The organism is Candidatus Spyradosoma sp. SGI.093 (assembly GCF_050314555.1).
In the GTDB taxonomy this organism is placed as follows: Bacteria; Verrucomicrobiota; Verrucomicrobiia; order Opitutales; family UBA953; genus Spyradosoma.
This window is the reverse complement of record NZ_JBNPNH010000005.1, coordinates 57,672-114,842: the sequence shown is the minus strand read 5'-3', so window position 1 is coordinate 114,842 and position 57,171 is coordinate 57,672. Positions and strand designations below refer to the sequence as shown.

Annotated in this window: 48 protein-coding genes, 2 tRNA genes and 2 pseudogenes (2 of these 52 running past the window's edge); 12 read left to right on the top strand and 40 right to left on the bottom strand. The window is 62.4% G+C overall.

Going from position 1 to position 57,171, the window contains the following annotated elements:
- From ACQREB_RS06500 to ACQREB_RS06480, 5 genes are all read right to left on the bottom strand, one after another.
- Positions 1-1,850, bottom strand: partial view of an LTA synthase family protein gene (locus ACQREB_RS06500; RefSeq protein WP_427766745.1) — the 5' portion only. 103 nt of this gene lie to the left of the window's left edge; the window shows 1,850 of its 1,953 coding nt (coding positions 1-1,850); the start codon lies at positions 1,848-1,850; the stop codon falls past the left edge of the window.
- Positions 1,851-2,014: 164 nt separating this feature from the next.
- Complete coding sequence (ispG, locus tag ACQREB_RS06495; protein ID WP_427766742.1) at positions 2,015-4,060, bottom strand: (E)-4-hydroxy-3-methylbut-2-enyl-diphosphate synthase; 2,046 nt, start codon at positions 4,058-4,060, stop codon at positions 2,015-2,017.
- A 45-nt stretch (positions 4,061-4,105) separates the two neighbouring features.
- Complete coding sequence (locus tag ACQREB_RS06490) at positions 4,106-4,840, bottom strand: uracil-DNA glycosylase family protein (RefSeq protein WP_427766740.1); 735 nt, start codon at positions 4,838-4,840, stop codon at positions 4,106-4,108.
- A gap of 17 nt (positions 4,841-4,857) precedes the next feature.
- A complete protein-coding gene (sppA, locus tag ACQREB_RS06485) occupies positions 4,858-6,750 on the bottom strand; it encodes a signal peptide peptidase SppA (protein ID WP_427766737.1) in 1,893 nt (630 codons plus the stop codon).
- Between the two features lie 123 nt (positions 6,751-6,873).
- Positions 6,874-7,917 (bottom strand): PEGA domain-containing protein, encoded by a 1,044-nt coding sequence (locus ACQREB_RS06480; protein ID WP_427766736.1) that lies wholly within the window; start codon positions 7,915-7,917, stop codon positions 6,874-6,876.
- A 204-nt stretch (positions 7,918-8,121) separates the two neighbouring features.
- Between ACQREB_RS06480 and ACQREB_RS06475 the strand changes: the two genes are divergently transcribed.
- From ACQREB_RS06475 to tkt, 3 genes are all read left to right on the top strand, one after another.
- A tRNA-Thr gene (locus ACQREB_RS06475) sits at positions 8,122-8,196 on the top strand.
- 9 nt (positions 8,197-8,205) lie between these two features.
- Positions 8,206-8,280 (top strand) — tRNA-Gln (locus ACQREB_RS06470).
- Between the two features lie 117 nt (positions 8,281-8,397).
- Positions 8,398-10,386: a transketolase gene (gene tkt, locus ACQREB_RS06465; RefSeq protein ID WP_427766733.1), complete on the top strand. Its 1,989-nt coding sequence runs from the start codon at positions 8,398-8,400 to the stop codon at positions 10,384-10,386.
- An 89-nt stretch (positions 10,387-10,475) separates the two neighbouring features.
- Here tkt and ACQREB_RS06460 read toward each other — a convergent pair whose 3' ends face one another.
- Entirely contained in the window at positions 10,476-12,791 is a 2,316-nt protein-coding gene (locus ACQREB_RS06460; RefSeq protein ID WP_427766731.1) for an ankyrin repeat domain-containing protein, read from the bottom strand.
- 25 nt (positions 12,792-12,816) lie between these two features.
- Entirely contained in the window at positions 12,817-13,890 is a 1,074-nt protein-coding gene (locus tag ACQREB_RS06455; RefSeq protein ID WP_427766728.1) for a hypothetical protein, read from the bottom strand.
- 172 nt (positions 13,891-14,062) lie between these two features.
- Here ACQREB_RS06455 and ACQREB_RS06450 point away from each other — a divergent pair, with 172 nt between their 5' ends.
- Positions 14,063-14,542, top strand: a complete 480-nt coding sequence (locus ACQREB_RS06450) for a DoxX family protein (RefSeq protein ID WP_427766725.1) — start codon at positions 14,063-14,065, stop codon at positions 14,540-14,542.
- 27 nt (positions 14,543-14,569) lie between these two features.
- On the opposite strand, the gene ACQREB_RS06445 is transcribed toward ACQREB_RS06450, so the two are convergent.
- From ACQREB_RS06445 to ACQREB_RS06395, 11 genes are all read right to left on the bottom strand, one after another.
- A complete protein-coding gene (locus tag ACQREB_RS06445; RefSeq protein ID WP_427766722.1) occupies positions 14,570-17,152 on the bottom strand; it encodes a DNA polymerase I in 2,583 nt (860 codons plus the stop codon).
- Entirely contained in the window at positions 17,149-18,282 is a 1,134-nt protein-coding gene (locus ACQREB_RS06440; RefSeq protein WP_427766720.1) for an FAD-binding protein, read from the bottom strand. The genes ACQREB_RS06445 and ACQREB_RS06440 overlap by 4 nt, the downstream gene beginning before the upstream one ends.
- Positions 18,279-19,424, bottom strand: coding sequence for a hypothetical protein (locus tag ACQREB_RS06435; protein ID WP_427766718.1), 1,146 nt, complete (start codon positions 19,422-19,424; stop codon positions 18,279-18,281). The genes ACQREB_RS06440 and ACQREB_RS06435 overlap by 4 nt, the downstream gene beginning before the upstream one ends.
- An 82-nt stretch (positions 19,425-19,506) precedes the next feature.
- The gene (locus ACQREB_RS06430; protein ID WP_427766716.1) at positions 19,507-20,796 is read right to left on the bottom strand and encodes an MFS transporter; all 1,290 of its coding nucleotides are present in this window, start codon (positions 20,794-20,796) and stop codon (positions 19,507-19,509) included.
- Positions 20,797-20,853: 57 nt separating this feature from the next.
- The gene (locus ACQREB_RS06425; RefSeq protein WP_427766714.1) at positions 20,854-21,009 is read right to left on the bottom strand and encodes a hypothetical protein; all 156 of its coding nucleotides are present in this window, start codon (positions 21,007-21,009) and stop codon (positions 20,854-20,856) included.
- Positions 20,996-21,781, bottom strand: a complete 786-nt coding sequence (locus tag ACQREB_RS06420; protein ID WP_427766712.1) for a hypothetical protein — start codon at positions 21,779-21,781, stop codon at positions 20,996-20,998. Before ACQREB_RS06420 ends, ACQREB_RS06425 begins: the two co-directional genes overlap by 14 nt.
- A 69-nt stretch (positions 21,782-21,850) precedes the next feature.
- Positions 21,851-22,246 (bottom strand): hypothetical protein, encoded by a 396-nt coding sequence (locus ACQREB_RS06415; RefSeq protein WP_427766710.1) that lies wholly within the window; start codon positions 22,244-22,246, stop codon positions 21,851-21,853.
- 15 nt (positions 22,247-22,261) lie between these two features.
- Entirely contained in the window at positions 22,262-22,765 is a 504-nt protein-coding gene (locus ACQREB_RS06410; RefSeq protein WP_427766708.1) for an NUDIX hydrolase, read from the bottom strand.
- A 163-nt stretch (positions 22,766-22,928) separates the two neighbouring features.
- Positions 22,929-23,315 (bottom strand): GxxExxY protein, encoded by a 387-nt coding sequence (locus ACQREB_RS06405; protein ID WP_427766707.1) that lies wholly within the window; start codon positions 23,313-23,315, stop codon positions 22,929-22,931.
- A 47-nt stretch (positions 23,316-23,362) separates the two neighbouring features.
- Complete coding sequence (locus ACQREB_RS06400; protein ID WP_427766705.1) at positions 23,363-24,658, bottom strand: class I SAM-dependent rRNA methyltransferase; 1,296 nt, start codon at positions 24,656-24,658, stop codon at positions 23,363-23,365.
- A 200-nt stretch (positions 24,659-24,858) separates the two neighbouring features.
- Complete coding sequence (locus ACQREB_RS06395) at positions 24,859-25,101, bottom strand: hypothetical protein (RefSeq protein WP_427766703.1); 243 nt, start codon at positions 25,099-25,101, stop codon at positions 24,859-24,861.
- A gap of 120 nt (positions 25,102-25,221) precedes the next feature.
- Here ACQREB_RS06395 and ACQREB_RS06390 point away from each other — a divergent pair, with 120 nt between their 5' ends.
- The 4 genes and pseudogenes from ACQREB_RS06390 (at position 25,222) to ACQREB_RS06375 (ending at position 29,692) form a co-directional block, all read left to right on the top strand.
- Positions 25,222-25,407 (top strand): ribbon-helix-helix protein, CopG family, encoded by a 186-nt coding sequence (locus ACQREB_RS06390; protein WP_427766700.1) that lies wholly within the window; start codon positions 25,222-25,224, stop codon positions 25,405-25,407.
- Between the two features lie 30 nt (positions 25,408-25,437).
- A complete protein-coding gene (locus ACQREB_RS06385; RefSeq protein WP_427766698.1) occupies positions 25,438-26,046 on the top strand; it encodes a hypothetical protein in 609 nt (202 codons plus the stop codon).
- Positions 26,047-26,077: 31 nt separating this feature from the next.
- A pseudogene (locus tag ACQREB_RS06380) lies at positions 26,078-28,012 on the top strand (hypothetical protein); the annotation flags it as partial.
- Between the two features lie 78 nt (positions 28,013-28,090).
- Complete coding sequence (locus ACQREB_RS06375; RefSeq protein WP_427766786.1) at positions 28,091-29,692, top strand: hypothetical protein; 1,602 nt, start codon at positions 28,091-28,093, stop codon at positions 29,690-29,692.
- Between the two features lie 288 nt (positions 29,693-29,980).
- On the opposite strand, the gene ACQREB_RS06370 is transcribed toward ACQREB_RS06375, so the two are convergent.
- The 13 genes and pseudogenes from ACQREB_RS06370 to ACQREB_RS06310 all read right to left on the bottom strand — a co-directional run bounded on the left by ACQREB_RS06370 (position 29,981) and on the right by ACQREB_RS06310 (position 42,419).
- On the bottom strand, positions 29,981-30,487 hold the full coding sequence (locus ACQREB_RS06370) for an STAS domain-containing protein (protein WP_427766695.1): 507 nt from the start codon (positions 30,485-30,487) through the stop codon (positions 29,981-29,983).
- A 35-nt stretch (positions 30,488-30,522) separates the two neighbouring features.
- Entirely contained in the window at positions 30,523-32,652 is a 2,130-nt protein-coding gene (locus tag ACQREB_RS06365) for a DUF4340 domain-containing protein (RefSeq protein WP_427766693.1), read from the bottom strand.
- A 24-nt stretch (positions 32,653-32,676) separates the two neighbouring features.
- Positions 32,677-34,284, bottom strand: coding sequence for a Gldg family protein (locus ACQREB_RS06360; protein ID WP_427766690.1), 1,608 nt, complete (start codon positions 34,282-34,284; stop codon positions 32,677-32,679).
- A 3-nt stretch (positions 34,285-34,287) separates the two neighbouring features.
- A complete protein-coding gene (locus ACQREB_RS06355; protein ID WP_427766688.1) occupies positions 34,288-35,055 on the bottom strand; it encodes an ABC transporter permease in 768 nt (255 codons plus the stop codon).
- Entirely contained in the window at positions 35,052-35,456 is a 405-nt protein-coding gene (locus ACQREB_RS06350; RefSeq protein ID WP_427766784.1) for a DUF4162 domain-containing protein, read from the bottom strand. Before ACQREB_RS06350 ends, ACQREB_RS06355 begins: the two co-directional genes overlap by 4 nt.
- 129 nt (positions 35,457-35,585) lie before the next feature.
- Positions 35,586-35,951, bottom strand: a pseudogene (locus tag ACQREB_RS06345) (ATP-binding cassette domain-containing protein); the annotation flags it as partial.
- Positions 35,952-36,049: 98 nt separating this feature from the next.
- Positions 36,050-36,805 (bottom strand): hypothetical protein, encoded by a 756-nt coding sequence (locus ACQREB_RS06340; protein WP_427766685.1) that lies wholly within the window; start codon positions 36,803-36,805, stop codon positions 36,050-36,052.
- 174 nt (positions 36,806-36,979) lie between these two features.
- On the bottom strand, positions 36,980-37,981 hold the full coding sequence (gene gap, locus ACQREB_RS06335; RefSeq protein ID WP_427766683.1) for a type I glyceraldehyde-3-phosphate dehydrogenase: 1,002 nt from the start codon (positions 37,979-37,981) through the stop codon (positions 36,980-36,982).
- A 57-nt stretch (positions 37,982-38,038) separates the two neighbouring features.
- Complete coding sequence (locus ACQREB_RS06330; RefSeq protein WP_427766681.1) at positions 38,039-38,848, bottom strand: hypothetical protein; 810 nt, start codon at positions 38,846-38,848, stop codon at positions 38,039-38,041.
- A gap of 81 nt (positions 38,849-38,929) precedes the next feature.
- Positions 38,930-39,841, bottom strand: coding sequence for a CDP-alcohol phosphatidyltransferase family protein (locus ACQREB_RS06325; RefSeq protein ID WP_427766679.1), 912 nt, complete (start codon positions 39,839-39,841; stop codon positions 38,930-38,932).
- Positions 39,842-39,857: 16 nt separating this feature from the next.
- Positions 39,858-40,208 carry a cytotoxic translational repressor of toxin-antitoxin stability system gene (locus tag ACQREB_RS06320; protein ID WP_427766677.1) on the bottom strand — a complete coding sequence of 117 codons (351 nt, stop codon included), beginning with the start codon at positions 40,206-40,208 and terminating at the stop codon, positions 39,858-39,860.
- A 22-nt stretch (positions 40,209-40,230) separates the two neighbouring features.
- Positions 40,231-40,476, bottom strand: coding sequence for a hypothetical protein (locus tag ACQREB_RS06315; protein WP_427766675.1), 246 nt, complete (start codon positions 40,474-40,476; stop codon positions 40,231-40,233).
- Positions 40,477-40,484: 8 nt separating this feature from the next.
- Positions 40,485-42,419: a phospho-sugar mutase gene (locus ACQREB_RS06310; protein WP_427766673.1), complete on the bottom strand. Its 1,935-nt coding sequence runs from the start codon at positions 42,417-42,419 to the stop codon at positions 40,485-40,487.
- 145 nt (positions 42,420-42,564) lie between these two features.
- On the opposite strand from ACQREB_RS06310, the gene ACQREB_RS06305 reads away from it, so the two are divergent.
- Positions 42,565-45,459 carry a hypothetical protein gene (locus tag ACQREB_RS06305; RefSeq protein ID WP_427766670.1) on the top strand — a complete coding sequence of 965 codons (2,895 nt, stop codon included), beginning with the start codon at positions 42,565-42,567 and terminating at the stop codon, positions 45,457-45,459.
- A 9-nt stretch (positions 45,460-45,468) separates the two neighbouring features.
- On the opposite strand, the gene ACQREB_RS06300 is transcribed toward ACQREB_RS06305, so the two are convergent.
- The 7 genes from ACQREB_RS06300 to mnmE all read right to left on the bottom strand — a co-directional run bounded on the left by ACQREB_RS06300 (position 45,469) and on the right by mnmE (position 52,153).
- On the bottom strand, positions 45,469-46,233 hold the full coding sequence (locus tag ACQREB_RS06300) for a TlyA family RNA methyltransferase (protein ID WP_427766668.1): 765 nt from the start codon (positions 46,231-46,233) through the stop codon (positions 45,469-45,471).
- Between the two features lie 11 nt (positions 46,234-46,244).
- Positions 46,245-46,793 carry a hypothetical protein gene (locus tag ACQREB_RS06295; RefSeq protein WP_427766665.1) on the bottom strand — a complete coding sequence of 183 codons (549 nt, stop codon included), beginning with the start codon at positions 46,791-46,793 and terminating at the stop codon, positions 46,245-46,247.
- The gene (locus tag ACQREB_RS06290) at positions 46,790-47,617 is read right to left on the bottom strand and encodes a M23 family metallopeptidase (protein WP_427766663.1); all 828 of its coding nucleotides are present in this window, start codon (positions 47,615-47,617) and stop codon (positions 46,790-46,792) included. The genes ACQREB_RS06295 and ACQREB_RS06290 overlap by 4 nt, the downstream gene beginning before the upstream one ends.
- Positions 47,618-47,787: 170 nt before the next feature.
- Positions 47,788-48,339 carry a hypothetical protein gene (locus ACQREB_RS06285; protein WP_427766661.1) on the bottom strand — a complete coding sequence of 184 codons (552 nt, stop codon included), beginning with the start codon at positions 48,337-48,339 and terminating at the stop codon, positions 47,788-47,790.
- Positions 48,340-48,342: 3 nt separating this feature from the next.
- Complete coding sequence (locus tag ACQREB_RS06280) at positions 48,343-48,825, bottom strand: hypothetical protein (RefSeq protein ID WP_427766659.1); 483 nt, start codon at positions 48,823-48,825, stop codon at positions 48,343-48,345.
- An 86-nt stretch (positions 48,826-48,911) separates the two neighbouring features.
- Complete coding sequence (gene mnmG, locus ACQREB_RS06275; protein ID WP_427766656.1) at positions 48,912-50,798, bottom strand: tRNA uridine-5-carboxymethylaminomethyl(34) synthesis enzyme MnmG; 1,887 nt, start codon at positions 50,796-50,798, stop codon at positions 48,912-48,914.
- A complete protein-coding gene (gene mnmE, locus ACQREB_RS06270) occupies positions 50,795-52,153 on the bottom strand; it encodes a tRNA uridine-5-carboxymethylaminomethyl(34) synthesis GTPase MnmE (protein WP_427766654.1) in 1,359 nt (452 codons plus the stop codon). The genes mnmG and mnmE overlap by 4 nt, the downstream gene beginning before the upstream one ends.
- 107 nt (positions 52,154-52,260) lie before the next feature.
- On the opposite strand from mnmE, the gene rpsR reads away from it, so the two are divergent.
- The gene (gene rpsR / locus ACQREB_RS06265; protein ID WP_427766652.1) at positions 52,261-52,449 is read left to right on the top strand and encodes a 30S ribosomal protein S18; all 189 of its coding nucleotides are present in this window, start codon (positions 52,261-52,263) and stop codon (positions 52,447-52,449) included.
- Positions 52,450-52,524: 75 nt separating this feature from the next.
- Here rpsR and menB read toward each other — a convergent pair whose 3' ends face one another.
- The gene (gene menB, locus ACQREB_RS06260; RefSeq protein ID WP_427766650.1) at positions 52,525-53,367 is read right to left on the bottom strand and encodes a 1,4-dihydroxy-2-naphthoyl-CoA synthase; all 843 of its coding nucleotides are present in this window, start codon (positions 53,365-53,367) and stop codon (positions 52,525-52,527) included.
- Between the two features lie 12 nt (positions 53,368-53,379).
- Complete coding sequence (gene argS / locus ACQREB_RS06255) at positions 53,380-55,173, bottom strand: arginine--tRNA ligase (protein ID WP_427766648.1); 1,794 nt, start codon at positions 55,171-55,173, stop codon at positions 53,380-53,382.
- A gap of 320 nt (positions 55,174-55,493) precedes the next feature.
- Here argS and dnaN point away from each other — a divergent pair, with 320 nt between their 5' ends.
- Entirely contained in the window at positions 55,494-56,618 is a 1,125-nt protein-coding gene (dnaN, locus tag ACQREB_RS06250) for a DNA polymerase III subunit beta (protein WP_427766646.1), read from the top strand.
- A gap of 95 nt (positions 56,619-56,713) precedes the next feature.
- Positions 56,714-57,171: the 5' portion of a signal peptidase I gene (gene lepB, locus ACQREB_RS06245; RefSeq protein ID WP_427766643.1), read on the top strand. 778 nt of this gene lie beyond the right edge of the window; the window shows 458 of its 1,236 coding nt (coding positions 1-458); the start codon lies at positions 56,714-56,716; its stop codon lies off the right edge, out of view.

The window sequence follows — 57,171 nt, the reverse complement described above, 5'->3', positions numbered from 1 at the left end:
AGCTCCTTCTTCGCGAAGTCGTAGATGAAGCCCTGCGCGGGCTTGGACGGGAGCAGGATCGTGACGCGGTCGCCCCGCATCATCGCGAAGTTCTTGTCGTAGATCATCATCGCGCGGTCGGGCGACTCGCGCGTGAGGTCGAATCCGAGCATCGGGTAGGTCGCGTCGATTCCCGCGAGCGAAAGCACCGTCGGCGCGAGGTCGATCTGCGAGATCAGCCGCGGATCGCGCACGACGGGAACGCCCTCGCCGAGAACGAGCGCGGGAATGTGGAAGTTGCGGATCGGCACGAGTGCCGCTCCCGACGCGCGCGAATCGTGGTCGGCGACGACGAGGAAGACCGTGTCCTTCCAGTAGTCGGATTTTTTCGCCGCCTCGAAGAATTTCCCCAACGCGTAGTCGGCGTATTTCGCGGCGTTGTTGCGCGTCTGCTTTTCGGCGTCGTAAAGCTCGATGCGCCCGTCGGGGAACTCGAACGGGTCGTGGTGGCTGGACGTGAACACGAGCGAGTAGAACGGCGTTCCCGCCGCGCTCCACTCGCGGAATTTCCTGTCCGCCATCGCGAAAAGGTCTTCGTCGGACGCGCCCCAGGAGCCCTTGAACACGGGATTTTCGTAATCCTTTTCATCGATGATTTCCTTGAAGCCGTTCCCGTAGAAGAACGACGCCATGTTGTCGAAATGCTTTTCGCCTCCGTAGATGAACGCCGTGTGGTAGCCGCGGTCCGCGAGCAGGTCGGCGACGGTGAAGAAGCCCTGCTGGCTTTTGCCGAGCTTCACGACGGAGCGCGCCGGCGTGGGCGTGAAGCCAGTGACGACGGCCTCGATTCCGCGCACGGAGCGCGTTCCCGTGGCGAAGCAGCGTTCGAAGAGCCAGCCCTCGCGCGCGAGCGCGTCGAACTGCGGCGAAAGCGGCAGCCCGCCCAGCGCGCCGATGAACTGCGCGCCCTGCGATTCCATGAGGATGACGACGACGTTCTTCGGGCGTTCCCGCCGCACGCTCGCCGTGTTGCTCGTGAGCGTCGGCTGCTCCTCGGAGACGTAATCGGAATCCGGCCGTCCGCGCATCGTTTTGACGCGCTCGATCACTTCCGCGAGCGGCATTTTCCCGTAGATCTCGCCCGCCTTCTCCTCGTCGCCCATCTGCTTGGCGGCGAAAATCACGGAATAGCCGGAGTTGATCGCGAGCGAGTTCACCATCGCGTCGGAGGAAAACGCGACCATCGACGGGTTCAGCGGGCGATGCCCGAACGTCGAGCGCGCGCCGATGAACAGCGCCGCGACCGCGCACACGGCGTAGAGCGGACGCAGTTGCCAGCGCGGGAACACGAGCCCGCGCGAGACGCGCCCGGAAAATTTCCAGAAGAGCACGGCGCCCGCCGCCGTCAGCGCGAGCGCGACGAAGAGCTCGAGCAGATGCCCGTTCACGAGCATCGTGAAGACTTCGCGCGGACTCGTCAGATACTCGAAGAACAGGCGGTTCGGGCGGAAGTCGTAGGTCGCGAGAAACGCCGGCGTCGAAAGCTCCATGAAGAAAAAGAACAGCGTTCCCGCTGTGAGCCACACGCGCTGAACGGCGCTCCACGCGCGCCCGAGCCGGTTGCCCGCGAGAATCAGCGCGCTCAGGACCGCGGGAACGAGCATCAGCCAGCCCATGCTCGCGAAATCGACGCGCGCGCCCTGCAGCAGCAGTTCGCCCCAGCCGCCGACGGCGCTCACGCGCTCGTGCTGCCAGACGGCGAACCCGAGCCGGAACGCGGAAAGCAGCGCCATGTTCAGGCAGACGACGGCGAAAACCGGGAAGAGCGGCCCGAAGAAAATTTTTGCTCGGCGATAAGATCTTTTCATCATTTTTTGCGGGAAAAAAGTTGCTCTGATTTTCCTCCGCCTGTCAACGCGGGAATTGTTAGGATTGTGTTAGGAAAACCGCTGCAGTCCGCGCGCAAAAAACCGCGCGCGGGCGTCTGCCCGTGCGCGGGATCGTCGGGTTCGCCCCGCAGAAACGCGCGGGGAACTCAGGCGTCTTTCCAGCGACCGTGCTCCTTGATGAGCGCGACGAGGCGATCGACCGCCTCGCTCTGCGGGATGCCCGTCGCGACGCATTCGCGGCGGACGTAAAGATTGATTTTCCCGGGAGCGCCGCCGACGTAGCCGAAATCCGCGTCCGCCATTTCGCCGGGGCCGTTCACGATGCAGCCCATGACGCCGATCGTCACGCCGTCGAGGTGCGCGGTGCGCGCCTTGATTTCGCGGACGGTCGCCTGAATGTCGTACAGCGTGCGCCCGCAGCTCGGGCAGGCGACGTATTCCGTGCGCGTCTGCCGCGCGCGCGCGCCCTGAAGGACGGCGTAGGCGAGCTCGAGATTCTTGCGGAGCGTTCCCGCGGTCTCGACGGAGACGACGTCGCCGATGCCGTCGCAGAGCAGCGGACCGGCGAGCAGCGCCGCCTCGAGCGCGGGCGCTTCGTCGGGCGTCGCCGTGGGAATTTTCGAAAACGGGAGCACGGTGTTCTTCGCGCTCGCGCGGATCCAGATCGGCGCGCGGATGTCCGCGTTCGCGAGCGCCTGGGCGAGCTGGCGGTACGCGCCGACGGGATGCACGCCGGGCGCCTTGCGGCTCGTCGTGAAGATGAGCTTTTCCTGCGGGAAATTCTTCAGATGCGGCAGCACCGCGGCGCGCGCGGCGGCGGTGGAATCGACGACGAGCCCGACGCCCTTGTCGCGGCAGAGCGCCGCCCACGCGGGAACGATTTCCGCGTTCGCGGGATTGAAGCGGCGCTGAACGTAGGTCGCGGACCTGCGCGACGGCGAAAAACGCGCGAAAAGCTCGGGAACGCTGTCCTTCACGGGATCGAAGACGAAGGCGGGAATCTCGTCCTCGAGCGCGCACTGCAGCTCGCAGGCGGCGGCGAGGTCGGACTCCGTCGCGACGGGAAGCACGAGCCCCTCGACGGGCGCGGACTTCGCGTTCGCGGCGCGGACTTCGCGGATGATCTCCTCGAGCGGCTTTTCGACGTCGGCGAAGGCGAACACGCGCGGCGGCGTTCCCGCGTCGATTCCGCATTTGTCGTTGAATTTCACCGACACGACGGGGCGGCGGTGAAATTCGAGCGGATCGACGTCGCGGTCGCTGACGGGCGCGTTCGCGGGAACGCTGCCGGCGATGAGCGTCTTTTCCGGAATGATGCGCGAAAGGATCTCGCGGCACACGGGCAGCTCGCGCCACGGGTCTTCGGTGAGCGAGACGCGGATCGTGTCGCCGATGCCGTCCACGAGCAGCGAGCCGATGCCGATCGCGGACTTGATGCGCGCGTCCTCGCCCTCGCCCGCCTCGGTGACGCCGAGATGCATCGGGTAGTCCATACCCTCTTCCGCCATGCGCACGGCGGCGAGACGGTACGCCTCGATCATCACTTTCGGGTTGGACGACTTCATCGAAAGCACGAGGTCGCGGAAGTTCTCCGCCTCGCAGATGCGCACGAACTCGAGCGCTGCCTCGACCATGCCCGCGGGCGTGTCGCCGAAGCGCCGCAGCGTGCGCTCCGCGAGCGAGCCGTGATTCGTGCCGATGCGCAGCGCGCGCCCGAGCTCCTTCGCGCGGCGGATCAGCGGCGCGACGGCGTCGTGCACGCGCTCGAGCTCCTCGGCGTACTCGGCGTCCGTGTAGTCGCGCGGCGCGCCCGTCGGGGATTTCTTGTCGGCGTAGTTGCCCGGGTTGATGCGGACTTTCTCGACGTGCTCGATCGCCTCCATCGCCGCGGCGGGCAGAAAATGAATGTCCGCGACGAGCGGCTGGGAAAAGCCGGCGGCGCGGAACTTCGCGTGAATGTCCTTGAGCGCGCGCGCCGCGGGAACGCTCGGCGCCGTGACGCGGATGAGCTCGCTGCCCGCCTCCGCGAGGCGGATGCACTGCGCGACCGTCGCGTCCACGTCGAGCGTGTTCGACGTGGTCATCGACTGGATGCGGATCGGGTTGTTTCCGCCGATGCCGACGTTCCCGCCGACGAGGACTTCGCGCGTCTTGCGCCGGACGGTGTTGAAACGGGAAATTGCGTAATTCATGGTTTTCTGTGAGGTAAAAAGGTTCGGAGAAAATCGCCGCGCGCGTCACTTCCAGACGCCCGCGCGGAGCAGCGCCGCCGTCGCGTTTTCCGCCCAGCCTTTGTTCGCGAGCGGCGACGCGGGCGAGGGGTGAATGACGGAGGAGAACTTCACGGGCATTCCCGCGCAGGCGCGCATCGCCGCCTTCTGCGCGAACGCGCCGACGCCGACGATCCATTCCGGCTCGAGCAGTTCCGCCAGGCGGCGCAGAAACGCGTCGCAGGGCGCGAGCACGGCGTCGCGCTCCGCGGGAACGAGATCTTCGGGCGTGAGATTTTTCCCGCGCGGATTGTCCGCCGTGAAGAGCAGCGGACAGAAATTCGTCACGAAATGCTCCGCGAAAAAATTCTCGGGCGCGCCGAAGCGTTCCCGGAAAAGCCCCCAGAGGCGCCGCCCGCTGACTTCGGAGCGACGGCACGCGAAGCCGTCCACGGGCTTGGCGGGGTGTTCCCGCGGCGGCTTCCCGACGAAGCCGAAGATGCCGAGCCAGTTCTGCACCGCGTCGATTTCGCCGAAGGGCACGCCGGTCTGCGCCATGCCGAACGGACCCGGATTCATGCCGACGAAAATCACGCGCTTGCGCGTCGCGGCGAAGCGGCGCAGGTAGGTTTCGTGCGTTTCCCGCGCGTAGTCGAGCGGGTTGTACACGTAGGCGACGGGCGCGGAAAAACGCAGCGCGTCCGCGGCGGCGGAGAGTTCCCGCGTCGCCTCGACGACGGCTTCCGGAAGATTGCGGTCCATGAGGGGAAAACGAAAGTTCAGCGGCGCGCGTCCTCGCGGAGATCCCACGGCAGCCGCGCGTAGAGGCAGTTCGGATCGTTGAGCGCGCGGAGGCGCTTCCACGCGGCGGCGAATTCGCGCGAGAGCGTTCCCGCGGGCGACGCGTCGTTCCCGCGCGCGGCGAACGCGGCGAGCGCGGACGCGAACGGAGCGCCGCCGTCGTCCTCGGCGGAATTCAGCAGATCCGCCAGTTCCTGCAGCGGGTTCACGTTGCCGGGATATTGCCGGACTTCGAGCTCCGCGTCGCCGGCGAGCGCCTTGGCGGCGGCGATCGCGTCCGCGATCCCGCCGATCGCGTCCGCGAGCTTGAGCCCGTGCGCCGTCACGCCGTCCCAGACGCGCCCTTCGGCGATCTCCTTCACGCGCTCCCGCGGCAGCCCGCGGCTCGCGGCGACGAGAGAGACGAAGCGCTCGTAGGTCTTGTCCACCGAATTCTGAAACACGGCGAGCTCCTGCGGCGTGTGCGGCCGGCGCGCGGTGCCGAGCTCGGCGAGCTTCGACGTGACGACGCTTTCCGTCGAGACGCCGATTTTTTTGCCGAGGTTCTCGAAATTCGGAATCACGCCGAAGACGCCGATGGAGCCCGTGACCGTCGTCGGACCGGCGAAGATTTTTTTCGCGGGCGAGGAAATCCAGTAGCCGCCGCTCGCGGCGACGTCGCCCATCGAGACGACGAGCGGCACTTCGCGCGCGAGCAGTTCGAGCTCGCGGCGGATCTGTTCGCTCGCGAAGACGGACCCGCCCGGGCTGTTCACGCGCAGCACGGCGGCGCGCACGGAAGCGTTCCCGCGGATTTCGCGGACGAGCGCCGCGAGGCGTTCCCCGCCGACTTCGTCCGGCGCGCCGTAGCCGTCGACGATCTCGCCTTCGGCGTAGATCACGGCGACGTGGTCGCGCGCGTCATCGTTCGCGGACGCGTTCACTTCGGGAACGACGGAAACGCCGCTGCGGCGCATGTAGTCGTAAAGATCGATCTGGCGGAAGGAATTGAGCTCGTCGTCCGCCGCGCCTTTTTCGCGCAGCGCGGCGATGACCTCGTCCGCGTATTTCGCGTCGTCCGAAAGCCCGAGCGCGCGCGCCGCGGGAACGTCGTAGAGCCCGACGGATTCCGCGCCGGCGGCGAGCTTTTCGGCGGGCACCTTGCGGAACATCTGAATCGCCGCCGTCATCGCGCTCCAGCGGTTTTCGACGAGCCGCGCGCGCTGCTCGCGGTCGGCGGCGCTCATCGAATCGGCGATCAGCGGCTCGACGGCGGACTTGAACGTGCCGACCTTGACGATCTGCACGCCGACGCCGAGTTTTTCGAGCGCGCGTCTGAAATAGACGCCGCCCGAGGCGAGCCCGTTCAGCGGAATTTCCGCGAGCGGATGCGTCCAGATTTCGTCCGCGGCGACGGCGAGGAAATAATCGTTCGTCGTCGGCGAAGGCTGGTAGGCGTAAACGGGCTTCCCGCTTCGGCGGAACATGATGAGCGCGCGCTGCAGCTCGAACAGCGTCGCCGTTCCCGCCGCGCAGTCCGAGCCCGTGAGCAGCACGCCGCAGATGCGCGGATCTTCCGCCGCGCGCTCGAGCGCCGTGAGCGAATCGAGCAGCCCGTAGGCGCCGCCTTCGCGCGGGAGCAGCGCGCCGTCGCGATTGTACGCGCTGAACGTCGGATGGTCCGTAAAGCCGCGGGAAACGTCCACGACGAGAAACGTTTCCGGAAGCAGCGGCTTGCGGTCTTCGTCGCCGCCGAATTTCCACGAGCCCGCGCCCGAAGCGAGGCTCGCCGCGAGCGCGGCCAGAATCAGAAGCGGAAGCGACGCGACCGCAAGCACGCCGAAGCAGGAGCCGAACCAGCTCGCCAAAAAAGTTTTCAGAAAAGATTTCATGTCGAAAAGAGTATTTCCCAAAAGGCTACGCCGTCGCGCGGATTCCGCGAAGCAAAAAATGCGGCGCCGGGAAACAAAAACGCCCTCGCGGTTGACGAGGGCGTTTTCGGCGCGGCGCGCGGATCAGTAAGTCTTCGAGACTTCCTCCGAGAGTTCCGCGATGCGTTTGTTGAATTCCTCTTCGGAAATCAGGTTGAGCTTGCGCTGACGCTTCAGCTCGGAAAGATCCGCCTTCAGTTCCTTCAGCGTGCGTTCGCGCGCGGCGGGAGCGGGTTCCGCAGGAGCGACGGGCTCGGCGGGAACGACCTCGGGAGCGGGTTCGTCCGCCTTCGGCTCGTCGGCGGCGGGCTCCGGTTCTTCATCCGAAGCGGGCTCGTCCGAAGCGGCGGGTTCTTCCGAAGTCGCTTCGTCGGCGGCGGGAGCGGGCTCGTCCGAGACAGGTTCTTCATTCGCCGTGACGGGTTCTTCCGGAACGGGCGCCGGTTCAGGTTCGGGCGAGACCTCGGGTTCGTCCACGACAGGCTCCGGCTCGTTGATCGGATCATCGACGGGCTCGGTCTCCGCAACCGGTTCCGGCTCGGGCTCTTCGTCCTCGGAAGCGACCGCGGGAACGGGCGCGACGACCGGAGCGGGTTCCACGTCGACGACGTCGACGTCGGGTTCCGGCACAGGCTCGGTTTCCGCGGGTTCCGAAGTCGCTTCGTCGGCGGCGGGAGCGGGCTCGTCCGAGACAGGTTCTTCCGGAACGGGCGCCGGCTCAGGTTCAGGCGAGACGGCGGGTTCGTCTGCGCCGGGGACGGGTTCCGGTTCAACGGATTCCGGCTGCGCGGGCGCTTCCGGCGCGACGACGTCTTCCGGATCGAGCTCGGGCACGTAAACGGAATCGAGGAAGCCGACCACGCCCGTGTCCGGATCTTCGAACGGGACCAGCGAATACTTCACCGACTTGTAGCCGGGCTTGGAGAAAAGCACGTCGTGATTGCCCGAACGCGAGATGACCGCGCGGCAGTCCGTCGTGCCGACGAGCTCGCCGTCCACGGTGACCGTGACGGAGGGCGTGTCTTCGGAAATGAATTTCACCTTCTGGTGCGTTTCCGTGTTGTAGCTCGCGCAGCCGGCGAGCGACGCGCAGAACACGGACAATGACAGGTATTTGATGAGGCTCATAAGTTCGTTCGGATTAATAAGCGTTGAATTGGTAAGGTTTCAAGAATCCTACGACCTCAGGATTTTTTTTCAACGCTAAATTGCGCCTCGGCGGCGTTTTTCAAAAAATCGCGGAAAGCCGAAAATTTGTGTTGACGGGAACGCGTTTTTCTGAGACTCTCGGCGTCCTATTTCGCTTCAACGGCGAAATGGGGATCACCGGAGGCCGGAATAGCACAGCGGTAGTGCAATCGCCTTGTAAGCGATAGGTCGTCAGTTCGATCCTGACTTCCGGCTCCAGTTCTTTTTTGCCCGATAGTGTAACGGTCAGCACTAATGACTCTGACTCATTCAGTCCAGGTTCGAATCCTGGTCGGGCAACCACTTTCCGAAAAGATTCCGTTCCCGCGGAATCTTTTTTTGTCGACACCGCGGCACGCAATTCAATTGCGCCCGACGCGCGGGAACGTTATGCTGACGCCTTAAAAAATTTTGTTCCGTATGACCACTTCCGAAATCAACGCATTGAAGCGCGCGGCCGACGAGGCCCGCGGCTTGGCAATCGACGCAATCGCCGGATGCAAGTCCGGTCACATGGGTCTGCCGCTCGGCGCGGCGGAAATCGGCGCGGCGCTTTTCGGCCGCTGCCTCAACGTCGCTCCCGCGCATCCGAAGTGGATCAACCGCGACCGCTTCGTCCTTTCCGCCGGGCACGGCAGCATGTTCAGCTACGCGTGGCTGCATCTCGCCGGCTTCGGCATTTCGATGGACGACGTCAAGGCGTTCCGCAAGCGCGGCAGTCTCACGCCCGGGCATCCGGAATTCGGCGACACGCCGGGCGTCGAAGCCACGACGGGACCGCTCGGCCAGGGCATCGGCAACATCGTCGGCATGGCGCTCGCCGAAAAGATGGCGGCGGCGCGCTTCAACACCGACGAGCACAAGATCTTCGACCACGTCGTCGTCGGGCTCTGCGGCGACGGCTGTCTGCAGGAAGGCATCTCCTACGAGGCGGCGGCGTTCGCCGGGCGCTTCGGGCTGGACAACCTCATCCTCTTTTTCGACTCCAACGACGTCACGCTCGACGCCCCTGCCGCGAAGACGCAGAGCGAGGACGTCATGCTCCGCTTCGAAGCGGCGGGCTGGGACGCGTGGCTGCTCGAAGACGGGCACGACGTCGCCGAGCTCGTCCGCATGTTCGAAGCCGCGAAGACGCACCGCAACGGCCGCCCGAAGATCATCGTCTGCAAGACGCTGATCGGCAAAGGCGTGCCCGAAGTCGCGGGAACGACCAAGGCGCACGGCGAAGGCGGCGCGAAATTCGCCGCCGAGGCGCGCAGAAATCTCGGTCTGCCCGAAGAGCGCTTCTTCGTTTCCGCGGAAACGCGCGCGTATTTCTCCGAGCTCGCCGCGAAGCGCGAAGCCGCCTATGCCGAATGGGAAAAGACCTGCGCGGCGTGGAAGTCCGCGAATCCCGAGCTCGCCGCGCTCCTCGAAAAGGGCGTCGCCGGCGACTTCGGCTCCGCGGAGGAACTGCTCGCGCAGATTCCGGAATTCGGCGCCAACGAGAACGCCACGCGCGTCTCCGGCGAAGCCTCGCTGAACGCGCTCGCGAAGAACAACCCGCTCATGATCGCGGGCGCGGCGGACCTCTTTTCCTCCGTCAAGACCTACATCAAGGAAGGCGGCGACTTCGACGTCGCGACGCCCGCGGGGCGCAACGTCTTCTACGGCATCCGCGAACACGCGATGGCGGCGATCACGAACGGCATCGGCTATTACGGCATCTTCAAGCCGATGGCCTCGACGTTCCTCACGTTCATCGACTACGCGCGCGGCGCCGTCCGCGTGTCCGCGCTCGCGAAGCTGCCCGTGTACTACGTGCTCACGCACGATTCCGTCGCCGTCGGCGAAGACGGTCCGACGCACCAGCCGGTGGAGCTCGTCTCCGCGCTGCGCTGCATCCCGAATCTCGACGTGATCCGCCCGGGCGACTCCGAAGAGACCGCCGCCGCCTACGCCTACGCGGTCGCGCGCAGGGACGGTCCCGTCGCGCTCTGCCTTTCCCGCCAGAACGTGCCGTCGCTGGAGACGATTCCCGCCTCCGTGCGCCGCGCGGGAACGCTCCGCGGCGCTTACGTCGCCGTGAAGGAGACGGCTCCGCTGGAACGCATCATCATCGCCACGGGCAGCGAGCTCCGTCTCGCCGTCGCCGCGGCGGAAAAGCTCGGCGCGGGAACGCGCGTCGTCTCCATGCCGTCGATGGAGATCTTCGACCGCCAGCCCGCCGCCTACCGCGAGGAAGTGCTGCCCGCGTCGTGCGCGAACCGCGTCGCGATCGAGGCCGGCGTCACCGCGATGTGGTGGAAATACGTCGGGCTCTCCGGCAAGGTGATCGGCACGGACACGTTCGGTTTTTCCGCGCCCGGTCCCGTCGTGCTCGAAGCGATGGGCATCTCGACGGACAACCTCGTCGCGCAGTGCCGCTGATCCCGCGTTCCCGTCCGCGACGAAAAAAGACGAAGCCGCCTCCGCGAGCTTCGTCTTTTTTTTTGCGTCCCGGAAACCGGGGAACGGACTTATTTGGCGCCCTTCTTCCGATCGATGTAGGCGAGCAGTTCGGTTCCCTTGCGGTTCTTCAGGAACGTCCGATAAGTCATCGTCCCGGAAACGCGCACGGTGAAGTTCGTGTCCGCGCCGGCGTCCACGAGGAGCTTCGCGCACGCGATGTTCCCGCGATAAGGGCAGTAGAACAGAATCGGCATCTCGCCGTGCCTGGCGTTCGCGTTCCCGCCGTGGGCGAGCAGAGCCGCGAGCACGTCCGCGTTGTTTTTGCGCACGGCGGCGTACATGACGTCGTCGCTCGGCTTCACGCCCGCGGCGAGAATCCGCTTCGTCTCCGCGACGTTCGCCGACGCGACCGACGCCGCGAGAGCTTCGGGCGTGGCGGGAGCGCCCGCGGCGGGCTTCGCGTTTCCGCGGGAAGGCGCGGGTCGCTTCGCGGCGGGCTGCGGCGCGGCGGCCTGCGGACGCGATTTCCGCGCGGGAGCAGGCGTCGCCGCCGCGGGCGTCTTCGGTTCCGGAGGCAGAATCGCCTTCAGCGTTTCGTCGTCGCGCACGAGCGTGCGCACAGACGCCTTTCGTCCCTTGTACTCGTATTCCGCCTTCGCGCCCGCAGCGACAAGCACGCGCGCGGTTTCGTAGCGTTTGTGGCGTGCCGCATAGCTCAGCGCCGTCTGTCCTTTCTCGGAAACAGCGTTCACGTCCGCGCCCGCGGCAAGGAGCGCCTTTAGGAGCGCGAGCGCCGCGGGATTGTCCGTCGCGCGTGCTTCCCGACGGGTCGCGAAAACGAGCGTCGTCTGCACGTCGAAACGATCCTGAATCGTCGCCTTCGCGAGCGTTGGCGTCGCTTCGAGGAGCGCCGCGGCGACGTCGAACTGCAGAAGCCGCACCGCGCGGGCGAACGCAAGCAGCTCGCGCGAATCGCCTTCGCGCCAGACGAGCCGCTCGTCCGCGTAAGCCCGTTTGAGCGCCTTCGCGTCCGTCGGAACGTCGGCAAGCGCGCGCTCGACGGGCGTCAAGTCCGTCTTCACGGGAACAGCCTTATTCGAGTCCTTCTTCTCGGGAACGGTCTTCGCGGGTTCTTCGCTCTTCGGCGTTTCCGCCGCGGGGGCCGCCTTCTTCGCGTCGTCGGCGGCGGGCGTCGCGTCCGCCTTCTCGACCTGCTCCGTCTTCGCCTTTTCAGACGCGGGCGCGTCGGAAGAAGATCTCATCATCAGATCGACGAGACTCGACGTCATCACGAGCAAACCCACGGCGCCGCCGCAGACGAGCGAAGCCCAGATCGGGAACTTGGGTCGTCGCCATATCGGCGCGGTCGGTCCCGGGTCGTCTTCGCAGTCGATGAAATGCTTTTTGAAGAGCCACATCATGAGAATCGGCTGAACGACGAAGAAAAGAAATCCGCCGCACATGAAGCCGAGCATCAGCGCGACGCACATCAAGCACATCCCCGCTCCGAAATTGGAGCTCTCGCTCTTCCAAGTTCTGCCCTCGCTGTCTCTGTAAACGGTCACGTCGGACGTGGCGCTGTAGGCGAGCCCCGCCGCGGCTCCGGAAGCGGTCGAAGCCGTGAGCCAGATCCACGCCTTGTCGTAAAACCTGACGGGCCAGGAAGCGCGATACTGCTCGTAGCTGCAGAACGGAATCTGATATGCGATGCGCGTCGCCAGAAAGAACTGCCACAAGCAGTACGCGTTGATCGGAACGCCGATGACGCCCATGAAGAATATGTTCCAGTCCCATTTGTAAGAAGTGAACGAAAACGCCTGAACGAGTATCATGACGAGCCCGAGAATCAGCAGCCCCCAATAAATCCAGACGATGACCTTCGCCGCCTTGGAAAGAAAGACGCGCCCGTCGATCCGCTTGAGCGAGGCGTTGCAGATCGCGATCACGCCGTTCAGCATCGAGGCCTGGTTCTCCGTCAGCGAAGGCGATTCGGAGAGGAAGCGGACGATTTTGCTCCGCATCTGCATCGCCTCCTTGTAGCTGTCGAAGCAGACGTATTTCTCGCCGTCGACGTCGGTGAACTCGTGGCAATGCTCCACGCACGCGAGACGCAGCTCACCGACGGGGTCGAGCTCGCCGGGCTCGAGCGTTCCCTCTCGGGAAGCCGCGACTTCCGGCAGCGGAAGTTCATTATAAGCCTTCAGCCATTTCCTGCCGTAAATCGCCATCAGAATCACCGACGAAGCGATCCAGAAAAAGAGGAAGAACTGGACGCCGAGCCCGATGGAATCGGCGACGCCCTTGGCGTCGCCGGCGAAAGCGAACGTCGCGCCCGCGAGCAGAAACGCTCCCGTCGCGACCGATTTTTTCAATGCGGTTTTCATTTTTTCAGAGAAAGAGGTGAATTTTTCAGTCTTCGGACTCGAAGTTGCGGCGATAAATCTTCGGCGTCTTCCACGGGAGGACGAAAACGTAGACAATCTGAATGATCTGCGCGTGAATGCCTTTCTTGAACGCGTTGACGTAAGTCGCGCTCATCCACGCCGCCTCGTAATCCGTCCAATACAGAATGCGGTCGTTCTGCCTGTCGATCTGATAGTAGGTGTTGTTCCTCAGAGCTTCGTTCAGATGAGAACAGAATCCCCGATCGATTTTGCTCCCCCAGACGAGGGCCTTGAGCGACCACCTCATCCAAGGTTCTTCAAGCGACTTCGCGACCAGGCGGCGCGGCGCGAGGAAGACGATCTTCGACGCCGCCACGTTCGTGTAGCAGACGAACGCGTTGGCGAGCGACATGACGACGAGCAGCGCGAACACGACGTGGGCCCACGCGGGCAGACCTTCGTTCACGCCGAGGAAAATCCAAAGCGCGACCATCGCGACCGCGAAGATCGGAGCGCCCACGACGACGGGCCAGCCGAAGAGCGCAGGATATCCGGAAGCGGAAAACCTGCTGACGTGGATGTTTTCGCGCTCCTGGCTCCGGTTCGCGTACTCGCCGAAGACGTTGAGCATGTCCGCCGCGACGCGGTCGCCGCCGACGCCGGGAACGGCCTTCATCGCTTCGAGCGTCGCGAACGCGGCTTCCGTCGCCGCGCCGCTTGAAGCGATTCCCTTGCCGTCGCGCAGCGCGTCGAATTTCACGCCGCCGAGCCATTTTTCGGAGTATTCCGCGAAAAGCGCCTCCGCCCGCGCGCGCGCCTCCGGCGCCTCCGTCGCGGGAACGGGAATCCGCTTATGAATGCGCGCCTGCTCGATCGCCAGGCGCACCTTCGCCTTGCGGACGCAACGGAATCCGCGCACGGCGGAAACCTGAATGAAGACGTACGCCGCGACGGGAATCAGCGCGAGAAGACAGACGACGACGAGCGCCGTCGCATCCTCGCCGCTCGCCGGTGAAGGCAGTTCGGCGGCGAGCGCGGGAACGGCGCAGGCGACGAGCGCCGCAGACATCAGACACAATTCGGTGATTTTAGATTTCATGGGTCATTCGGGTTAAAAAATTTCTTCGGCTCGACTGCCGATTTCAGTTGAGAAAATTATTTCCCGTTGCGCAAGGCGATTCAAGAAAAATTTTGCGCAAGATTTCCCGAAAAACGCGACGCCGCTCCCGCGGGAAGACAAATTTCCGCGCGGCGCGCGCTTAATCCGCGTCATGAAAAATTCCTTACAGAGCGCGACGGCGGCGTTTTCGGAAGACGCCGGAAAATTCTTACTCCGCGCGGCGGTCGCCGTCGCGATTTTCCCCCACGGGGCGCAGAAGGTCCTGGGCGCGTTCGGCGGGAGCGGGCTCGAAGCGACCTGGACGGGCTTCACGGAAAAGCTGGGCATTCCCGCGCCGTTGGCGGGCGCGGCGATTTTCACGGAATTCGTCGTGCCGATTCTGCTGATTCTGGGCGTGTTCCCGCGCGTCTGCGCGGCGCTGCTCGTCGTGCTGATGGCGGGCGCGGCGCGCTACCATCTCGAAAACGGCTTTTTCATGAACTGGTCGGGAAAGCAGCCCGGCGAAGGCGTGGAATACCATCTGCTCTTCATCGGCGCGGCGCTGGCGCTCGCGCTCTTCGGCGGCGGCCGCTTCACGCTTTCGAATCTCTTCGCGCGCGGGAACGGCGCGTCCGAGAGCGACGAGCAGTGAGCGGCGGCCGAAGCCCGCGCGCGTCCGTCACGCGTGGGCTTCGAGCCAGTTCGCGCCGACGGAGGCGTCCGCGACGAGCGGCACCGCGAGCGGGAACGCCGCCTCCATCTCCTCCGAAAGCAGGCGCGCCGTCTTTTCCGCTTCCGCCGCCGGCGTCTCGACGATGAGCTCGTCGTGGATCTGCAGGACGAGTCCCGCCGCGGGCACTTCCCGCTTCAGACGCGCGCGCACGCGCAGCATGGCGATCTTGATGACGTCCGCCGCCGTGCCCTGAATCGGCGCGTTGAGCGCGACGCGTTCGCCGAAGGCGCGCAGATTGCGGTTCGACGAGCTCAGCTCCGGGAGCGCCCGCCGGCGACCGAGCAGCGTCGCGACGAAGCCGTCCTCCTTCGCCTTTTCGACGACGCGCTTCATGTAGTCGCGCACGCCCGAATATTCGGCGAGATAGTTTTCGATGTAGGTCTTCGCCGCCTTGCGCGTGATGCCGAGCGACTTCGCGAGCGAAAATTCGCCGACGCCGTAAACGATTCCGAAATTCACCGCCTTGGCGTGGCGGCGCATCGTCGGCGTGATCTGTTCCGGCTCGACGCGGAAGACGCCGCACGCGGTCGCGGCGTGGATGTCTCCGCCCTCGCGGAACGCGCGCCGCATCGCCTCGTCTCCGGAGACGTGCGCGAGCACGCGCAGCTCGATCTGCGAATAGTCCGCGTCCACGAGCACGTTCCCGGGCGCCGCGACGAACATGCGCCGCAGCTCGCCGCCGATCTCGCCGCGCGCGGGAACGTTCTGCAGATTCGGATTCGAGGAGCTGAGCCGCCCGGTCGCCGTCGCCGTCATGTTGAACGTCGTGCGGATGCGCCCGTCCGCCTCGATCGCGGCGAGCAGCCCTTCGGCGATCGTCCTGAGCTTCGTGAACTGGCGGAACTCGACGATCTTCGCGACGGCGGGATGCAGCGGCGCGAGCTCCTTGAGCGTCTCCGCGTCCGTCGAATAGCCGGTCTTCGTCTTTTTCCCGGCAGGCAGTTCCAATTTTTCGAAAAGGAATTCGCCGAGCTGCTTCGGCGAGTTCAGGTTGAACTCCGTTCCCGCGATCGCGAAGATTTCGCGTCGGACGGCGTCGGCGCGCTTGTCCGCGTCGGCGACGAAGGCCTCGATCTTCCCGCGGTCGACGGCGAATCCGCGCGCCTCCGTCTCCGCGAGCGCGGCGCAGAGCGGGAACTCGATTTCGCGGTAGAGCTTCGCCATGCCCTCGCGCTCCAGCGCCGCGTTCTGCGCGTCGAAGAGCGCGCTCCATTCCGCGGGATTCTCGGGAACGTCGGGCTTCTTCAGCGGGTCGAGCACGTAGGCGGCGAGCGCGACGTCGAAGACGAAGCCTTCGCCCGGCAGCCCCGCCGCCGCGCATTTCCGCAGCAGCGTCTTCACGTCGGCGGAGACTTTGCGGACGTCCGCCGAAAAAAGTTTTTCCAGAAACGCGCGCCATTCCGCCGCCGAAAAACGCGCCGCCTCGAACGCGCCGACGAGCGTTCCCGCCGCGATTTCGACGCGCGGGAAAAGCGCCGCGGCGTCCGCGCCCGTTCCCGCGGGAACGCCCGTGCCGTCACCGCTTTCCGGGACGCGCACGAACACGCGCTCGGCGCGGCGGCAGGCTTCGAGCAGCGCGCCGACGTCCGTCTCCGCAGGTTTCGGCGCCTCCTCCGTTCCCGCGAAGAGCGGCAGGTCCGCCGCGGCGTCCGCGTCGGCGGGCGCGAGGTTCCACTTCGCGATGAACTTGGAAAATTCGAGCCGACGGAAAATCGCGTAGAGCGCGGGAACGTCGAACTCGCGCCGCAGATTCGCTTCGGGGGCGAAGGCGATCGGAGCGTCGCGGCGGATCGTCGCGAGATCGTGCGACGCGAACGCGCTTTCCCGCCCCGCGAGCAGCCGCTTCTTCACGGAATCGCGCACGTCGAGCGCGTCGAGATCCGCGTAGATCTTTTCGATTCCTCCGAAACGCGAGACGAGCTCGCGCGCGGTCTTTTCGCCAATGCCGTCGACGCCGGGAATGTTGTCCGACGCGTCGCCCCAGAGCGCCTTCAGATCGACGATCTTTTCCGGCTCGAATCCGTATTCCTCGCGGAACGTCTCCGGCGTGTAGTCCTTCGTATCCGTTTTTCCCATACGCGAGACGACGAGCTTCACGCGCACGTTCGCGTCCACCAGCTGCAGCGAATCGCGGTCGCCGGTGACGACGACGCACTCGACGCCCTGCTCCGAACAGCGCGCGCCGATCGTGCCGATGAGGTCGTCCGCCTCCCAGCCGGCGAGCTCGTAGGTCGGCACGCGCATCGCGGCGAGCACTTCCTTCATCAGCGGAATCTGCGGCCGCAGCTCTTCCGGCATCGGCTTGCGGTGCGCCTTGTAGTCGGCGAATTTTTCGTGGCGGAACGTCGGCGCATGCACGTCGAAGCAGACGCAGAGCGCGTCGGGCTTTTCCTCGTCGAGCAGCCTGGAGAGAATGCCGAGAAAGCCGAAGACGGCGTTCGTGAAGACGCCGTCGCGCGTCGAGAGGATCCGCACGCCGTAGAACGCGCGGTTGATGACGCTGTTGCCGTCGAGGACCATCAGCTTCATGCGCGGCCTCCTTTTCCTTCGTCGGCGTTCCCGCCGCGGATCTTTTCCGCCGCGAGCCCGCTCCGCATCACGAGAGAACGCATCGTCGGGTTGTACATGAAAGGATTCTTCAGAATTTTGGAAAGCAGTTTGAGCCGGATCTTCCGCGTTCCCGCGCGGTAGCGGGCGAAGATCTTTTCGGGCGAAAACGCCGCGTCGCCGCCGAAGGCGTCCGCGAGCGCCTCCGCGGAATCGAGCGCGTAGCTCATGCCCTCGAGCGAGCTCGGCGAAATGAAGCCCGCCGCCTCGCCGAGCAGAAACGCGCCCTCGGGAACGCCGAGCCGGAAATCGCGCGCGCGCTCCGGGCGGAGCACCTGGCAGGCTTCCGTGCGTATGGGATTTTTCAATACGAATCCGAATCCCTCGGCGCGTTCCCGCAACAGCTCGTAGGCGCGCGCGGAATTTTCGCGCGGGAACGCCGCGCCGAAGACCAGCGCGCCGTCCTTCGAAATCGCCCAGCCGTAGCAGTCCGAGAGCCGTTCGTCGAAAAAGCACGCGTAGAGCGGCGCGGGCTGGCGGTCGGGGAACCACTGCTGCACCGCCGTGTAGCTGCGGATCTTATGGCGCGGGAACAGCGTCCGCCGCACGAGCGACGCCGCGCCGTCCGCGCCGACGACCGCGCGCGCGAGCAGCGTCTTTTCGTTCCCGCCTTCGAAATACGTCACGCGCCAAAGCCCGTCCGCGCCGCGCGAAAAGCCGCGCACGCTCGCCTCGTGGCGCACGCGGACCGACGCGGGAACGAGCGACTTGAGCCAGAGGTCGAACCGGTGCCGGTCCATGTTGACGTAGAAGCGGCGGTACGTGCGCTCGTGCCCGCGGCAAAGGTCGATCGTGCGCACGGCGAAGAGCTGCGGGTCGGCGAGAACGGCGTTCGGCAGCGCGAGCCCCTGCCGCGCGAGCGCGCGCTGCGCGTCCTCCGCGAGCAGCCCGCCGCAGGGCTTGCGGAAGCCCGGCGCGTCCGGCGAAGCCGCCTTGCGGTCGAACGCGACGACGCGGAAACGCGGCGCGAGCAGGCGCGCGAAAGTCGCGCCCGCGGGGCCGAGCCCGACGACGGCGACGTCGTAAGCGGCGTTCTCGTCGCGCATCGTCATTTCGCTTCGGGTTCGTCCGCGGGAACGCCCGCGTCGTCTTCGCTTTCGGCGATTTTGGTTTCGGCGGAGAATTTCCGCGTCGTGCTGCGCGTGATCTTCATGCCGGAATTTTCCCAGAATTTCGCGATGCCGCGCAGCTTTTCCGCCTCGGCGGCGGTGAGCGTTCCCGCGGCGCCGCGCGCGACGGCGGCGTCCTTCGCGGCGGAGACGACGGCGTTCATCGCCGCGAGATCCGCGAGCCAGCGCGCCTTCGCCGCGTCCGTCAGCGAAAGCGCGAACGTCAGCCCGTCGCCCGCGGCGAGCTTCACCGTCCGCGTTTCGGGAACGAGGTCGCGGTGCGAGACGGAAACGCGCAGCGCGCGCCCGAGCGGCAGCTTCAGCGTCGTCGGCGCGCCGTTCGGCGAAAGCGTGTAGTCCAGCCCGCCGATCTTCAGCGAAACGCCCGGCACGGCGACGCGCGCGGGCACGTCCGCGATCGCGAACGTGCCGTCCGGCTTTTCCTCGACGAGCGGGAACGCCGGCGCCTCGACGACGCAGGAGACTTCCACCGCGCCGTAGGCGGCGTCGGCGGGAACGGGCTTCACTTCGCCCGAAGCGATTTTTTCGGAAAGCTCGGCGACCGCCTCTTCCGCGGTCTCGACGACGCGGAGCTCGCGCAGCTCGGCGTTCGTTTCCGGAGCGTCGAAAATCTTGGAGACGTGTCCGGACGCGAGCGCCGTTCCCGTCGCGGAATACAGCGCGTAGAAAACCGTCTGACGCGCGTAGACGGTGCCGCCGCGCTTCGTTTCGAGCGGCGCGCCGAGACGCAGCTCGAGCACGCAGTCCGCGCCCGAGGCGCTCGCCGCGTCGGCGGTCGAAAGCCCGGAAAGGAAGGCGTCCCCGCCCGCGGCGTTCTCAAGAAAATCCGGCGCGATCGGCGCGAGTCCCGGCAGCGCGAGCGCGCCCGCGACGGCGGCGGCGACGTTCCCGCGGGCGTCGCGGAAAAGAGCCTTGCCCGACGCGTCGCGCACGAGCACGAGAACGGAGACGTCGCGCGAGGCGGCGGGAACCGCGGCTGCGCGCGGAGCTTCCGGCGCGGCGTCCGCGCACGGGAACGCGACGCCCAGCGCCGCGGCGGAAAGAAGTATGGCAAGATTTTTCATGCGTCCATTCTCCCCCAAAGTCGCCGAGACGCAAAGACAAAACCGCGCGCCCCCGAAAAGTCGCGGGAACGTTCGGCTGGCGTCAGCGGGCGGCGGCCTTGCCGAAGTCCGCGGGAAGCGTCCGCCGCGCGCGCGCGACGAGCCAGAATCCGGGAATCGTGCACAGAATCGCCCACCAGAAGAACGCCTCGTAACCGATCCGCTCCTGCAGCGCGCCCGCCCAGAATTTCGGCAACATCGCGCCCAGCGCCATGAAGCCCGTGCAGATCGCGTAGTGCGCGACGGCGCGCCGCGTTCCCGCGCACGCGTGCAGCATGTAGAGCATGTAGCCCGTGAAGCCGAAGCCGTAGCCGAACATCTCGACCACGATGCCCGCGCCGACGAGCGGGAGCGCCGAGGGCTGCGCGTGCGCGAACGCGACGTAGATGAGGTCCGGCACGTTCAGCAGCAGAATCATCGGGAACAGCCACGCGCGCAGACCGTTGCGCGAGACGAGCCAGCCCGCGAGCACGCCGCCCGCGAGCATCGCCGCGACGCCGAACGTGCCGTTGAGCAGCCCGAGCGCGCGGTTGTCCAGCGCGAGCCCGCCGTGCTCGAGCGCGTCCTTGAAGAACAGCGGCGAGACCGCGCCGATCTGCACTTCGCCGAAGCGGAAGAACAGCAGGAAAAGCAGCAGGAAGCCGATCCGTTCCTTTTTGAAGAAACTTTTCCACGTGTCCGCGAAGTCGCCGAAAAGCGAGCCGCCGCGCGTTCCCGCGGGAACGTCGTTCGCCGGGCGCGGCAGCGCCGCCGCGTGAAAGAACGCGAGCGCGCCCGAAAGCAGCGCGAGCCCGACGAACACCTGCGTCCACGCCGTTCCCGCGGGAACCTCGTTCGCGATGAGCACGCCCGCCGCCGCGATCACGCCGCCCTTGGCGAAGATCTGCGAAAGCCGGAAGAACGTGCTGCGCCAGCCCGAATAGAACGCCTGCCGCCCCGAATCCAACGCGAGCATGTAGAAGCCGTCCGCCGCGATGTCGTGCGTCGCCGAGACGACGGCGACCGCGAAAAGCGCCGCGACGATGCCGAGCGCGGGAACGCCGAAGAAGAACGCCGCCGCGAGCGCGCCGAGCAGCAGCGCTCCCGCCGCCTGCGTGCCGAAAATCCACGCGCGCTTGCGCCCGACGCTGTCCACGAGCGGGCTCCAAAGCGCCTTCAGCGTCCACGGCAGATACGCCCACGCGGCGACCGTCGTGATGACGGCGTTGTCGAAGCCGAGGTCCTTCATCGCGACGGGCGCGACGAGATCGACGACGGCGTTCGGCAGCCCCTGCGTGAAATAAAGCGTCGCGACCCAGAGAGCGGCGACGCCGGAAAGAGCGGAAGTCTTCACGGAAAAAAACGACGGGAGAACGCCGCGAAAAAAATTTCCGCTGCGCCTCGAAACTCCTCACGGAGTCTGAATCGTCACGCGCGAAGCGTCGCCCGCGCCGAGGTGGATGACCTTCGGCCCCGACGAGCACGCGCCCGCGAGCAGGCAGAGCGCGAGCGCCGCCAGCGCGAACGCCGCGCGGCGGGAACGCGCGGTTTTCTCAGTTTTCCGCATGGGGCGCGCTTCCTTTCCCGAGCGTCTTTTCGCCGAACGCGTCCACCGCCCTGAAAAGCTTGTGGAAGAAGTCCGCGACGGTGACGTTGAGCGAGAGCAACTCGCTGTTCGTGAGGTCGATCGTGTCGCCGACCTTGAACGCGCGGCGCGTGTCCGCGAGTCGCACTTCCGGCTTGTCCTCGGGCTTCAGCGGCTGGATCGTCTGCACGGTCTTGAACTCGAACGCGAGCTCGCCGTCGTCGTCCACGTCTTCCGCGGTGACGACGCCGTTGCGGCGCATCAGCGAGCCAAGCGCGATGCCGAGCGCGACGACCGCGTCCTCAAGCGAATTGGTGATGCCGAATTCCTTTTCGAACGCCTCGAACTTGTCGGGCACGGAGGAATTGACGAACGCCTGCTGCTTGCGCCCGACGAGCTCGTTGGTCGCCTTCGGATCCTTGTCCATCGCCTCCTTGTTGGCGATGAGCGTGCAGAGCAGATGGCAGCTGTCCATGCACGCCGCGGCGATGCCGAGAAGGTCGTTCAGCGTCTGGCGCAGAATGAGCCCGCGGACGTACGTCTTCATGCCCTCGAAAGGCATGTGCATGGGCGCGACGGGCATGACGCGCGTCATCGTGCTGAACGTGTTGTAGTTTTCTTCGCTGACGTGCTGCGACGCCGCGAGATTGAAGGCGAGCAGATCGTACTGGCGCTGCAGCGCGCTCAGAAACTGGCGGCTGATGGACTGCAGGCTGATGACCTGCCGGTTCGAGTTGTTTTCTTCTTCGGACATAATGCGGAAGATGGAACAGCCAAACGCGCGTTCCCGCAACGATTTTCTCGCGGCGGGAACGCGGCGGCGTCATTCGCCTTCCGCCGGGAAGCCCTGCGCGTCTTCGGGGAAAAACCAGACGAAGGCGTCTTCGGGATCGCCGGAAAAATCCGCCGCGGCGGCGACGCGCAGCGTTCCCGCGTCCGAAAGGCGGAAGAAATTCTCCTCCGGCGGGCAGTCGTCGATGCGGAAAATCTCCGACGGCAGCACGATCTTCACGCGCGTTCCCGCGGGCGCGTCGTCGTCGCCGCGCCAGGTGCCGCGGATTTCGCCGAGCGGCGTCTTCGCGACGAATTCGCACGCGCCCGCCGCAACGAGCTCGCCGTAAACCGCCTGCTCCCGCGCCTCGGGCGCCTCCGCGGCGGGAACGCCTTTCTTCGGCGCGCGCCCGAAGAGCCTCGCGAAAACGTTTCCGAAAAATCCCATGACGCGCCGCCTTTCTCAGCCGATTTTTTCCTCGTCCACGCGCTCGGGCGCGCCGTTCCCGCACTGCGCGCGGTAGGCAAGAAACGTTCCCGCGGCGGCGTGTTCGTCGAACACGGGCCAGACGAGCACGCGGTCGCTCGGCGGAATCGCGGCGGCGTCGATCTCCTCGCGCGTGAAGAACGCGAACCCGCCTTCGTCGATTTCGGGCGGGAGCGCCTCGAGCGGCTTGCGCGCGTCGAAAAGGAACATCAGCCAATGCCCGCTGCCTTCGTAGCCGCGCTCGGAGACCATGCCGAAGAGATGCAGGTCGGCGGGCGTCAGCTCGATGCCGGTCTCCTCGCGCGCCTCGCGGACCGCGCATTCGAACGGCGACTCGCCGAGCGCCATTTCGAGCTTGCCGCCGACGGGGCTCCAGCAGCCCTTGTTCGGGGCTTTTTTGCGCTGAATCATCAGAAATTTTCCTTCGGCGTCCCGAATGAAGATCAGCACGGAAATCTTAAAAGGAAGAATCGCGTCCATAAAAAATTTGCATGAAAAAAAAGTTAATCTCACCACGGAAGCTCACTGAAGCCCTCACGGAAACACGCCGAAACCGAACAAAAATTTTCGCCGCCGCGTTCAGAACCGAATCTCATTTCCGAGCCCTTCCGTGAAGAATTCCGTGCTTTTTCCGTAGTAAAAATCATACGCGCAGACGGCGGATTTCGGCTCGCGGGAACGCTCCGAAATTGACGAGCAGCCCGAGCGGGAGCCGCGTCGCGCGCAGGTAGTTGATCATCTGCGCCGTATGAACCTGCGCAAGCGCCTCGACCGCCTTCAGTTCGACCACGATCCGGTCGAAGCAGACGAAGTCCGGACGATAGCGCTGCTTCATCTCGACGCCGCAATAGAAGATTTTGATTTCCGGCTGCGCGGCGAACGGGATTCCGCGCTTCTCGAACTCCATTTCGAGCGCCTCCTGGTAAACGGCTTCGAGAAAACCGTTCCCGAGATTTTTATAAACCTCGAACACCGCTCCGCGAATCGCGTAGCTTTCGTTCTCGTGAATCAGCGCTTTTCCGGAATCCATTTCCGTGCTTTTCCGTGTGTTTCCGTGGTAAAAAATTCTCCTCCTCTTCACCACACGATCGCCCAGAGCGCCTTCAGGTAGCGGCCTTCGGGGTAGTTCGACATCACGGGGTGATCCATGCCCGGGCCCGTGCGGTCGAGAATCTGCAGCCGCCGCCCGAGCCGGTGCGCGACGCGGATCACCAGCGCCTCGAAATCTTCGACGCGCAGCAGCCCCGAGCACGAGTTCGTCACGAACAGCCCGCCTTCCTTCACGAGCGGGAGCACGACCTTGTTCATGTCGTGATACTTCGCGAAACCGTCCTCGTAGTCGTCCTTGCCGTTGATGAGCTTCGGCGGGTCGAGCACGACGACGTCGAACTTCTCGCCGTTCGCCTGCATCTGGCGCGCGTACGTGAACGTGTCCGCGTGCACGAAATTCACGCGCGCCTGGTTGAGGTTCGCGTTGCGCTTCGCCTGCGCGACCGCGTTCTCGTCGAGATCGACGCCCGTCACTTCCGCCGCGCCGCCGAGCGTCTTCGCCGCGATCGAAAAACCGCCCGTGTAGCAGCACAGGTCGAGCACGCGCTTGCCCGCGCAGAACTGCGCGAGCTTCTTGCGGTTGTCGCGCTGGTCGCAGAAAAAGCCCGTCTTGTGGCCGTTCTCGAAATCGACCGCGAAGCGCATCCCGTTCTCGCGGATCTTCACTTCGCGCAGCCCGGGCGTGTGCGAATCGTCGCAGCCGCGCGCGTTCTCCATCGAGCCGAAGCCCTTGACGAGCTGGATCGTCTCCTTCGTCGTGCCGAGCAGACGGTGAAAGATCGGCAGCCAGCCGCGGATGCGCTGAAAGACCGGCAGCGAGAAGATTTCCACGCTGAGCACGTCGCCGTATTTGTCCACGACGAGCCCGTTCAGCCCGTCGGCGTCGCCGTGCACGACGCGGAAGGCGTCCGTCGTCTCCGGCAGGCGCAGCGTTTCCGTGCGCAGCCGCACGGCGCGTTCGATGAGATTTTCGAAATAGTTTTCCGAGAGCGCGTCGGGCGTGCGCGCGAAGATGCGCAGCGGAATGTTCGCGCCCGCGTTGTAGAAACCGTAGCCGAGCGGCGCGCCGTCCCTGTCGTACACGGCGACCTGCGCGCCGGGCTCGATCCCGTCGGAGGTCGCGCCGACGAAGTTCGGGAACACGTTCGGCGACGACGTGAAGTAGCGCAGCTGCACCCACGGTTCCCGCCGCTCTCCGATTTCGGTCGGCGGCGTGAGGCTTCTCGCGGGCGCGTGCTCACGGCGCGGCCGCGCGGCGTTCCCGTAAGGCGCGCGCGCGCCCGGGCGGAAATTTTTTCTCGGCGAAAAAGGCTTTTCGTTCATGCCCGCAAAGCATGCCCCGCCGCGCAGCTCCGCGCAAGCGCGGAACGGAAACGGACGTTCCCGCGCGCCGCGCAAGCGATGTTTTTTCTTCAACGCAAAGAACGCGAAGAAAACCGCGAAGTCAAAGGAAGTTAAAAGAAGTTTTTCCGCGAAGAACGCGTTCCCGCGCGCCGCCCCCGAAAAGCCCTCCTCTTTAAGCTTTAACCTTTAAGTTCTCTTTCCGGCTTCCGCTTGTCGCGCTCGCGCGTGCGGTTCGGCAGATCCGTGCGCGCGCCCCAATAAATGTCCTTCCACTCGGGCCGAATCGCGTAGCCGAGCGCCTCCAGCTTCTCGATCAGCACCGCCCGCGCGAACGACGACGTCGTCGGATACCCCCGCTCCTTCGCGCCTTTTTCCAAAAGCGCGAACAGTTCCGGCGGCAATCTGCACCCGAGTATCTTCATTCGCATCGCAACTAACTTATATAATCAGTTGCCCGCGAACAAGCGGAAAGGCGGCGCGGCACGCGTTCAAGGCTTGACTGCGCAAACAAGTTGGCTAAAAATCAACTGCGTAAACAAGTTATGACTCCACTTAACGAACAACCCCTCGAAGAAAAATCCGTCCGCGTTTCCGTGCCGGACGAACTCTACGAGCTTGTTCTCGAAGCCGCCCAAAAAGCCGGCGAGTCCACGGAAGAATTCCTCCGCCGCATCCTTCGCGAAAAGCTCCTCAAAAAACCTTTCGCCGATCAGAAATACGCATCCTGAACCTTCACCCCGTTCCTGCTCGAAAATCTTATGATTCCCGAAGAAAACTCTCCCCAAGCCGACGAAAAAATCCGTCGGATCAACATTTACGTCGGCTACGGCTGGCACAAGAACAAAACCGTCCGCAACGACGTTTTCTGGAACTCGCTCAGAACGCTCCTCGAAAAAAGCGCGCCCAAATTCGTCGATAAAAAACCCGTCGCGGTCGAGATTCATCGCATGCGCGCTTCGCAAGCGGAACCGCTTTTGGACGGCTTCAAGCGCTGCTTCAAGGAAGCGGACGTGCTGGTCTTCGACGTAGCGGCCGCGAACCCCCTGCTCGAGCTCCCTCCCAAAGGGAAAAAAGCTCAAAAATCTTTTTCTTTCTCCGACGAAAGCTACACGGGTTTCAACCTGAACGTGCTTTTCGAAATCGGCATCGCGATCGGCAGAGACCAAAAACCGTTTCTGTTCTGCCCGAACGCCCTGAAGCCCAAGCTTCCTTCGGATCTGAGCGGGCTCTGCCTGACTCTCTACGACCTGCAATTCGACGGGGAAAGCGTGACACACGTGCTCGAGGACAGATACGGCTTCGCCGCCGCGTTGAAACAGGCCGTCAAGGACGCGCTACAGAAGAAATACGGCGATTCCGCCGCCTGAACCCGCAACCCTTTTCTTCGTTTCGACAGCCATGAAAAACAAACTTTCTTTCCTCTCTCTCGTCGCCGCCGCCGCATTGCCCTGCGGAAACGCGTTCGCCGAAAACAATGTCATCGTCTACGACGCAACAAAAAATCAAGTCGCTGCAGGAGCCGACCTCAAAGAGGTTTTTAATTATATCAACGGGAAAATCGGTTATGAGGTCGACCTCTACGCCAACACCAAGGTCGCGACACAGCTCAAATTTACGTTAACAACACTCCTGAATATACTATCAAACGACGGCTCAACGGAAAGATTAATAATAGGGAGTACTAATCAAAGAATAATTGAGTCAACCTCAGACCTAACGCTGATTTGCGATAAAATCAATTTTACCGGAGGTGCAATCACCTCCGCATTAAGCGGAAATCCTCAAGTAGGAGGAGGAGCTATTCGCAGTGTTTCAGGAACGATAACATTGGGAGGAAACGGGAAGTTTACAAAAAACACTACAACTGCAGGCAACCCCTATTCTTCCGGAGATCAAAAAGCAGGAGCGATCTACGCGAAAGAAGTTAAAGTTTCAGAAAATTCTAAATTCTCATTTTCTAGCAACAAGATAATCGGGGACCAATCTCAAGGAAACTATGGAGGGGCTATCTGCGGAACTCTGACTGTTGGGAAAAACGCAACAATTGATTTTTCAAGTAATCTAATAGAATCTCTAGCTCGCGAAAAAGCTCAAGGAGGTGCCGTCTATGGAGATGTCTCGATTGCTTCAGGTGCTAACGGAAAATTCTCTCAAAATTCTATAGGGAAACTCTCGGAAAGCGCAACAAGTGTAATCCAAAGCGCTTACGGTGGAGCAATTTCTGGGAATCTTACGCTTGAAAACGATGCAACTGTAACTTTTTCTAAAAACAGAGCATATGGGGGAAATGCCTATGGTGGTGCAGTTTCCGGAAATGTTTCCGTCGGGTCTTCTTCTAAAGCATATTTTCAGGGGAACTCATTAGGAGGGCGCCCTCCAGGAACCACAACAAATACATTCTATTACTTTAAAGGAGGTTCAATTTTTGGTAATTTAACAGTCGAAGAAAATGGGAATGTAGAATTTTCACAAAACAGCATTTCGGCCTCCTCTTACGGTGCAGCCACCACACATGTATACGGAGGCGCGATTTGCGGAAATGTGACAATAAAATCGGGAGCAAAAGGAATATTTTCAAGTAATTCAGTAACATCAGAAGCCTCAATCGTTTCTGCGCTTGGAGGGGCAATAAAAGGTCATTTTACTGTAGAATCTGGAGCAAATGTGACATTTTCTGAAAATTCCGCAATTGCAGAAAATGTCTACAAACCTCAAAATGTTCAAGGAGGAGCGATTTGTCACGGAACGGTAACTATAAAAAGCGGTTCTACTGTAAAGTTCTCAAAGAACTATGTCAGCGTATCTTCCAGCACATCAGGAGATTCTTCAACCGCACAATCACGCGGAGGAGCAATTTTTGGGAACGCTAATTTTTCGGGAAATGTAGAATTCTCAGAAAATGAAACACGTGCCACGCAGGCAATTCCAGTCTCTTCAGGAGGGGCAATTTATAGCCCTAATTTTATTCACTTCAATTTAGAAAAAGCGACCGATAACATCTTGTTTTCTAAGAACTCTTCTCGAAATGGAGGAGCAATCTATTCCGAAGGTATCCTTGATTTTTCAGGAAGCGGCGGAACCGTCAAATTCGAATCGAATATTGCGGCGACCCGCGGCGGAGCGATTTATCACACAGGAGCATCCACAACAGACCCCACGCTCTACATCAAAGCCGGCGCTATACTCAACTTCACGGGCAATCGCGCAGAAACGTCTCAAGGTGGAGCGATTTACTCGGAGGCGGCGATGAGCTTCGCCGCCGGTTCAAAAACAACCTTCACGGACAACTTTGCAGCAAAAGACGGCGGAGCAATCAGAACGACCCAAACGCTCACGTTTTTAAAAGACGGAAGCGAAACCCATTCTTTCAGCAACAACGCTACTAACGCAAGCGGCGGCGCAATCGCGACGATGAATACACTGACGGTGGAAGAAAGAAACACTGTCAAGTTCTCCGGAAACACCGCAAGAACTTACGGCGGAGCGATTTATGGAGGAAACTCAAGCACCGCGCTGTCGTTCTACAGCACCGGCTACGCCGAATTTTCGAAAAACAGAGCCGCCAGCGGCGGTGCGATCTATTCCGTCGGCAGAATCAATCTGCTCGGCGATTTCACGTTTTCTCAAAACCAGAGCAACGAACTCGGTGGTGCGGTGTATTCAGGCAGCTCCGTCACGTTCGGAGCGCTTTCGAACGGCACGTTTTCCGGAAACACGATTACGGCGACGACGGAACTGGACACGCGCGGCGGCGCGGTGAACGCCGCAAGCGTCACCTTCAAGGGCAAAACGACGTTCGAGAACAACACGATCACGGCGGTCGGCTCGAAGTCGATCAACAGCGGCGGCGGCGCGGTTTACGCGTCGGGCGCGGTGACGTTCGGGGACACGGCGAACGTGAAGTTCGAGGGGAACACGATTTCGAGCGCGGCGACGCAGAGCTTCGGCGGCGGCGCGATTTTCGCGAACACACTGAAGCTGGCGGGAACGGTGGAGTTCACGAACAATTCGGTGAAGAACACGACGCTGAGCACGCTGTTCAGCAGCGGCGGCGCGATTTTTTCGTTCAGCGGCATGGAAATCGCGAGCGGGACGACGGCGACGTTTTCCGGGAACTCGGCGGCGTACGGCGGCGCGATCAACGCCTACAAGGGCTATCTGACGTTCACGGAGGGCGCGAGCGTGACGTTTCGCGGGAACAGCGCGGCACGCGGCGGAGCGATCTACGCGGACGCGGGAACGTTCACGCTGGCGGGCGACGTGAAGTTTTTGGACAACACGGCGTCGGCACAGGCGGGCGCAATCCAGATCGGCGAAGCCACGCTGGAATGCACGGGCGACACGACGCGGGTCGTCTTCTCCGGAAACCGGGTCGGGAGCGACTCGAAGGGCTGGAAGAACAACGACATCCTGCTCGTGAAGGCGACGAGCGCGATGGCGATCCGCGACGCGGGAACGTATGATTTCGGCGGCGGGATTCTGGCGACGGCGGGAGGCTCGCTGAGCATCGACGAGGCGAACGTGACGTTCCGCGCGACGTCGGCGACGGCGATCGGCGGGACGACGACGGTTTCCGGCGGAGCGACGGTAAGCATGGAGGCGGGCGCGACGTTCACGACGAAGGCGCTGACGGTCAGGAGCTCGGGAAAGCTGGTCTTCGGGACGCAGGGCGCGGAAAGCGCGAGCATCGTCGTGGCGGACGCGGCGAACATCTCTCTGGACGCGACGGCGTGCCTGGAGCTGGCGGCGTCGAGCGCTTACGCGCATTCGGCGCGCTACGATCTCATCGAATGGACGAGCGGCGACGGCTCCGCGCTGGCGGCGGGGCTGACCCGAGACAATTTCTCGGTGATGATGAACGGGCTCGCCTGCGACGACGCGATGTGGATTTTCGGCGTGGACGCGAATTCGATTTACGTCGAGCTGATTCCGGAGCCGAGCCACTTCGGAGTGTTCGCGGGGCTGGCGGCTCTCGCGCTCGCGGGAACACGCCGCCGCCGGAAGAAAGCTTAACGGTCAAGGCACAAAGAAAAACGCTCCCGCGGGGAAATTCCGCGGGGGCGTTTTTCTCTTCTGTGCCTTCCCGGTTAAAAAAATCCGCAGGAAGGATTTCGAGGAAGCGACAGGTAAGCGAAGCGTGGAGGCATGTCGCCTTGTCCTCTAAAACTTTTCTTTAACTTTGTTTGACTTCGCGTTTTTTCAGAAGGCGACCGGGACGGCCGCGCTCCTGTAAAAATTCGCGCTCATTCGCGGAAATTCGCGGTTAAAAAATCCTCGGGAAACTTTTCTTCGCGGGGGGCGTCACATGCCGAGATCGGCGCGCATGAAGTCGACGACCTGCTTGAAGCGCGGGACGTTGTCGGGGTCGGCGGCCATCAGCGTTTCGTGCGCCTGCAGAATCGTGCGGTTGGTCGCGGGAGCGGCGGCGGCGCAGCTCGTCGCGCCCTCGGCGAGGAGCTTTTCCGTTCCCGCGTCCACGGCGTCGCCGGAAAGTAGCGTGAGGAGCGAGCCGAGCCCGAGATTGGCGACGACTTCGGCAATACGCGGGCCGCAGCGCTGCATGACGACTTCCCCGCCCTTCCCGCGGAAATCGCCAGCCGCGCCGGCGATCAGCCCGAGCACGGTGCTGTCCACGCCTTCGCAGAGCTTCATGTCGAGAATGAGCTTGCGGACGTCGGGGCTCCCGCCGATTTTTTCGAGGAATTCGCCGAATTCGCGGCAGGTCGTGTAAACGGCGCGGCCGCGGACGGAAACGATGACGGCGTCGCCGAGCGCGGCGACGAGGTATTGCGTGTTGTCGTTCGACATGGGAAGTGCGGGGTTCGGGGTTGTTCGGAAAAATTTCAGCGCGCGGCGGCGGGAACGGTCGCGGGCGCGTCCCGGCCGATCGGTTCGGGAATCGGGATCTCGGGAACGTCGCGCGACGCGTCGCGCGCGAACGTGAGCTTGTGCAGCGCGTCGATGAGCGGCTGGCGGATGCAGAAGACGCAGGAAGGCTCTGGCATTCCCGCGAGCTGGAAGGTGCCGCCGAGGCGTTTCGTGAACCAGAGGACGCGGCGCGAGGGCTCGGCGTCTTCCGCGGCGGCGATTTCGATTTCCAAGCGGAAACGCCACGTCTCGGACGCGCCGGAATCCTGGTAATCGTAGGAGAAATCCCGCGAAAACGGCTCGGGCAGGAAGGACTCGGCGCGGAGATCGGCGAGGCATACGCCGAGCGCGCGCAGCGCCGCGGATTCCTCGTCAGTCTTCGCTTCGAGCGCCTTCATCCAGTCGGCGACGCCGGCGGGGCGCTTCGCGTCGAGCACGGTCTTTTCCTCGGGCCCGGCGACGTCGACGATGCGGATCGAGAGAATCTTGGCGTTCTCGGGCAGCTTCCAGATTTCGCGGGAGCGGAAGAAGCTCGGTTCGGTGGAAAGGGTTTCGAGGATTTTTTCGTCCACGGCGTAGATGGAGCCGCCGAATTTGGCGTGGCAGGGCGCGCCGGGCTTGTCCGCGGGCGGCACGGCGACGGAAAGCGTCATGGTGCGGCGCGGGCTTTCGGCGTCCTTCACGGGAGCGCCGAACTGGAGCTCGACGACGCGCGCGGGGCGCTTGAAGCCGAAGGATTCGATCTCGACGTCGGAGGCGTTGTCGGCGGCGAACGCGCGGTAGAACTCGCCGGGCTCGGCGTCCGCCTTTTCCGGGTCGGGGAAATTCACGGCGACGAGGTTTTTCAGCGTCTCGACGAAATCGCGCATGACGGCGGGTTCGACCGCGGTCGGCTCGACGACGCGGGAATCCGGCGCGGCGGGCATCTGCCACGCGGCGTAGAGGTTTTCGGCGGGCGTCCCCGCGGCGGCTTCGCCGGCGTCCGCGCCGAGCGCGACGGCGCCGGAATCGACCTTTTTCGTTCCCGCGGCGCGCAGGTTCGTACGGTGGAGCAGGAGCTGCTTCTTGCCTTCGAAGATCGTGACGGAGCGCAGCTGCGCGGGATCGAATTCGAAGAAATGCGGGTCGCGCAGCTCGGTGGTCGCGCGTTCCCAGCGATCCGCGATGTCGGCGGGCACGGTGAAGATCGCATCGTTGCCGTCGAGCTTGGCGTAGCGCAGATTCGCGTTTTCGGGCGTGAGCTTGCCGACGAGGAGCGTCTGCGACTTTTCGTTGCCGTCGGAGAGCGTGATGCTCATCTGCGGCGTCTTCACGCCGGATTCGCCGAGCAGGGAAGGCTTGTCGAAAAAGAATTCGCCGTAGTTGAGGGAGACGAGCTCGCGCAGGCGCGCTTCCGTGCGCGCGCTCTCGGCGGCGGCGGAAATCGGCGTCTCGAAGCGCCAGCCGTATTCGACGCGCGCGGCGACGCCGTCGTTTTCCTTGCGCGTGCGCACGAGGCTCACGCGACGCGATTCCTTGTCGCGCGCCTGTCCTTCGAAGGAAAGGATCTTGAGGCTCTGCACCTCATAGGGCGCGACGGAGAAGATTTCGCGGGCGCGGAAGTCTTCGGATTTTTTGGAGATGACGTCCAGAAAGGATTTCGGCGCGGGAATGATCTCCGAGCCGTCGGGCGAGAGGACGTAGACGCTCTTCCGGTCCGGCGTGGCGTTGCCGATCTTGATCTGGCGCGTTCCCGCGTCGTCGGAGACGGAGAGCGTCGCGCGCGGATTTTCGAGCCCGTAGTCGGCGAGCGTGCTGCCGGTCGCCCTGGCTTCGGCGACGGAGAAGCCGCCGTCCGCGCCGAGGAAGCGCAGCTCGGTCAGCAGCCGGTTGACGGTGAAGGGATTGGCGGCCCAGCGGAAGGGGCTCGTGATGAACCAGTCCTTCTTTTCGAGCGTGAGCGAAAATTCGCCGGAGGAATCCTTGACGGAAATCTTCGAAATGCCGGCGGAGAAGATCGCCCGGCGCACGCTGTCCGCGACGTCGCTCTTGCCGGATTCGTAGAGGATCAGGCCGAAGGTGAGGACGTTCGCCAAGATCAGAAAAAGCGTGAATTTGAAACGCATCTCTTTGCTTCCTTTCCAAAAAATTCAGATTCGACGCCGCCAGAGGGCGACCAGCAGACCGAGCAGCACGACGGCGGCGGGAACGAGCGCGAACGCCCACGCGACGCGGAACAGGTCGGGCATGGAGACGTTGAGCCGGAAGTCCGAGATCGGCCGCGGCGGAATGTTGAGATAGACGTCGCGGTCGATCAGCCAGTTCACGGCGTTGAAGAGGAACGTCTTGTTGCCGCCGTTCTCGAGCTGCGCGTTGGAGGCGAGATCGCCCGCGCCCACGACGACGATGCGCCCGCCGGGAATGTTGAAGCCGAGGCGCGTTCCCGCCACGCGTTCGGCGACGGCGGCGATGGAGACCGGGCCGGGCACGTCGCTCATGCGGTCGCCGTAGCGGTAGGGCGGCGTGCGGTATTCGCTTTCGCCCCAGCTCGTCGGCACGCCGGCGGCGTTCACGCCCGGCGAGGAGAAGACGAGCTCCTGCACGCGGCGCGTCGCGTCGTCCGCGGAACCGACGTCGCGGCGCACTTGGCGGAACTGCGAGGCGACGAGCGGGATCTTCTGCTCGGCGAGGATTTCCGTCGTCTTGTGCGCGGGAACGGAAATCGTGTTCACGGCGACGTTCCCGTCGTAGAGCAGCTTGGCGGGATCCTTTTCGACGACGAAATTGTCCGCGAGCTGAATGCCCCAGTCGAAGAGCAGATCGTCCAGCCCGGGATCGCGCCCGGGCCCCGCGAGCAGCAGCACGCGCCCGTTGCGTTCCCGCAGGTAGCGGCCGATCTTCTTTTCGTCCGCCTTGTCCACGGCGATGCGCGGATTGACGACGAGGAGCATCGCCGCGTCCTCCGGCACTTCCTTGTGTTCGCGGAGATTGAGCGTGACTAGGCGAATCTGCCGCGCGCGCAGCTGCTCGGCGAACGAGGAGAGCCCGAAGGAGCGGTCCGTGCTCTCCGGAGAAAATTCCCCGTGCCCGATCAGCGAATAGACGACGGGAACGGTCTCGTCGGCGACTTTGAGAATCGCCGCCATCAGCGCCTCTTCGCCGCGGAAGCCGTCCACGTCGGAGGGATTGCCGGCGTCGTCGCGGCGGATCTTCAGCAGCTCCGCGGCGGTGATGACGGCGCAGCGCTTGCGCGAAAGCACGACGACGGCGGCGTCCGCCGGGATTTTTCTGACGCCGTTCTTCTCCATCTCCGCGGCGAGGCGCGTGTTCTTCACGAGGTCGCCTTCCTCGAAGCGGATGAAGCCGGGAACGCCGAGCGATTCGACCTTGTAGCGGAAATTGTCCGTGAGCGCGACGATGCGCTTGCGCATCATGTTCTTGCCGTACGCCTCTTCGCGGGATTCGCCGAAATCGGAACGCGGGAACGTGACGACGACGCGGATCCACGGGTTTTCCGCCGTCGTGTCCGCGGGCGCCTTGCCGACGAGCGATTCGAGGAACATGCCCGATTCGAGCGAGAGCGTGTGGCTCTTCGCCTCGTCGATGTCCCAGCGGAAACGGAAGGACGGCTGCGAGGCGAGATAGTTGAGCCCAAAGACGAGCAGCACGGCGAGCACGGCCTGCGCGCACAGATTCGCGCCGCGCAGCACGCGCACGTAACGGAAATCCTCGATTTTGAAAAGACGGAAAAATCGCATAAGCTACGCTTTCGATTCGACGTTGAGCGTCGTCAGCCCCAGGGCGAGCGCCGTCCCGCTGATGAACAGGAAGAACGGGCGCGATTCGATCAGCCCGCCGTAGAAGTTTTCGAGATGCCGGAACGTGCGGAGATATTCGGCGGGCGCCTCCAGCCACGCGAAGGATTCGTACACGTTGAGCGGGAGCATCTGCAGCACGCCGCCGAGCACGACGAAGACGAAAAGCCCGCACGACGTGAGCAGCCCGGCGACGAGCATGCTGCGCGTGAGGCTGCTCGCGAGAATGCCCATCGCGACGTAGAGCAGCCCGGAAAGCGCGACGAAGAGCGCCCCGCCCTTCAGCGAGCTCAGCGCGAGCAGGCGCGGATCCGGGCAGAAGTCCTTCAGCATCTGCCACGCGATCACCGGAAACAGCAGCGCCAGCGCCCAGAGCGCGACGTAGAGCGCGTAGGCGGCGGCGAATTTGCCGAGCACGACGGCGAAGGCGCTCGTCGGCGTCGTCATCAGCGCGCCGAGCGTTCCCGCGCGCCGCTCCTCCGCGAAGGAGCGCATCGTGATCAGCGGCACCAGAATGAAGAGCGGCACCCAGAAGACGAAGAAATAGCTCTCCACGGGCAGCAGCGTCTCGCCGTTCTGCATCGTCGCCTGCTGCAGCGCGAACCAGTAGATGCCGCCCATGATGCAGAGGAAGACCGTTCCCGCGACGTAGGTCGAAGGGGAAATGAAGAGCATGCGCAGCTCGTAGCGGAAAATCGTCAGAAAGTGTCTCATTGCCGTTTGGAGACGTCGTCCACGACGTCGTAATTGCGTTTGGTCGCCGCGATGAAGATGTCTTCGAGGCTCGCGCGCTTTTCGGAAAATTCTTCGACGCGGATTCCCGAGAAGTGGAGCTTTTCGAGGAAGTCCTCGTGCGGCGCGTCCGCGGGAATGCGCGCGAGCAGCTTGCTCGGCTCCGTCGCCGTCGCGGGAACGCGCTCGACGGAAACCGCGCCGAGCGCCTCGGCGATGCGTTCGGGCGCGGCGTCGGAGACGATCTCGAAGGCGCGGGAACGGACGAACTCCGCGCGGAGCTCCTCCGGCGTTCCCGCCGCGACGACGTGCCCCTGATTGATGATGATGACGCGGTCGCAGACGTTCTCGATCTCCGGCAGAATGTGCGAGGAGATCAGCACCGCCTTTTTCCCGCGCAGGCCGCGGATCAGCGAACGGATGCCGAGAATCTGGTGCGGGTCCAGCCCGATAGTGGGCTCGTCGAGAATCACGACGTCCGGTTCCGAAAGCAGCGCATCCGCGATGCCGACGCGCTGGCGGAAACCCTTGGAAAGCGAGCCGATGAGCTTGCGCCGCGCCTTGCGCGCGAGATCGCACGCCGCCATGACGCTTTCGACGCGCTCCTGCAGCCGCTTTTCGGGAACGTCCTTCAGGCGCGCGCGCCAGCGCAGGTATTCAATGACGCGCAGCTCTTCCGGCAGCGGATTGTTTTCGGGCATGTAGCCCAGATGCGCCTTCGCGCGGAACGCGTCCGTCGAGACCGGAATGCCGCAAATGCGCGCGATGCCGGAATTCGCCGGTGTGAGCCCAGCGAGAATGCGCATCGTCGTCGATTTGCCGGCGCCGTTCGGCCCGAGAAAGCCGACGACCTCGCCGCGCTTCACGGAAAACGACACGCCCGAAACCGCCCTGTGCGAACCGTAGTTCTTGCAGAGCTTGCGGACGACGACGGCGTCTTCGGCGCTTGCGGGTTCTGCTTTTTTACGGAAAGGGATCATTCGGTCGCGACGGTCTCGGAAGCGGATTCGGCGGGAGCGGCGGCGAGGCTCGGCTCAAGCCGGATCAGATTGGATTTTTCGGAATGCCACATGTTCTGCGCGGAGAGCGCGCGGTCCATCTCGTCGAGCCAGCCGCGCGCGCCCGCCACGTCGCCGGCGCTCAGCGCGAGCACCGCGAGATTGTACATCGCCTGCCCGCGCACGGTCTCGTCCGTCTTCAGCGAAGACGCAAGCGCCGCGAGGCGTTCCCGCGCCTCGTCCTTTTTGCCGGACTTGTCGAGCGCGACGGCTTCGGAGAATTTCGCGCGGTCGCGCGGGAGCGCGAACTCGGGCTCAGACTTCTCCGCGAACACGGCGGCGGAAGCGGCGTAGTCCGCGGCGGCTTCGGCGAATCTGCCCTCGGCGAAGCTCTCGTTGCCGAGCGCGTAGAAAATCGTTCCCGCCATCGCGTCGCCCGTGTGCGCGACGGCGAAGGCGCGGCGCTCGTCCGCGGTCTTCAGTTCGGCGTAATCGCTCTGCAGCGCCGCGACGTGCATCTTCTTGCCCTGCGTGTAGACGATCACGGAAAACGCCGCCAGAAAAACGGCGACCGCGGCGGCGACGGTCTTCTTCCCGTGCCGGCGCCAAAAAAGCCAAACCTTGTCTTCGAAATCGGCGTCCTGAAAATCGTCGTCCACCAGGACCAGATTGCGGTCGTCGCCGGCGGCGGACTTCATTTTTTCGTTCTCTCTGCGGATAGCGTTTTTTGCCATAAAAAATCAAAGTGCTTCAATGCGCTAATGACACTCGAAAAGCGCCCTCCCGTCAACGGAATGTTTCGCCCGCGCCGGCGGACGCGAAAGAAAAACGGCGTTTCCGCCGCCGCGGGCGCAAAAAAACGTTCCCGCGGGAGGGCGGGAACGTTCGTGAACAGAAGTCTCGGAAACTTATTTCGCGATGACGCGAGCCATTTCGAGGACCTTGTTGGAATAGCCCCATTCGTTGTCGTACCAGGAGACGACCTTGACGAAGGTCTTGTCGAGCTGGATGCCCGCCTTCGCGTCGAAGATGGAGGTCTTCGGGCAGTTGCGGAAGTCCGTCGAGACGACGGCTTCGTCCGTGTAGCCGAGAACGCCCTTGAGTTCGCCTTCGGAGGCTTCCTTCATCGCGGCGCAGATTTCTTCGTAGGTGCATTCCTTGTTGAGTTCGACCGTGAGGTCGACGACGGAAACGTCGGAGGTGGGAACGCGCATGGACATGCCGGTGAGCTTGCCGTTGAGTTCCGGGAGAACCTTGCCGACGGCCTTCGCCGCGCCCGTGGAGGACGGGATGATGTTCTCGAGGATGCCGCGGCCGCCGCGCCAGTCTTTCTTGGAGGGACCGTCGACCGTCTTCTGGGTCGCCGTCGCCGCGTGAACCGTCGTCATCAGACCGCGCTTGATGCCGAACTTGTCATTGAGCACCTTGGAGATCGGCGCGAGGCAGTTCGTCGTGCAGGACGCGTTGGAGATGATCTTCTGACCCGCGTAGGTCTTGTCGTTGACGCCGTAGACGAACATCGGGGTCGCGTCCTTGGAGGGAGCGGACATGATGACCTTCTTGGCGCCCGCCTTGAGGTGAGCGGAGGCGAGTTCTTCCGTGAGGAAGAAGCCCGTGGATTCGACGACGACGTCGGCGTCCACTTCGTCCCACTTCAGGTTCGCGGGATCCTTTTCGGCCGTGATGCGGATCTTCTTGCCGTTCACGATGAGCGCGTTTCCTTCGGAGGAAACGGTGCCGTTGAAGGGACCGTGAACCGAATCGTACTTGAGCATGTACGCCAGGTAGTCCGGGTCGAGGAGGTCGTTAATGCCGACGATTTCGATGTCGTCCGCGAAGTTTTCAATCGCAGCACGGAAAACCATGCGGCCGATGCGACCGAAACCATTGATGCCAACTTTGATAGCCATTGTCTTTATGTTTTATGTTAGGTTAAAAAAATTCGTTCAGGCGAACGTTCCCGCGGCTCAGTAGCGGAAACGGAGGGCGACGCCCCACCAGAATTCGTTGCAGTCTTCGCCCGCGATGTGATCGTTGTTGTAGGCGTAGCGCATGCCGGCGGAAACGTCCGTCGTCTTGTTCAGGCTGTAGATGCCGTCCACCGAGAACTGGCAATAGCCGTAGTCGTTGTCCGGAGAACCGTGACCGAGCCACTGGTCGCCGTTCGCGTCCTTCATCGTGATGTAGCCGTAAACGGCGCGGAGATTGACGGAGAATTCGGGAACGAGGACTTCTTCGAAGGTCTTTTCCGCGTAGAATTCCCAGGAAATCTGTTCGAAGTTCCAGTCATAGGAAACCGTGCCGCCGATCTTCACCTGCGACCATTCGGCGTCCTGCCAGAAGCGGACGTCGCGGGCGATGCCGAGGAAGAGCTCGTTTTCGCGGTTGACGGAATTCTTGCCCTTGGCAGGTCCGGAATTCGGGTACGTTCTGAAGATGTAGCCGGCGTCGAAGTAATATTCGTCGGCGTAAACGGCGGTGCCGCCGATCTTCCAGTCGACTTCGTTCATTTCGTCGTCGAACGGAGCTTCGTAGAAAAATTCGCCGTAGACGCGGAAGCCCCAGTCGCCGGTGCCGCCGAGCGAGTAGCCGGCGTTGACCGTGGCCTGCATGTTTTCGTCCGTGATGGACTTGCCGCGGAAGACGTAGTGGGATTCAAAACCGAACTGAGCGCCGATTTCGAGCTCGTTGCTTTCGGGAGCGGCGACGGCCGCGTCCTGCGCGTAAAGACCGCCGGCGGCGGCAAGCATCATGAGAGGAAGGATTGCTTTTTTCATGTTCAAGAAAATCTCCAAATCTGTTGAGTCTGTAATGGAATGCTTGCGGGAACGCTTTTGCAAGCCGAAAATCCCGCCGCGTCAGAACGTGTCTTCGACGGCGCCGTCGTCGTCGGACGTTCCCGCGGCGGACTTTCTGCCGGAGATTTTCCGCCTGAGCGCGCGGACGAGACCGAACACGACGTAGGCGAGCAGCGCCGCCGGAATCGCGTACACGTGGAACGCCAGCGCGAAGATCGCGAAAAGGATGATCAGCACGAACGCCTGCGCCTTCGCCTTCGTGTTCCAGTCGATGTGCTTGAACGTCGGGTAGGGAATGTTCGTGACCATCAGGATGGAGACGAGCACCATCGTCGGCAGCAGGATGACCGGAAGCCATTCCTTGAGATCCTTCGCCTCGTCGGAATTGTGCGTGAGCAGGAGGACGAACGAAGCCGTGATCGCGGCCGCGATCGGCGAGGAGATGCCCATGAAGTCCGACGCCGGGCTTTTCTTCTCGTTCCCGGGAATGAGCGGATTCGTCAGCACGTTGAACTTCGCGAGGCGGATGCCGGCGCAAAGCAGGTAGATGAATCCTACGAACGGTCCCGCGTTCGTCAGAATTCCGGCGAGCGAATCCGCGCTGCGGCTCGGGTCGAGAATCAGGAAATACACGAGAAACGCGGGCGCGACGCCGAAGGAGACCGTGTCGGCGATGGAGTCGAATTCCGCGCCGAACATGGATTCCTTCTTGAACATGCGCGCCATGCGGCCGTCGAAGAGGTCGAAGATGCACGCGCCGAAAATCAGATAGACGGCGAGCATGTACTTCTCGTTGGCGGCGGCGACGGTCTCGCTGTACTTCGCCTCGATGCACTGGCAAAGCGACATGAAGCCGCAGAACATGTTGCCCGCCGTGAAGAAGTTGGGCAGCAGGTAGATGCGCGCCGCGTCCTGGACGCACTTGTATTTGGGCTCTTTGGCCGCGGGGACGTTTCGGTCTTCTTCGCTCATGGTCGGCTCCGTCTTCTTATTTGTTGAAGGAATCGAGATATTCCCAGAAGTTCTTGTCCTGCTCGACGAGGTGCTCGTCCTTCACGGGCAGATTGGCGCGGAAGGCGAAATCCGTGATGCTGTGCTTGTGAAGAATGTAGCAGCAGTAGATCTCGCCCTCGGTCGCGGTGAAATAAATGCGCAGGTCGCCCTGGCGGAGGCGGTAATACGTCTGCTTCCCGCGCGCGAACGCGCCGTAGGCGGACTTGTCCTTCTTCAATTCGTCGAGCGAAACGTTCGTCAGCGCATCGATGATGGGCATCTGGTCGAGCGGCGAAAGCTTGTTGAGTTCCGCCGTGCTTTGGTCACTGAAGTTCAATTGGTTCATCGTGAAAAAATCGTGTTGAAGTTCAAAAATCCTCCGGATTGCTCCAGACGTCTCCCTCGGTTCTGAGGCGTCGCGCGTTCTCCTTTTCCACCGCGTCCAGATAGGCGTCCATGGTGCGGATTTCGCCGCGGACGACGCCCGAAACCGCCGGCTTGTTGTAGCCCGGGTCGTCGGGATTTTCGGCCGTGGTGCAGGACGCGAGCGTTCCCGCAACGCACAGCGCCGCGGGAACGACGAGCAGGAATTTTTCTGCGGGAACGCGCGTCATGCTTCGTTTCAGCCGTTCGCGCGGCGCATCGCCTCGTCCTTGAGGAACGCCTTGGCGGCTTCGACCGCGGCGGCGGCGTCCGCCTTGGCTTCGGCGAGATCGGTCTTCGGGCTCGTCGCGAAGATGTAGAATTTGATTTTCGGTTCGGTGCCGCTCCCGCGCACGGCGATGCGCATGCCGTTTTCCAGCGTGAAGAAGTAGAAATCCTCCTTCGGAATCAGGTCGCCGTCGCAGTCCTTGATAACGTCGCGCCCGAAGTCCTTGAAGTCGACGACCTTGGAGCCGAGCACCTCCGTCGGCGGATTTTCGCGCAGCGAGGCGAGAATGCGCTTGATCTGCGCCGCGCCGGCCGCGCCTTCGAGCACGATGTTGAGCAGCGACTCGAGGAAGTAGCCGTAGTCGCGGTAGATGGAATCGAGGAATTCCGGGAGCGTCATACCCTTGAGCTTCGCCCACGACGCCATTTCGACGACCATGAGCGCGGCGGCGTTCCCGTCCTTGTCGCGCACGCTGTCGGAGTGCAGATAGCCGTAGCTTTCCTCGCCGCCGAAGACGAAGAACGTTCCCGCGGAGAGCTGCGCCTTCGCGCGTTCGCGCCACGGGAGCGCCATGTAGCCGGGCACGGTCTTTTCGACCGCGAGCTGGTATTTCTGCAGCTTGGCGCCGATCCACTTGAAGCCCGTGAGCGCGTTCACGCAGCGCAGGCCGTTCTTTTCCGCGATCGCGTCCCAGAGCGGCGAGGTGACGAACGTCTTGATGAGCGTCGCGTGCGGCGAGCCTTCGGGCGGGAGAATGCCGAGCTCCTTCATGCGCGCGCAGCGGAACGCCGCGAGCATCGAGCCCGTCTGGTTGCCCGTGTAAAGCGTGTAGGAGCCGTCGCGGTTGCGCGCGGCGATGCCGACGCGGTCGTCGTCCGGGTCGGTGCCGATGACGATGTCCGCGCCGATTTCCTTCGCCTTGGCGAGAGAGAGCGTGAACGCTTCGGCGTTTTCCGGATTGGGCGACTTGACGGTCGGGAAACGGCCGTCGTGCGGGAGCTGCTCGGCGACGGTCGTGATGTCCACGCCGAATTTCTTCATCGCGGGAACGATCATCACGTCGCCCGTGCCGTGAATGTTCGTGTAGCAGAGCTTGATCTTGGCCTGTTCGATCACGGACTTGTCGAGCACGGCGCATTCGAGATCGGCGAGGTAGCGCGCCTCGATTTCGGCGGGAACGGTCTTCACCGCGGCGAGATCGACGTCGAGGAACTGCGGAATGTCCGCGAGCGTGACGGCGTTCACTTCGCCGATGATGGATTCGGCGTGGGGCGAAATCACCTGCGCGCCGTCGCGGAAGTAGCACTTGAAGCCGTTGTCGTGCGAGGGATTATGGCTCGCCGTGAGCGCGATGCCGGTGTCCGTGCCGAGCGCGCGGATGGAAAAGCTGAGCTGCGGCACGGAGCGCGGGCCGTCGAACACGTAGGCTTCGCCGCCGAGCTTCGTCCAGATGCTCGCCGCGAGCTGCGAGAAATGCTTCGAGAAATGGCGGACGTCGTGCGCGATGACGATGCGCGGCGCGCGCGTCTCGCCGTTTTTCGCGAGCCAGCCGGAGATGTAGCGGAACAGGCCGACCGTCGCGCGGACGATGTTGAAGTCGTTCAGATTCGCGGTGCCGACGGCGGTGTGCTCGGGCGCGCCGAGCGCGTCGCGCGTTCCCGCTTCCGCCGGAGGCGTGACCTTGCCGATCGTGCGGCCGCGCATGCCGCCCGTGCCGAAGGCGATCTTCTTGAAGAAGCGGTCGTTGATCTCGTTCCATTCCTTGGCGGCGACGAGCTCCTCGATCGCCTTGAGCGCCCACGCCGGAAGGAAGCCGGCGCCGAGCCATTCGGTGAGGTTGTCGCGGGAAGACTGGGTGATCTCGCCCGCGGAGAAAGCGTTTTCGATTGTTTCGGTGAGGTTCATTTTTTCGGGTTCCTTTTTGATTTGCAGGGGTAAAATATAAAAAAGAAGGTGAATTGAAAAGGCGGAAAGTATTTGACTCCGAGGAAGGATTTCAAGAATTTTGTGCGCAAAAACCGACCCTTCTTCCCCTAATCCCCGCGTTCCCGTGCCCCCGATTTCTTCGAAAACCCCGGACAAAACCGGCTTCGCGCTGTTCGCCGTCGTGCTGATGCTGATGCTCATGGCGGCCGTTTCCGCCGCGCTCTTCACGTTTTCGGAAAGGGAAAAGACGCTGACCGACGCCGCCCTGAAACGCGCCGCCGCGAACCGGGCCGTGACGAACGCCGCGAGAATCGCCCTGGCGGAACTGCAGCAGCGCGCGGGAACGGATTCCGCGTCCACGGCGCCCGACCCGGGAAGTCCCGAAAATCCCTGGAGCACCGCGCGCGGCGGCGCGGCTTCGAAAGAAAATCCGTCGCCCGCGCGGAAGCCCTCCGCACCCGTCCCGCTCGTTTCGCGCGCCTCGACGCAGAACGGCGGCGCGGCCTCGTTCCCGAATCCCAAGTCGCCCGGAAAAAGAACGTCCGTTCCCTGGAAATACGTCGGCGACGATCTCCGCATCGCCTATTTCATCGTCGACGAATCGGAGAAGTTTCCGCTGCGCGACGACCGTCCGGAAGCCGCGGAAACCGCCGCGGACGCGCGCACGGAACAGCGGCGCGGGCAAGTGTTCGGCGCTCCCGCGGCGGCGCTCAAGGCGTTCCCGCGCAACGCCTCGGCGCTGCGGAACGCGCGATACGACCCCGCGTTCTTCTTCGCCGAAAATTCCGGCAAGGGAACGGACCGCGAGACGACGGCTCTGCGGACGCTCGGCGTCATCGCCGACTGGCCGCGGAACGCGCTCAAAAAAGATCTCTCGGAAACGGCGGACGCGAAAACGCTTTTCACGGCGGAAACGCTCGCGTCCCGCGAAACGGAACCGCATCGAGGCGTTCCCGTGGCGACGTCGGAGCGGAAACCCGCGGCGGGAAAGCTCGGTCTCTGCGAGCATTTCTGCCCCGTCGTCGCGGATCTCCGGCTGCACGTCGGCTTCTTCAATCCGCGCACCGACGGTCAGCACCGCGCGCGCTTCCACGTCACCGCGAAGCTGTGGAACCCCTACGCGTTCCCGCTGCTCGCGCACGCCGACGGCCAGCTCGGGCTGCTCGACTTCTCCGTGCTGCCGACGTTTTCGGTGACCAACAGGAACACCGGCGCGGAATTTTCGGCGGAGCTTTCGAATTTCCCGACGGGCCGCTTCGGGCTCGTCCGCCAGACGCCGTCCGACAAGACATTCAACGCCTACTGCAGAATTTTCGACGCGTCCGACCAGGGATTCGGGACGGACAGGAAATCGCCGGAAGTCGGACTGCACGCGGGCGAAATCTACACGGCGCGCTTCCCCGACCCGAAAGGCCAGCCGGAAGGCCTTTCCCGGATCACGGGCGGCGCGACCTGGAAGTTTCAGAAAGGCTCCAACCCGAACAAACCGCCCTCGGGCGCCGTCGGCGGAAGATGGTTCCACGACGAACACGTGATAGAATTCTTTTCGATTCCGCCGCTTTTTCCCGGAGAAATCGTCCTCCGCCACTACAACGGAAGTTTCCGGCAGACCTCGACGCCGCAGGACTACGCGCCGCCGATTCTGAGATTCGTGAACGTGAATTTCCCTTACGTCCAGTTCACGCTGACGGGCAAGGAATACAACCGCCAGAAGGCGGGCGACCACGACGTCGCGCAGGCGAATCTGGTCTACCGTATCCGTCTGCGGACGGAAGACGAGAACGCGCTGAAGAATCTTCTGGAAAACGTGGACCTGCGCGACGCCGTCTTCGACTTCGCAGACCCCGTCGTGGCGGACGCGTTCGAAGTCTCCGCCCACATCGGCGAAGCCGCGAAGAGACTCGCCGACGCGGAGGACGACGAGAACGAAACGTATTTTTTCGATAAATACGTCAACGAGCACAGGACGGAAGAGCGCGTTCCCGCGTTTTCGTCGATTCAGCTCTACGATCTGCCCGACGGCGGCGCGCTGTCCGCGAACGCGATCCGTTTCCCGCATCAGACCGGAATTCCTCCGCTCGCGCTCGGACGCTTCGACGGGAAGGTCGCCGAACTGAAGGTCAATCAGATCTTCGACAGGTATTTCTTCTCCTCGAAAAAACGTATTGAAAATACGATTACAAGCGACAATCCGCTTTTCGTGAAGAAGGACCGGAGCCTGTGCGGGCTTTCGTTTTCGTCGCCCCGCCCCGTCGATTTCGCGGAAGAATGCATGACGGACGGCCCGTTCAACATGAACTCGACGAACGAAAAGGCCTGGAACGCCCTGCTCTCCAACGCGTTCGAAAAATGGGAGCAGTATTCGGGAAGAGCGGGAGAACTGAACATGCCCTGGGACGCGCCGCGCGCGAAAAAGGATTTCGACAACGCGTTTTTCATCCGCCCGTTTTCGGCGCAGTTCTTTTCTCCGGACGGGAAAATCTTCCCGTTGAGCGACAAGGAGCTGGAGGCGGCGCATTGGCGTTCCCGCGACCATTTTCTGCTCTCTCAGGGTCTCCGCAGCGTTCCCGCGGAAAAGATCGCCCGACTGGCGAAAAGCGTCGCCGACGAAAACCGCGAACGCCTCGCCGCGGGAAAACATTTCGCGTCCGTGGCGGAATTCGCGGATTCCGGCATTCTTCATCGCGGCATCGAACGCGCGGAAATCAACACGTTGGGCGGAAGGAAGATTCCCGCGTGGTTCCCGGGATTTCTGCGCCAGGAACACGTGCTGCAGAACATCGGGCAGCGGCTCTCGCCGCGCGGCGACACCTTCAAGATCTACGCGCAGGCGGAAATTCTCAATCCGCTCACGGGAAGACCGGAAGCGCGCGCGACGGCGGCGATGCTCGTCCAGCGCTTCCCGGATCTCTTCGACGCGTCGCAGCGCCCGAACACGCCTTACGACGAATGCGGCGCGGTGAACCGCAATTTCGGGCGCCGCTTCAGAATCGTCAGCTTCAGATACGGCATAGAATAGCCGCGCGCCTCACGCGTCTTCGCCACGCCGCGCGTAAAAAAGAAATTCCTTGTTCCCGTCGCCGCCCAGAATGGGAGAATCGCAGAGTCCTTCGAGCCTGAACGCATCCAGATTTTCATTACAGAATTTCAGGACGTCCTCGACGACGCGGCGGTGGACGACCTCGTCGCGGATGATTCCCCTGCCCTTGGAGACTTCTTCTCGGTCGGCCTCGAACTGCGGTTTGATCAGCATGATCAGCGCCCCGCCCGGCCGCACCCGATTCCACGCTGCCGGCAGAATCTTCTTGAGGGAAATGAAGGACAGATCTCCGACCACGAAATCGTACCGCGGGAACGGAAGCTCGTACGCGTCCAGATCGCGCGCGTTCACCTTTTCGAAATTCTTCACGCGCGGGTCCTGCAGGAGCTTGTAATGCAGCTGCCCGTGCCCGACGTCGACGCAGGTCACCGTCTCCGCGCCGTTCTGAAGCAGGCAGTCCGTGAAGCCGCCCGTCGAAGCGCCCACGTCCAACGCGCGCGCGCCGCGGACGTCCAGCGAAAATTTTTCCAGCGCGCCCGCTAATTTTTCACCGCCGCGGGAAACGAAGCGCGGCGGATTCTCCACCTGCAGATCCGTGCTTTCGGGCAACATCTGCGAAGGCTTCTGAACGACGCTGTCGGGACCGCTGCGCACCTTGCCCGCCATGATGAGAATCTTCGCGCGGGAACGCGATTCCGCCTTGCCCTGCCGAAAAAGCAGCTCGTCCGCCCTGATCTTCTTTTCGTTGCCCATGACCAAAAAATTCAGATTTCCCGTTCCGTGATCCGTCTCAGCGTCGGCGCGCTCCCGTTTCCGCAGACCAGACGCAGCGTCGTCGCCTTGCGCGAATCGAAGCCTTCGGGAAAGACGAAAACACATTTCAGAACGCTGCGGGAGAAGACGAGACCCGAACATTTGAGAACGCGACCGTCCGCGTCGAGAAGCTCGCAGTCGAGATCGGCGGCGCTTTCGGGAGACGTTCCCGCGTCGAATTCGAAGACATATTCCGCGCCCCGGAGACCGGACCGCGAGAGCGCAGCGCCGACGGGAAAATCATTATTCCCCTGCCCTGCCCTGAACGTCCCCGAAAAAATTTCCGACGCCTTATCCGAAACGCCTTCGGCGGGAACGGAAATTTTTCGCGTCTCGGGGACTCCTTCCCGATCTTCCATGACGAGCGCGAACATGAGCACCAGAATCAGAACGGCCATGAAGGCGAACAGCTTTTTCGGAAGCTTCACCTTCAGATTCACCGCCAACAGCGCGGCGCCGACGACGCACGCTCCGAGCAGCGCATAAAAAATTTCGTTCACGGGAACCTCCTGTCGAAAATGATTTCCAAGTAGTTCTTCAGCGTGCTTCCCGGAACGTGTCCGCCTTCGACGGCGGAGAGAATCCCGCGCTTTTCGGCGAGCCCGACGGAAGCGGCGTCCACGTCGAAGACTTCGACGTCCGCGTTCCCGACGACGTCCGAATTCCGAAACGCCAAAGGCATTCCGAACCAGGTGAAATCGACGACGCAGGATTTCACTCCGTTCTTCCCGAATCTCTTGAGAGCCGGGCTTCTCGCCGCGAGGCTCGGCGTCTCCTCCGGCATCGGGAGACGGACGGAAAACGCCTTTTTCTGCGAAGCGATCCACTCGCGGAAACGGAGCTCCTTGCCGTCGAAATGAAACGCGAAGAAATCCAGCGGATCCGCGCCCGCGAGATTGAACCCGTTGCAGACTCCGTGAAGATTTCCCGGCCCGTATCTGCGCCGATACCAGTTTTCGAAACCTTTTTCGCCGAGCATCATTCCCACTTCGAAATGGAGATGCGCGGCGTTCTTTTCTATCCGGACCGTCGTGGAGGTCCGCCCAAGCATGCCCAGAACCGCCCCCGCGGGAACGCGGTCGCCTTCCTTCAGCGAAGGAGAAACGGCGAGCAGATGCGCGTAAAGCGTGTAAAGCTGAACGCCTCCGTTTTCGTGGATCAGCACGACGTACCTGCCGTAGGAGCCGTTGTTCAGAGGCGAAACGTGCGCGACCGTTCCCGCGCAGACGGCGCGGACGACGTCCATGGGCACTCCGCCGTCCATTTTCCGGACGGACTTCACGTCCACGCCTTCATGAAACCGGGTTCCGCCGTTTCTCACCATGCCGAACGAAGCGGATTCCGTCCTTCCCGAAGCCGCCGGCTGGAGAAAAGAAAAATCGCCCCGTTTCAGAAAATCCCCGATGTCCAAAGAAGTCGGACTCGCTATCTCCTCCGCGGAAAAAAGCGGAAAAGAACCCGAAAGAATGAGCAGAAACGCCGCGAAACGCATCGTCAGTGCTTCACGTCCTTCATGTATTCACGCCGCTCCAGAATGTACTCGTTCAGCACGAAGCAGACTTCGCGGAGCTCTTCTGCGAGCTCGCGGCCGTCTTTTCTGGATTCGATGACGAAAAAGAGATCGTCCCTGCGGATCTGACGCCGGATGAGACAATAGCCGACGGGATTGCCGTCCACGACGAGGAAAAAGCGCTTGAGCCCGCGGCCTTCCGCGATGGCTTCTCCGGACGCCTGGTAGATCTGCAGCCATTTCTCGGCCTTGACCTGAAGACGAATCCCCGGAATCGCCTCGCCCATGTCCTCCTGAATCAGAAATTCCGCGTTGGTGAAGGAATCGATGTCGGCGACGGGCGGCGTGGTGATCCGCGCCTTCACGCCCGAAACCGGCATGACGATGTCCTGATGAAGCCCGAAACTGGACGAACGCGTGGGCGCCTCCAGAAAGACGTCGATGGCGTGGCGCGGCATGGGTTTCGAGCAGGCCGCGAGCAAAGCCAGAATTCCGGCGGAAAAAAAGAAAATGATCTTCTTAAGCATTTTATTCATGATTCAGATTATAAAGGCGTCGATGACGGAGGCAAGCCGCGCCAGGGTTTCGGGATCCGCGTCCCGGACGGGAACGCTGAAAGTTTTTTTGCTCTTCACGTGAACGAAATTCTGAAATCCGTTCTCAGGCGCGCCCGCGGCGCGGAGAATTCTTTTCCGTTCGAGATAAAGAGCGACGAACTGCTTGAGAATCTCGCCGTCTTCGCTCGGCGGCACGTCGAAGAGCGAAAAGAAGAAATCCTCCTGAGAGACCAGTTTCTGCTTCATATCCGCGGACGCGGCGGGATCGGAAGAGAACACGCGCCGCCAGAATCCAACCAGCGTCCCGGGCGCCTTGAGCGCGGGAACGTTGCGTTCGAGCACGTCCGTGCGCTCGATTTCGCCGGATTCCGTCTTGAACACGAAGCACATGACGGAGTCTCCGTCCGAAAAAGCCTCGCCGGAAACGCCGCACCGCTTAGACAGGGATCTGATGCTCCATTCCATGCCTTCAGAGTATGAAGGCGCGTTCCTCAATCACAACCGAAAAGAGCAGGGGGAAAACGGAAATGTTCCACGTGGAACAGGGCGGTTCACTTTTTCCGGGCGCGCAGATGGACCATGATCAGGGAGATGTCCGCCGGACCCACGCCGCTGATTCTTTCCGCCTGAGCCAGATCGGCGGGGCGCAAAGCCGAAAGCTTCTGCCGGGATTCCGTGCGCAGACCGACGATGGCGTCGTAGTCCAGATCTTCCGGAATGCGCACCTTCTCCAAATCCTTCATGCGCTCGACGGACTTCATTTCCCGGGAAAGATAGCCGGCGTAGCGGACTCGGTAGAGCACCTCTTCCCGGACTTCCTCCGGAAGAGCCGAGAATTCCGCGGGAAGGCCTTCCGGAAGCGAAGCGATGTCCTTTCTCATGACATCCCCGGCGAATCCGCCTTTCACGGAAATCTTTTCCAGGCGTTCCGTCCAGAAAAGCACGGCGTCGCGCTTTCGGAGCACGTTTCTTTTGCGGGAGTCGGAAAGCAGACCGTAGTCGCCGGCGAGATCGACGAGGCGCAGTTCCGCGCTCCCGTGATTGAACAGCAGCCGATATTCCGCCCGACTGGTGAACATGCGGTAGGGTTCCTGCGTGCCCTTGGTCACGAGGTCGTCGACGAGAACGCCCGCGTAGCCGCGCTCGCGGCCGATCGTCAGAGGCTTCATGCCGAGAACGCGCGCCGCAGCGTTCGCTCCCGCGAGCAGGCCCTGAACGGCGGCCTCCTCGTAGCCGGAAGTGCCGTTGATCTGTCCTCCGAGAAAGAGATTTTCCGCGAATCGGGTCTCCAGGCTGGGATAAAGCTGAGTCGGGACCACGTAGTCGTATTCGATGGCGTATGCCGGCCGCAGCATGACCGCCGAAGCGAGCGCGGGAACGCTGCGGATCATGTCCAGCTGAACGGAGAAGGGCAAGGAAGTGGAAAAGCCGTTGACATACCACTCGTCGGAGAAGCGGCCCTCCGGCTCCAGAAAGAGCCGATGTGTCTCCTTGTCCGGGAACTTCACGTATTTGTCCTCGATGCTCGGACAATAGCGGGCTCCCGTTCCGCTGATGAGACCGGAGTAAAGCGGCGACTCGGAAATGTTTCCGCTGACGATTTCGCGCGTGGAAAGCCCCGTGTCCGTGAGCCAGCAGGAGCGGCGGTTCGTTCCCGGAACCCACCCGAGCCTTTTTTCGCCCGAATGTTCCACGTGGAACACGTCTTCCTCCGTCCTCGTGTCGTAAAATCCGAAAAACGTCGGCTTTTCGTCGCCCGGCTGCTCTTCGCATTTGGAAAAATCTATGGACGCCCCGAGTATGCGCGCCGGCGTTCCCGTCTTCAGGCGCTCCACCTGCATGCCGATTTCCCGGAAACTGTCCGAAAGCGTCTCGGAATTGAAGTCGCCGAGGCGACCGCCGAAATTGACGTTTCTGCCGACGAACATTTTTCCCTTCAGAAACGTTCCCGTGGTGACGACGACGGTCTTCGCGTAGAACGAGACGCCGAGCGTCGTCCTCACGCCCACGGCCTTTCCGTTTCTGAAGATGATTCTGGAAGCTATCGCCTGAAAAAGCGTCAGATTCTTCTGCAGCTCGCAGGTCTGCTTCATGCGCGCGGCGTAGACGAGCTTGTCGCACTGCGCCCGCGGCGACTGGACGGCGGGGCCCTTGGAGGCGTTGAGCATCCGGAACTGAATCGCCGTGGCGTCCGCGCAGACGCCCATTTCTCCGCCCAGAGCGTCGATTTCTCTCACGATCTGTCCCTTCGCCTGGCCGCCGATCGCGGGATTGCAGCTCATTTTGGCGATGGTGTCCAGATTCCCAGTCAGCAGCAGGACGTCCGTTCCCATCCGCGCGGCGGCGAGAGCGGCTTCGACTCCGGCGTGCCCGGCGCCGACGACGAGCACGTCGTAGGGGCGGGATTCATCGATGCGGATTTCTTTTCTGATGCTCATTTTCCTATGCAGAACGAAGAAAATATCTTGTCCAGAACCTTTTCGTTGTCGAAACGGCCCAAGATTTCGGAGAGCTCTTCGGCCGCGCTTCTGAGGTCGTTGACGATGAATTCAGGCGGCACCGAACCGAGCTTATCCCCAGCTTCCCGGAGCCGTTCTCCGGCGCGGCGCAGAAATTCCGCGTGCCGCGCGCTCACCACCAGAACGTCGCCTCGGGGAACGATCTCCTTTTCCTTCATCAGCTTCACGAGCGCCGCGGTCACGGTCTCGCGGGCCGACGCGTCCAGAAGAGAGACCGAGACGCGCTCGAAGCCGGGCAGGGCGGCTTCCCTGTCGAAAGCCGGCGGAAGATCGGTCTTGTTGAAGACGACGAGCGTGTTTTCGGGGTTCATCAGCGCCTTCGTCTCTTCGGAGATTTCCGGAAATCTTTCGGAAGAATCCACGACGAAGATCAGAATGTCCGCCTTGCTCATGCATTCCATCGAGCGCCGGATTCCCGCCTTTTCGATTTCGGATTCCGCGTTCCCGCGAAGCCCCGCCGTATCCGAAATCCGGATACGATATCCGCCTGCCGAAAAATTCTCCGAAATGAAGTCCCGAGTCGTTCCCGCCTCCGCGCTGACCAGAGCCCGCTCCTCGCCGAGCAGGGCGTTCATCAGCGACGATTTTCCCGCGTTCGGTGAACCGAATATCACGGCTCCGATTCCGTCGTGGACGGCGGCGGAATACCGCGCCGAATTTTCAGCGTTCTTCAGACGGCAGACAATTTCGGAGAGTCTTTTCCTAAAATGTTCCAGATTCAGTTCAGGCACCTCCTCGTCGGAAAAATCGATCTGCGATTCGAGCTCGGCGATCAGATTCATGATTCCCGCGCTCCATTCCGAAATCAGTTTTCCGAACGTTCCCGCGAGCAGTTTCCGCGCCGCCTTCAGCGCGGCTTCGGAGCGGGCGGCGATGACGTCGGCGACGGCTTCCGCCTGGGTCAGATCCATTTTTCCGTTCAGAAAGGCTCTGCGCGTGAATTCTCCCGGAAGCGCCTCCCTGCAGCCGCGCGCGACGAGATCCGAAAAAATCTTTTTGGCGATGAACGGATTGCCGTGACAGTAAATTTCCAGCGAATCCTCGCCCGTATAGGACGAAGCGCCCTCGAAGAAGACGTAAAGGCAGTCGTCCGCGGTTTCTCCGGAAAGAACCCTGTAAAAACCGTGCCTGCAGCGGCGCGGCTCGGGAACGCCATCGGCGCGGAAGGCCCCGCGGACGACGTCCGCGGAAAGCGGTCCGCTGACCCGAAGGACGCAGATCGCCGACTCCGTGAGCGGAGTCGCGAAAGCGGCGATTGTGGATTTGTCGGTCATGATTCGCTTGAATTTCCAATCAGACCACATTCGTCCGAAAAACGCAAACGTTCGCGAAATTAAAACTTGCGTCCTTTCCCGAAAATTGAGTTAATGGAGTTTCATTTATGGCAGAATCACAGCAACATTCCAAAACACCGTTAGACTTTGACTTCACCGATGTGGAAGTCCTTTCCCGCTATGTGACGGAAACCGGCAAAATCCTGCCGCGCCGCATCACGGGACTGACCGCGAAGCAACAGCGCCATGTTACGAAAGCCATCAAGCGCGCGCGTAACATGTTGCTGATGAAATAAGCCTAAAGTCTTTCCGAGCGCCGTTCCTTCACGGGAACGGCGCTTTTTTTTAGCCCGAAAAAAAAAGGCTTCCTCTCACGGAAGCCACTCGCCGAACTCGGGTTTTCTTTTTTCGAGGAACGCCTTGCGGCCTTCGTTGCCTTCGTCCGTCAGATAGTAGAGCAGGGTGGAATTGCCGGCGAGTTCCTGAATTCCCGCCTGACCGTCGAGCTCCGCATTGAACGCCGACTTCAGGCAGCGAATCGCGATCGGGGACTTGTCGAGCACCTCGCGAGCCCAGCGGACGCCTTCCGCGTCGAGCTCCGCGTAGGGAACGACCGCGTTCACGAGCCCCATCTCCAACGCCTGCTTCGCGTCGTATTGCCGGCAGAGAAACCAGATTTCCCGCGCTTTTTTCTGCCCCACGAGACGCGCGAGATACGAGCTGCCGAAACCGCCGTCGAAGCTGCCGACCTTCGGCCCCGTCTGCCCGAAAATCGCGTTGTCCGCCGCGATGGTCAGATCGCAGACGACGTGCAGCACATGCCCGCCGCCGACCGCGTATCCCGCGACGAGCGCGATGACCACTTTCGGCATCGTGCGGATGAGCCGCTGAAGATCGAGAACGTTCAGACGCGGCACGCCGCTTTTCGACGTGTAGCCGCCCGTCTTGTCGCCGCGGACCTTCTGGTCGCCGCCGGAGCAGAACGCGAATTTTCCGTCCGTCTGCGGATTCATGCCGCGCAGCAGCACGACGCCGATCTTCACGTCTTCGCGCGCGTCCGCGAACGCCTCGTACATTTCCGAAACCGTCTCCGGCGTGAACGCGTTGCGGCGATGCGGCCTGTTGATCGTCACGCGCGCGATGCCTTCTTCGCATTTTTCGTAAATGATTTCGGAGAAATCCCTGACTTTCTTCCAGACGGGAGAATTTTCCATGGCGGCACCTCCTTACATACGTTCGAGCGTTTCGATGCCGAGCAGATGCAGCCCGGTCTTCAGAATCACGTGCGTGTTCGCGCAGAGGCGTAGACGCAGCGCGCGGACGGCGGGATCGTCGTCCATCACCTTGTTCGAGGCGTAGAACGACGAAAACGCTCCCGCGAGCTCGAAGAGATACGTGCAGATGTAATGCGGCTTCAGCTCTTCGCAGGCGGTCTGAACCGCCGTGGAAAAGCCCATCAGCTTGCGGACCAGGGCGATTTCCCCGTCCGTCCGCGGCACGAGAATCTCCGCGTTTTCGGCGACGCTTTCGAGCGTCGTTCCCGCCTTGCGGAAAATGGACTGAATGCGCGCCACCGCGTAAAGCAGATAAGGCGCCGTGTTGCCTTCGAACGCCAGAAGACGCTTCCAAGAGAACATGTAGTCGATCGTGCGGTTCTGCAGCAGGTCCGCGTAGCGCACGGCGGCGATGCCGATCGTCTCCGCGATTTTTCCGCGTTCCTCCTCGGGAAGATCCGGGCTCTTTTCGCTCACGATGGCGAAGGCGCGTTCCGTCGCCTCGTCCACGAGAGACTTCAGCTTTATAGAGCCGCCTTCCTTCGTCTTGATAGGCTTTCCGTTCTCGCCGAGGATCTTTCCGAACATCACGTGACGCAACGACGGGAACGGATATCCCTTCGCGTCGAACCAGCGCTTCGCCGTCAGAAAAAGCATGCGGAAGTGGTCCTGCTGGCGGTCGTCCGTGACGTAGACGACTTCGTCCGCCTTGAAATGTTCCACGCGGTAGAGCAGCGTCGCCAGGTCCGTCGAGGCGTAGTTGGAGCCGCCGTCCTTCTTGCGCACGATGAACGGCGCCGCGTTCTCGTTCGTCCGCGCGTAACGCGGATCGGAATCGTTCCAGACGATCAGCGCGCCGTCGTCCTCTTCCGCGATGCCGCATTCGATGAGCTCCTCGTAGACGCGCCCGACTTTGTCGCGATAGAAGGATTCGCCCAGCGTCACGTCCGGCTTCACGCCGAAAAGCGCGTAAATCTTTTCGCACGCCGCGTCGGAGACCTTGACGATGCGCTTCCACAGAGCGAGATTTTCGGGATCGCCGCGCTGCAGCTTCACGAGCTCGAGCCGAGCCGCGTCGAACGCGTCCGGATTCTTTTCCTTGTCGTTGACGAACGCCGTTCCCGCCTTGTAGAGCTCTTCCAGCTCCGCGAGCGCGCGCGTGTCGTCGTCCGGAAAAACGTAGCCTGTGCGCTTGATTTCGAAAATGAGAATGCCGAAATTCGTTCCCCAGTCGCCGATGTGATTGTCGCGCGTCAGATCCGCGCCACAGAACTGCAGCAGGCGGGCGATCGCCTCGCCGATGACGAGAATGCGCAGATGCCCGACGTGCATCTGCTTCGCCGTGTTCGGAGACGGATAGTCGATGACGACCTTCTTGCCCGCGTAAAGCGTTCCCGCGGATTCCTTCAGCTTTTCCGCGTCGCGGTAGAGCGTCGCCCAGCGCGCGAAGAACTCGGGAGAAAATTTGAAGTTGATGAAGCCCGGCCCGGCGATGCTCATCGAAACCAGATCGGCGTCCAGCGCGCCGGAGCTTTTCAGCGCCTCGACGAAAATTCCCGCGAGCTCGCGCGGATTCCTGCGGGAACGCTTCGCCTCCGCCAGAATGCCGTTCGCCTGAAAGTCGCCGAAACGCGGATCCGCCGCACGCACGTCAGGCGAAAACTCGTCGGAAAAACCGTCGAGCGTTCCCGCCGTTTGCTTCAAAATCTTCTCGAGAGACTGAACCGGGTTGAACCAAATTTCCATAAGCCGACGAGCATGAAGCAATTTCCGCGCGAACGCCAAGAAATTTTTCCCTGTCAATAACGTTGAGAATAACTCGACGATAATCCGGTGAACAGCGTTGTCGACATTCCTTCGACAGAATCCCGACAGACTTATCGGCAGACCAATCCGGCGCGCGTCCCGCATGAAATGCGCTTCCGCCGACTTGTTCGGGCTGTTCACAGACCTTAATAATTCTACGGAAATTTATTCAGAAAAATTCAATCACGTATTTTTTCGGTGAATAAATTTCGGAGAAGAAAACTTGCAAAAACGGCGCGAAGACAACAAGCTTTTGAGCCATGAAGTTCAAAATCAACCGCGATCACTTCGCCGCCGGTCTGGGTCAGGTCACGAACGTCGTCAGCAATCGTCTCAGCCTCCCCATTCTCTCCAACGTGCTCATCGAAACGGAAAACGACGGCATCCGTCTCACGACCACGAATCTCGACATCCGCATTTCCTGCAAGATCAAGGCGGAAATCTTCGACATGGGGAGTATCACGCTTCCGGCGAAGTGGCTCAAGGACATCGTCGGCGGCTTCAAGAGCGGAGACGTTCTCGTCGAACTTCAGGGCGAAAACCGCGTCAAGATCACGGCGGGCAGCTCTAAGTTCAACCCGATCGGCATTCCCGCGAACGATTTTCCGAACGAACCGAAGGTCGGCGGCGAATTCGCGTTCGAAATCGAGCAGGGCGATCTCGCGACGATGATCAAGTCGGTCTCCTACGCGCAGTCCACGGACGAAAACCGCTACGTGCTCAACGGCGTTCTCTTCAGCTTCAACGAAGACAAGATCGCGCTCGTCGCCACCGACGGCCGCCGTCTCGCCACCTGCGAAAAGAAAATGCCCGTTTCCGTCGAAAATCCGACGCAGTTCATCCTTCCCGCGAAGACCATTTCCGAACTTCAGAAACAGCTGGGAAGCTCGGGCAAGATCCGTTTCGCGCTCAGCGAACGCCAGGTCGTTTTCGAAATCGGCGTGACCGACGAAAACAGCGGACTCGTCGGAGACATCCGCATCGTCTCCAAGATCGTCGAAGGCAACTACCCGCAGTACAAGGGCGTCATTCCGAAAGACTCCGGAAACCGCATCGAAATCGAGCGCGAAGACCTCCTCGGCGCCGTGCTTCAGGCCGCCAAGGTCACCACGGACAAAAACAGCTCCGTCGTCCTCAACATTTCCGCGAACACGATTGAAATCACCGCGAGCTCCGCGGAATACGGCGAGGCCAGCGACAAGCTCGCCGTCCGCTACGAAGGTCCGGAAGCCCGCATCGCCTTCAATCCGCAGTTCATCACCGATCCGCTCAAGGCGCTCGCGCAGGATTCAGTCGTCTTCGAGTTCAAGGACGACCTCAGCCCCGGCGTCTTCAAGACCAAGGACGAGTCCTTCCTCTGCGTCGTCATGCCGCAGCGCAAGTGATTCCGCTTTGACTTTTCGCTTCGGCGTTCCCGCGTTTTTTTCGCGGGAACGCTTTTTTCGTTTAAAAATTTCCGCGCTTCGAAGATAATTTCCGCATGGCTTTTTGGCGGAAAAAAAATCCTCACGGCGTCGCCGAAGCGGAAACGCTTCTCGCCGCCGCGGCGAAAGTGAGAAATTACCGCGGAGATCTTTTCGACGACTCCGAACGGGAACGTCTGCGCCGCGACGAGGAAGCCCTCAGAAACGCTGAAACGCGGGAGGACGGGGAAGCCGCCGCCGCGCGCCTGAAAGAGACGCTTTCCGAGCTCGGCGGAACTATTTTTCCTCAAAAAACGCTTCCCGAATGGGTGGAGCTCATCGTCGTCGCGGCGATTCTCGCGGGCGGCGTGCGCGGGTTTTTCTTTCAGCTTTTCAAAATTCCGACCAATTCGATGTTTCCGACTTACAACGGCATGACCGCCGAAGTCTTCACGGAACCCGAAAACGCTCTCGAAAAGTGGGCGGAACGCGTTTTCCGCAGCGCTTCGTTCCACGAATTCATCGCGCCCGCTTC

Bases quoted from the DNA above. Each gene is read 5' to 3' on its own strand.
- ispG (WP_427766742.1), bottom strand. From the start codon at position 4,060: ATGAATTACGCAATTTCCCGTTTCAACACCGTCCGGCGCAAGACGCGC.
- ACQREB_RS06490 (WP_427766740.1), bottom strand. From the start codon at position 4,840: ATGGACCGCAATCTTCCGGAAGCCGTCGTCGAGGCGACGCGGGAACTC.
- sppA (WP_427766737.1), bottom strand. From the start codon at position 6,750: ATGAAATCTTTTCTGAAAACTTTTTTGGCGAGCTGGTTCGGCTCCTGC.
- ACQREB_RS06480 (WP_427766736.1), bottom strand. From the start codon at position 7,917: ATGAGCCTCATCAAATACCTGTCATTGTCCGTGTTCTGCGCGTCGCTC.
- tkt (WP_427766733.1), top strand. From the start codon at position 8,398: ATGACCACTTCCGAAATCAACGCATTGAAGCGCGCGGCCGACGAGGCC.
- ACQREB_RS06460 (WP_427766731.1), bottom strand. From the start codon at position 12,791: ATGAAAACCGCATTGAAAAAATCGGTCGCGACGGGAGCGTTTCTGCTC.
- ACQREB_RS06455 (WP_427766728.1), bottom strand. From the start codon at position 13,890: ATGAAATCTAAAATCACCGAATTGTGTCTGATGTCTGCGGCGCTCGTC.
- ACQREB_RS06450 (WP_427766725.1), top strand. From the start codon at position 14,063: ATGAAAAATTCCTTACAGAGCGCGACGGCGGCGTTTTCGGAAGACGCC.
- ACQREB_RS06445 (WP_427766722.1), bottom strand. From the start codon at position 17,152: ATGAAGCTGATGGTCCTCGACGGCAACAGCGTCATCAACCGCGCGTTC.
- ACQREB_RS06440 (WP_427766720.1), bottom strand. From the start codon at position 18,282: ATGACGATGCGCGACGAGAACGCCGCTTACGACGTCGCCGTCGTCGGG.
- ACQREB_RS06435 (WP_427766718.1), bottom strand. From the start codon at position 19,424: ATGAAAAATCTTGCCATACTTCTTTCCGCCGCGGCGCTGGGCGTCGCG.
- ACQREB_RS06425 (WP_427766714.1), bottom strand. From the start codon at position 21,009: ATGCGGAAAACTGAGAAAACCGCGCGTTCCCGCCGCGCGGCGTTCGCG.
- ACQREB_RS06420 (WP_427766712.1), bottom strand. From the start codon at position 21,781: ATGTCCGAAGAAGAAAACAACTCGAACCGGCAGGTCATCAGCCTGCAG.
- ACQREB_RS06415 (WP_427766710.1), bottom strand. From the start codon at position 22,246: ATGGGATTTTTCGGAAACGTTTTCGCGAGGCTCTTCGGGCGCGCGCCG.
- ACQREB_RS06410 (WP_427766708.1), bottom strand. From the start codon at position 22,765: ATGGACGCGATTCTTCCTTTTAAGATTTCCGTGCTGATCTTCATTCGG.
- ACQREB_RS06405 (WP_427766707.1), bottom strand. From the start codon at position 23,315: ATGGATTCCGGAAAAGCGCTGATTCACGAGAACGAAAGCTACGCGATT.
- ACQREB_RS06400 (WP_427766705.1), bottom strand. From the start codon at position 24,658: ATGAACGAAAAGCCTTTTTCGCCGAGAAAAAATTTCCGCCCGGGCGCG.
- ACQREB_RS06395 (WP_427766703.1), bottom strand. From the start codon at position 25,101: ATGAAGATACTCGGGTGCAGATTGCCGCCGGAACTGTTCGCGCTTTTG.
- ACQREB_RS06390 (WP_427766700.1), top strand. From the start codon at position 25,222: ATGACTCCACTTAACGAACAACCCCTCGAAGAAAAATCCGTCCGCGTT.
- ACQREB_RS06385 (WP_427766698.1), top strand. From the start codon at position 25,438: ATGATTCCCGAAGAAAACTCTCCCCAAGCCGACGAAAAAATCCGTCGG.
- ACQREB_RS06375 (WP_427766786.1), top strand. From the start codon at position 28,091: ATGAATACACTGACGGTGGAAGAAAGAAACACTGTCAAGTTCTCCGGA.
- ACQREB_RS06370 (WP_427766695.1), bottom strand. From the start codon at position 30,487: ATGTCGAACGACAACACGCAATACCTCGTCGCCGCGCTCGGCGACGCC.
- ACQREB_RS06365 (WP_427766693.1), bottom strand. From the start codon at position 32,652: ATGCGTTTCAAATTCACGCTTTTTCTGATCTTGGCGAACGTCCTCACC.
- ACQREB_RS06360 (WP_427766690.1), bottom strand. From the start codon at position 34,284: ATGCGATTTTTCCGTCTTTTCAAAATCGAGGATTTCCGTTACGTGCGC.
- ACQREB_RS06355 (WP_427766688.1), bottom strand. From the start codon at position 35,055: ATGAGACACTTTCTGACGATTTTCCGCTACGAGCTGCGCATGCTCTTC.
- ACQREB_RS06340 (WP_427766685.1), bottom strand. From the start codon at position 36,805: ATGGCAAAAAACGCTATCCGCAGAGAGAACGAAAAAATGAAGTCCGCC.
- gap (WP_427766683.1), bottom strand. From the start codon at position 37,981: ATGGCTATCAAAGTTGGCATCAATGGTTTCGGTCGCATCGGCCGCATG.
- ACQREB_RS06330 (WP_427766681.1), bottom strand. From the start codon at position 38,848: ATGAAAAAAGCAATCCTTCCTCTCATGATGCTTGCCGCCGCCGGCGGT.
- ACQREB_RS06325 (WP_427766679.1), bottom strand. From the start codon at position 39,841: ATGAGCGAAGAAGACCGAAACGTCCCCGCGGCCAAAGAGCCCAAATAC.
- ACQREB_RS06320 (WP_427766677.1), bottom strand. From the start codon at position 40,208: ATGAACCAATTGAACTTCAGTGACCAAAGCACGGCGGAACTCAACAAG.
- ACQREB_RS06315 (WP_427766675.1), bottom strand. From the start codon at position 40,476: ATGACGCGCGTTCCCGCAGAAAAATTCCTGCTCGTCGTTCCCGCGGCG.
- ACQREB_RS06310 (WP_427766673.1), bottom strand. From the start codon at position 42,419: ATGAACCTCACCGAAACAATCGAAAACGCTTTCTCCGCGGGCGAGATC.
- ACQREB_RS06300 (WP_427766668.1), bottom strand. From the start codon at position 46,233: ATGGGCAACGAAAAGAAGATCAGGGCGGACGAGCTGCTTTTTCGGCAG.
- ACQREB_RS06290 (WP_427766663.1), bottom strand. From the start codon at position 47,617: ATGGTGAGAAACGGCGGAACCCGGTTTCATGAAGGCGTGGACGTGAAG.
- ACQREB_RS06285 (WP_427766661.1), bottom strand. From the start codon at position 48,339: ATGAATAAAATGCTTAAGAAGATCATTTTCTTTTTTTCCGCCGGAATT.
- ACQREB_RS06280 (WP_427766659.1), bottom strand. From the start codon at position 48,825: ATGGAATGGAGCATCAGATCCCTGTCTAAGCGGTGCGGCGTTTCCGGC.
- mnmG (WP_427766656.1), bottom strand. From the start codon at position 50,798: ATGAGCATCAGAAAAGAAATCCGCATCGATGAATCCCGCCCCTACGAC.
- mnmE (WP_427766654.1), bottom strand. From the start codon at position 52,153: ATGACCGACAAATCCACAATCGCCGCTTTCGCGACTCCGCTCACGGAG.
- rpsR (WP_427766652.1), top strand. From the start codon at position 52,261: ATGGCAGAATCACAGCAACATTCCAAAACACCGTTAGACTTTGACTTC.
- menB (WP_427766650.1), bottom strand. From the start codon at position 53,367: ATGGAAAATTCTCCCGTCTGGAAGAAAGTCAGGGATTTCTCCGAAATC.
- argS (WP_427766648.1), bottom strand. From the start codon at position 55,173: ATGGAAATTTGGTTCAACCCGGTTCAGTCTCTCGAGAAGATTTTGAAG.
- dnaN (WP_427766646.1), top strand. From the start codon at position 55,494: ATGAAGTTCAAAATCAACCGCGATCACTTCGCCGCCGGTCTGGGTCAG.